Origin of the sequence: Actinoplanes sp. HUAS TT8 (genome assembly GCF_051380535.1) — a bacterium.
GTDB lineage: Bacteria > Actinomycetota > Actinomycetes > Mycobacteriales > Micromonosporaceae > Actinoplanes.
Window position 1 is genome coordinate 8,807,501 of record NZ_CP195646.1, and the last position, 56,479, is coordinate 8,863,979.

Genomic DNA, 56,479 nt, shown 5'->3' on the forward strand with positions numbered 1-56,479 from the left:
GGCGCTGATGGAGCGGAAGCTGGACGAGGCGACCGCCCGGGAACTGATCGCCGATGTGGATCTGCGTCAGGCCGCCGCTCACTCGGAGATCTGAAAACTGGCCCAGGTGTGCTTGGCGTCGGCCGTGAGGTACCAGCCGCTGGCGGTGGCGAACGTGCTGACGAGCAGCAACCCGAGCCCGCCGGCGCCCATCGGCCGGCGGACGAGGCCGAACTGCGGTTCGCCGACCAGATCCTGATCGGACACGTCGACGGTCATCCGGCCCGGTTCGGTGAGCAAGCGCACTATCGCGGGCGGGGTGCCGTGGCGCAGGGCGTTGGTGGCGAGCTCGGTGGCGACGATCGCGATCCGTTCGAAGATCTCGGTGTCCTCGATCTCCGCGCGCAGCCCGGCGCGGAGGACCCGCAGGTCGTGGACGTGATCGAGCGTCCACTGCCGTACCAGCCCCGGGTTCATGGATCCATCTTGCTGGGGTGTCAAGAAACCGCAGTGGGCCGACCGGGCCTCGGGCATCGACGGGCACCACCCCACTCGGCCGAGTGTCACTCATACTTTCGGCTAGTTTTTTGTCAGACAACCGGCTAGGGTCATGGCAACTGAACGGCTAAGCAGGTTCGGGCGGCGGTCGAGGTTTGGACCGTCCCGCCCGTGGGTAGAGACGCCCGACCGACCGGGTCCAGTACTAAGTGGACCGGCTCTCCGGAAAGGTGCCAGGGAGGACCACGCATGACCGTCATGGAGACTTCGACGACCGTTGCCCCGGCGACGGCTAAAAGTGCCGAAAGCCCCGTGGACAGCGCGGCGGAACTGCTGAACGCGATGGCTGCGATGCCTGCCGGGCACCCGTCCCGGGCCGCGCTCCGCGACCAGGCGATCGAGGCCTGGCTGCCGCTCGCCCGTCACCTCGCCAACCGGTACTCCGGCCGTGGCGAGCCGACCGATGACCTGATCCAGACCGCCACCGTCGGCCTGATCAAGGCGGTCGACAAGTTCGACCCCGAGCGCGGCGTCGACTTCGCCGGCTACGCGATCCCGACCATCATCGGCGAGATCAAGCGGCACTTCCGCGACCGCACCTGGTCGGTGCGCGTCCCCCGTCGCCTGCAGGAGCTGCGCCTCGCGATCACCGAGGCGAACAGCACGCTGACCCACAGCCTCGGCCGGTCGCCCACGGTTCCGGACATCGCCACCCACCTCGGCATCTCCGAGGAAGAGGTGCTGGAGGGTCTGGAAGGCGCCCGCGCCTACAACGCGACGTCGCTGTCCACCCCGATCAGTGCCGACGGTTCGACCGAGCTCGGTGACACCCTCGGTGGCGAGGACTACGAGTTCGAGCTGGCCGAGACCCGGGTCGCCCTCGGGCCGGCGCTGGCGACGCTGGACGAGCGGGAGCAGCGGATCCTGACGCTGCGCTTCTACGGCAACCTGACCCAGTCGCAGATCGCCGACCAGATCGGCATCTCCCAGATGCACGTCTCCCGGCTGCTGACCAAGGCGCTGGCCAAGCTGCGCAACCAGCTGGCCGCCGAGACCCTCTGATTTCTGAACTTTCCCGAGGAGGTTCCGGTCCGTGACGGGCCGGGACCTCCTCGTATTCGGCTAAAGGTCGGACCGGGTCCGCCGCACAGGTCCGTGCGACCGTCGTCACCTTCGGCGGCTACCGTGTAGCCGATGCCACCTTCAGCCGAGCTCCCCGGGTTCCTCCACAGCGTCGCCCCGATCCTGGACCGCTGGGGATATCTGGCTCTTGCCGCGGTGATGGTCGTGGAGAGCTTCGGGGTCCCCGCACCCGGGCAGACGATCATGGTGGCCGCATCGATCTACTCCAGCACCGGCCGGATGAACATCTTCGTCGTGGCGATCGTCAGCTTCATCACCGCGGTGGTCGGCGACAACATCGGCTACTGGATCGGCCTGCGAGGCGGCCGCAAGGTCGTGCACCGGTGGGGGAAGTACATCTTCGTCACCCCGGAACGCCTGGAGAAGGCCGAGCAGTTCTTCGCGCGTCGCGGCAACCGGATCATCGTGGTCGCCCGGTTCATCGACGGGCTGCGGCAGCTCAACGGGGTGATTGCCGGCATCACCAAGATGCCGTGGAAGACGTTCACGATCTACAACGCGATCGGGGCGGCCCTCTGGGTCGGCTGGTGGACGACCGTGTCGTACCTGCTCGGCTCCAACCTGGTGACGATCATCGAGCACGCGCATCGGTACAAGTGGCTGGCGATCGGGCTGGTCGTGGTCGCGGTGGCGATCTACGTGACGCTGCACGTGCGGCACATCCGGCGGCGCCGGGCGCGGGCGACGGCCAGCACGCCGGCCGAGGAGAACCCCGCCTGAGCTTGCGGTCCGCTCTTCGGCGCGAGGTTGTCCGGCTTTCCGCTTGCGTACGGCGGGTAAGGCCCGTTTCCTGCCGGTGGGGCGGTCGGCGCGCGCATCGCCGTCGTCTCCGCCTGCGGCACTTCCGGAAACACAGAGATGGTCCCCGCCGCCCACAGCAGGGACCATCTCTGCTTATTTCCCCCGAGTAAAGATCAGGAGCCGCTGCTCGCGGCGGCCGAGGGCTGCGTGTTCGGGGCCTGGCCGCCGGGAGCGCCGTTCTGGCCGGGGGCGCCGTTCATCTGGCCCGGGGCGCCGGCCGGGGTGGAAGCGCTGCTGCTGCCGCCGGAGAGGGCCGCGGTGACGCCGGCTCCGACGCCCGCGCCGGCCAGGGCCGCGGCGATCAGGGCCGCGACCAGGGCCATCTTCGGACTCTTGCGGGCCGGTTTCCCGGGGGTGCCGCCGTCGGAGCCGTTGCCCGGCGGGGTCCACGGCTGCGGTGTGCCCGCCGGGTCGCCGGCCGGTGGAGCCGGGGCGAGGGGAGCCGGTGGGACCGCGGCGGCGGCCCGGGCCTGCGGCGGGGCTTCCGTGGACGGCCAGGCGGCCGGGGCCGGGGCGGCCGGGGCGCGGACGGCCTCGTTCCAGGAGGGTGGGACCGAGTCCGGGATGTTGCTGGTGGTCCATTCGCCGGCGGCGCGGCCGGGGTCGCCGCCCCAGCTGTTGTTCGGGTCGTCGGCTGATGGCCGCCGGTCCCAGGAAGCGTGCGCGCCGCCCGGCTCCACGGGGGAGTCGAGCCAGGCGGCGGGCGCGCCACCTGGCGCACCGGCCGGGGACTGCCATTGCGCGGTCGGAATGTCGTACTCGGCGGCCCGGTGCCCACCGCGCGGGTCGCCGGCGAACGAGCCGCGGGGATCGAACGCGTCTCGCAGGTCGGCCGACCCGGCGCGCGGGGCCGGATAGGCGCCGTAGGAACCGGGGAGGTCGACGACGGCGTCCCGCGGGTCGGTGGCCGAGCCGCGCGGGCGGGTCGCGGGCGGCCAGTCGGCCGGCGGGCCCTGGGTATGCAGCGGGCGGGGCGGGGCGGAGCGGTCGGAGGGGTCGTACGCGGTCATCGTTTGCTCCTCGGTTGGTTGCTTCGCTGCGAAGAGACTGACCACCGCCCCTATGCGCATCCTGTGCGGCCGTTAAGCAGCACTTATCAGATACTTGGCGGATGCGACGTTTCACGTTCGCGGGGCGGACCTGCGTGATCACCGGGGCGGCGGGCGGGATCGGCGCGGCCCTGACGCTCGAACTGGCCAAGCGACGGGCCGCGCTCGTGCTGATCGACCGGGACGGGGACGGGCTGGAACGGGTCGCCGGGACGGCTCGGGAGCTGGGCGGGGCGGACGTCACGACGTACGTCATCGATCTGGCCGATGGAAAGGACCGGAGTGATCTCGCGGCCGAAGTCTCGTCCCGGCTGGGCGGCGCGGATCTTCTGATCAACAACGCGGGCGTGACGCTCTCCGGGACGTTCGAGCAGAACCGGTTGGACGACGTCGACTGGCTGCTGGAGATCAACCTGCACGCGGTGATCCGGATGACCAAGGCGTTCCTGCCGCAGCTGCTGGCCCGGCCCGGCTCGCACGTGGTGAACGTGTCCAGCCTGTTCGGGCTGATCGCCCCGCCCGGTCAGGTGGCCTACGCGACGAGCAAGTACGCGGTGCGCGGGTTCACCGAGGCGCTGCGGCACGAGATCGCGCCGCGCGGGGTCGGGGTGACCGTGGTGCATCCGGGCGGGGTACGCACCGGTATCGCGCTGAACGCCCGGCTCAGCGGCCCCGACCCGGACGGCGCGCAGGCCGCCGAGAACCGGAAGTTCCACGAGACCGCGCTGACGCTGCCGCCCGAGGAGGCGGCCCGGCAGATCCTGGCCGCGGTCCAGTCACGCCGGCCGCGTCTGGTCATCACCAAGGAGGCACGGGCCGCGGACCTGCTGGCCCGGGTCCTACCCGCCGGTTACTGGACGGTCAGCCAGCGGGTCGCTCGCCGATTCCAGTGAGGCGTAGACCGGCTCGCCGGCGGTGATCTGCTCCCGGACCGGCTCCTCGCGCAGGCCCAGCATGGTCAGCCACTCGATCAGCTGGCGGTGCACGGCGTCCGGGCCGTGCAGGTCGCCGGTGACGGTCCAGGCCGCCGGGTGCACGAGCATCGCGTCGGTCTGCCAGCCGCCGAGGCCGCCGTGCGAGCCGACCAACTCCTCGAACGCGGCGACTTCGAGGGTCTCGGTGTCGACGGCGCTGATCACGACGAGGTCGCCGATGTGGGCCGCCTCCTGGTGACGCAGCAGGTCGTCGCGGGCCTCACGCCCGTACGGGAGAAGGGGGTCCTGCCCGGTGACCAGGCCGTCCCGCAACCGGTGGGTGCCACCGGGACCGAAAGCGATCGGTCCTTCCTCGCTGCCGGCCACGACCAGCCCGATGCCGGGATGCGCGGCCAGGCCGGCGATCAGGCGGGGGTACGTCTCCTCGATCTCGTCGCGCAGCACCCGATGCGTGAACCGGGTCAGGTAGACCAGCGACAGGTTCCCGGACGAGAGCACGAGCAGCGGGGCGGCATCCGGCACGGGATCGGGCTCGCGGGCGCTCGGCTCCTCGGCCGGCGCCTCCGGGCTCTCGGCGGCGACCGCGGTGAGCCGCTCGACCACCTCGTCCAGGGTCTCGCCGTAGCGCTGCCGGAACGTGGCGCCCTGGCTCTGCCCGTGGTCGGAGAGCACCACCAGGTGATAGCGCCGGGCCGCCTCGGGTGAGAGGCGTTCGAGCACGCCGAGCATCCGGTCCAGGCTCTCCAGCTGCCGCATCGACTCCGGCCGGGCCGGGCCGGCGTGGTGCGCGACCTCGTCGTAGTCGACCAGGTCGCAGTAGACGACCGGGACTCCGCGGGCCATCTGCTCGGCGATCAGGGAGATGTTCACGTCGCGCAGCAGCATGGCGGCCGGGCGCAGCGCCAGGTACGCCCCCGAGCGGCTGACTCGCGGCTGCACGTTGCGGCGGCGCTGGAGGCGGGCCTCGTGCAGCTCGGTGACGACCTCGGCCGCGCCCAGGACCAGCGCGCGGGTGAAGCCGTAGGGCGAGGCCATGAACGCCGCCCAGCCCCGCGCCGACCGGCCCGGCAGCGCGGCGTGACTGACCGTCAGCAGGTTGGTCACCGCGTCGCCGCCGAACGCGTTGCCGATGCTCACCCCGCCGTCGCGGAGCAGGCCCTGGCCGTCGGTGAGCCGGCGCTCGATCACGGCGGCGTCGCGTGGGCGGTTGGAGACCATCACCTTGCCGGTCTCCTTCTCGAACCAGCGGAACGCCGGGATCTGCCGGGACGCGCCGTGCAGGATCCCGGCCTGCGACGCCGGGGTGGTCGACGGCAGACCGGTGTGCCAGGGCCGCAGGGTGTGGCTGCCGGAGCGCAGCCAGTGCCCGAGGATCGGCAGGTTGCCGGCCCGGATGGCCCAGCGCAGCACCGGCTCGGCGACCCCGTCGAGCTGGATCACGAGCAGGCCGGGGGCGGTGCCGGGGCGCGGGCGGCGCAGGGTGAAGAACGGGCCGCCGGCGCGGCGCGCGGCTCGGCGGCGCACCGCCCGCATCAGCCGTCGGGCCTCCCGGACGAACGTGTCGTCGCTGCCGGCGTCGGCCGCCCAGTCCAGCAGTGCGGCGAAGATCACGGCCAGGATCGCGGCGACGACGAGCGTGGGCAGGCCGCGGATCCGGTTCGCCGGGTCCAGCCGCAGGGCGATGACCATGACCGCGACCTGGGTCATCACGCCGAACAGCATGGCGCCCCAGCCGCCCAGGGCGGTGATCCCGAGCAGGAGCAGCGGGCGCAGCACGGCGCCGGTCAGCGCGACCAGGACCACCAGGTTCAGCGTGTCCACGATGTCGGCGCCGGCCACTCCCGGCATCAGCCACAGTGTCACGGTGACCACCACGAACGTGGTGATCGCGCTGCGGAGCACAGCCTTGGCCCGGCCCAGGACTCGCCGCCAGGCGAAGAGGGCACGCATCTCGGGGCTTAGGGCCACGGCTCGACAATGGCACAGCCGATCGCGCCGGGTGCAGCCGCACTCGAACGGGGGAATAAGGGGCGATCAGCGGTTTTGGCGGCTAGTTTCGTGCCAGTGCGTGTCCGTACGGCGGCTTTCGCCCTGCTCGTCCTGATCTTGTCGGCCTGCCAATCGCCTAGCCCACAGTCCGACCCCGCTCCACCTCCCCCGCACGAGCGGGTGCTGGCCGGATACTTCACCGAGTGGGGGGCCTACGGCCGGGCCTTCCGGGTGAAGAACCTGGCCGCCAGCGGCGCCGCCGGGCGACTCACCCATCTGCTGTACGCGTTCGGCAAGGTCGACGGCGGCCGGTGCGGGGTCGGTGACCCGTGGGCGGCGTACCAGAAGCCGGTGGCCGCGGCCGACAGCATCGACGGCGTCGCCGACACCACGTCCACTCCCCTGCGCGGGAACTTCGGGCAGCTCTGGAAGCTCAAAGGCGCCCACCCCGGGCTGAAGATCCTCTGGTCGTTCGGCGGGTGGACCGGCTCGGCCGGCTTCACCGCGGCCGCCCAGGACCCGGCCGGGTTCGCCAAGTCCTGCCACGACCTGCTCAAGGATCCGCGCTGGGCCGGACTGTTCGACGGCATCGACGTCGACTGGGAGTACCCGAACGCCTGCGGCCGGCAGTGCGACCGCAGCGGGCGGGAGTCGCTGGCCAAGGTGCTCGCCGCGCTGCGGGCCGCGTTCGGCAAGGACGCGCTGGTCACGGCCGCGGTGCCCGGGGACGTGAAGAAGCTCGGAGCGGTCGACCTGTCCGCGGCGGCGGCACAGGTGGACTGGCTCGGGGCGATGACCTACGACTACTTCGGGGCCGGGAACGAGGACGTACGGACCGCGCCGCACTCGCCGCTGACCACGTACCCGGGGATCCCGCGGGCCGGGGCGACCGTGGAGGCGACCGTCACCCAACTGCTGCAACAGGGGGTGCCGGCGTCGAAACTGCTGTTCGGGGTGGGGTTCTACGGGCGCGGCTGGACCGGGGTGCGCAGCGCCACCCCGGGAGCGACCGCGACCGGGCCGGCCCCGGGCACCTACGAGAAGGGGATGGAGGACTACAAGGTCCTCGCCGGGCGGTGCCCGCCGACCGGGACGGTCGGCGGGACGGCGTACGCGCAGTGCGGGGCTCAATGGTGGTCCTATGACACCCCGGACACCATCCGGGGGAAGGTCGCGTACGCGCGGAGCCGGGCGCTGGGCGGTGTCTTCGCGTGGGAGCTGTCCGGGGACACCCCCGACGGCAAGCTGATCACCGCCCTGTCCAGCTGAACGGTCAGCCGCAGAAGCCCGTGCTGGCCGGGATGTTCATGGCGTCGCCGGAGCCGCACTCGACGCCGCTGCCCTCGCCCTTCTTCGACCACTGGCCGGTCTTGACGTCGTACGCGAAGAAGATCTGTCCGTCGCCCTGCTTGTCCGGGCTCGGGGCGGTCATCGCGGTGACGGCCCAGTTGTCCTTGCACTTGACGGTCGACGCGTTGACCTTCCAGCCGGCCGGGTAGTCGGCCAGGCGCTGCAGGGTGGCGGCGGTGACCGGGCAGCCGTCCTTCGCCTTCGCGTGGTCGGTGGCGGCCGGGGTCGTCGCCGCCGGAGTGGTGGTCTTGGTGGTGGCGGCCGAGGTGGCCGGAGTCGCCGCGGTGGTCGTGGCGGTGGTCGCGGCCGGGGCGGCGGCGGGCGTGGTCGTGGTGGCGGCTTCGCCGCAGGCGGCCAGGCCGAACAGGGCGGTAGCGGCGGTGGCGACGACGACGGTGCGAGCGAACATTTCGGAATCCCCCGTGTGGTGTTCGGCGATCAACTGAGGAAGATGTTCGCGGGTTCGAACCGGCCACAGTGCATCGAGGAAGCCCATTGGCAGACTTTGGGGAGTAACCCGTCAGCCGATCCGGATCCAGACGTTGTCGAGGGCGCCGTTGAACTGGTCGTTGTCCAGGTAGGCGCCCTTGCCGCCGATGCTCAGCGGCCGGTTGTTGGCCACCGACAGATCGGCCGGGATCCGGGTCCGTCCGCGCAGCACCCCGTCCACGTAGATCTCGAAGCGCCCGCCCGACCGTTCGCAGCGCACCGCGTGCCACCGGCCGTCGGCCGCGGTGACCGAGCTGCGGACCATCCGGATACCCGGCCGGCGCTCGTCGACGAGCACACAGCTGGGCTCGCCGGCCAGGCCGTCGATCTGCAGTTTGTACTGGCTGCTGGTCTTCGAGTAGCCCTTCTGGACGATGTTCTGCCCCTTGCTGGTCTGCCCGGGATCGAGCAGCACGTCGGCGCCGTACGCGAGATCCCGGGTCCCCGGGTTCAGGTCGGCCGTGCCCGGGCTCTGCAGGGCGACGTGCGGGCAGGCGATCGGCTCGCAGTGGTCCGGGAAGGCGAACGCGGTACCGGTGCCGTGCGGGATCGAGCGGATCCGGCCGCCGTGCCCGGTAATGATCCGCAGGGTGTGCCCGAAGCCGGAGTCGTCCAGCGTGGCGGTCGAGCCGTTGAAGTCGTAGCGGGCGATGACGACCGGGACCGGTTGGGGCAGCACCGAAGGACCTAACCGAAGAAGTTCTGCACCTGGGTGAGGGTCAGGTAGCCCTGCTGCTCCAGCTCGCGGGGCACCGACGTGAGCGCCCGCTCGATCACCGGGACGTCGTCCGGGCTGCTCGGCGGCGGCGCCGGTTCCGGGTCGGGCGGGAGATGCGGCAGCGCCATCGCCTCCCGGATGACCTCGAACATGGTCCGCACCTCGGTCACCGCGCGGCGCATCAGCTCCTGGTCGGAGCAGGTCGGCGGGAGCGCGCAGGTGAAGTTCGCACGCAGCTGGTCTCCGACGTGCCGGATGTCGGCGCTGGGCCGCAGGTGATCCACACCCTCGGTGACGATGCCGAGTTGGCACGTCCGGAATCCGCTCCGGTCCCACCACCGCTGCCAGCGCGGGTCGGCGTCGATGGTGTGTACGGCGTGCTGGAGCGCGATCAGGTAGTGCCGAGGCGCCCGGCCGTCCCGAGTTGCCGTCCCCAGCCGCGGGTGGAGCCAGAACTCGTCCATGTCTCGCATGGTCCCAGGCTTCCCGGGTGCCTCGTGGGAATTCGGGGGTCGCGCGTCGGAGTGGAACTGGGTCACACTCCATCCCGACCTTGCATAAGCAGATGATATAAATTGGCTGTGCGCATCCCGGTCGAGGACGCGGTCATCGCGACCGCTTTCGAACGTCTCTACGCAGGTCTGCGGCGGATCACGCCCCGGGAGGAACTGAGCCTCACGGCCGCCTCCACCCTGGCCCGCCTCGAACGATCGGGACCGCATCGCCTCTGCGAGCTGCACGCCCCCGAAGGGGTGACCCAACCGGCGATGACGCAGCTGGTCACCCGCCTGGAACGGGACGGGCTGGCCACGCGGGGCAGCGACCCGGCCGACGGCCGGGCGGTGGTCGTCGGCATCACCGACGCCGGGCGCGAGGCCGTCGCCCGGCGCCGAGCGGGGCGCGCGGAGGCGCTCTCGGAGGTGCTGCGTCGGTTGCCGGAGGACGACCGGGCGGTGATCACGGCTGCCCTGCCGGCTCTGGAACGGCTGAATGACCTGCTCACGAAGGACTGATCGCATGCTTGCCGTTGACCATCCGCGCTACAAGTGGGTCGCGCTCTCCAACACCACCCTCGGCAACCTCCTGGCGACGATCAACTCGTCGATCGTGCTGATCTCGCTGCCCGCCATCTTCAAGGGCATCAAGATCAACCCGCTGGCCCCGGGCAACGTCAGCTACCTGCTCTGGATGCTGATGGGCTACATGCTGGTCACCGCGGTGCTGGTGGTCACGCTGGGCCGGCTCGGGGACATGTACGGCCGCGTCAAGATCTACAACGCCGGCTTCGCGATCTTCGCGGTCGTCTCGGTCATCCTGTCCGTGGACCCGTTCACCGGCTCCGGCGGCGCGATCTGGCTGATCGGCTGGCGGGTCGCGCAGGCCATCGGCGGCGCCATGCTGATGGCCAACTCGGCCGCGATCATCACCGACGCGTTCCCGCCCAAGCAGCGCGGCATGGCGCTCGGCGTCAACATCGTCTCCGCGCTCGCCGGCTCGTTCATCGGCCTGGTCGCCGGTGGGGTGCTGGCCGAATGGGACTGGCGGTCGGTGTTCTGGGTCAACATCCCGCTCGGGATCGTCGGCGCCATCTGGGCGTACCGGTCGCTGCACGACACCGGCACCCGCCGCCACGCGAAGATCGACTGGTGGGGCAACCTGACGTTCGCGGTCGGGCTCACGGCGGTGCTCGTCGGGATCACGTACGGCATTCAGCCGTACGGCGGTCATACCCAGGGCTGGACCAACCCGTGGGTGCTGAGCGGCCTGATCGGCGGCGCGATCGTGCTGGTGATCTTCGGGATCATCGAGACCCGGGTCGCCGAGCCGATGTTCCCGCTCAAACTGTTCCGCAACGCCGCCTTCACCGGCGGGAACGTGGCGAACCTGCTGGCCAGCGTGGCCCGCGGCGGCCTCCAGTTCATGCTGATCATCTGGCTGCAGGGCATCTGGCTGCCGCTGCACGGCTACGACTACGAGCGCACACCGCTCTGGGCCGGCATCTACCTGGTCCCGCTGACCATCGGCTTCCTGGCCGCCGGGCCGCTCTCCGGCTTCCTGTCCGACCGGTTCGGGGCCCGGCCCTTCGCGGCCGGCGGCCTGCTGGTCATGGCCGTGTCCTTCGCCGGCCTGCTGCTCGTGCCGGGCGACTTCAGCTACCCGATCTTCGCGATCCTGATCTTCATCAACGGCCTCGGCGGCGGCCTGTTCTCCGCACCCAACACGTCACTGCTGATGTCCACCGTCCCGGCCAACATGCGCGGCGCCGCCTCCGGCATGCGGGCCACGTTCATGAACGCCGGCCAGGTGCTCTCCATCGGCGTCTTCTTCTCGCTGATGGTCGCCGGGCTGGCCGACTCGCTGCCGGCCAGCCTCAGCGCCGGCCTGACCGCGCAGGGCGTACCGGCCGACATCGCCGCCAAGGCCGCCGAACTCCCGCCGGTCGGGACACTGTTCGCCGCGTTCCTCGGCTACAACCCGATCCAGGAACTGCTCGGACCGCAGGTGCTCGGCGCCCTGCCCGCCGACAACGCCCGCAATCTGACCGGCCTCGAATTCTTCCCGCGACTGATCGCCGACCCGTTCCACGACGGCCTGATCATCGTCTTCTGGATGGCCATCGCCATGGCCGTCCTCGGCGCCCTGGCCTCGCTGATCCGCGCCAAGCCGGCCCCGTCCGACGACCTCGACCCGACCAGCCCGGCCTCCGCGGTCGACACCTCCGCGGCCGCTACCTCCGGTGCGGAAACCGACGGCGAGCATCTCGTCGCCCGCGAGGCCGAACTGAGCGCCGAACTCGCCGAATCACAGCCCCTGCTCCCCGCGGCCCGCATCCCCGAACCCCTCGACGAACCCGCGACCCGCGACTGAACCCAGCCACCCGACATCGGCGCGCCCCACCCGGGACGCGCCGATTTCCATTCCCAAAACCATTTGCGCGTACGGCCATGGCCCCCGCCCGCCCGTCCGAGTCCGCGACGCCCGCCGCGCCCCCTGTTCCCCTCGCGACGCAAGGCCCAGCTGGCACTCACGGCTGCTTCGCAGCCCCCAACCCAGCCCTCAGCACCAGCTGACCGCTTTCAGCTGGCGCTCACGGCTCCATCGCAAGCTCGCGACAACCCTCAACGCCAGCCGGCGGGTTCCGGCTGGTGCTGGGGGCTGCTTTAGGGCCTCGGGAGAGCCATCAGCGCCAGCTGGGCGGGTGAGGCGCGGCTGGGGGGTGAGTGGGGGCGGGGGTCGCGGAGGGGGCTGGGCGGGCGGGGGCTATGGCCGTACGCGCAAAGGGGTTGATCTTCAGGTGGGGAGGGCGGCCGTGAGCAGGGTCGCGGCCATGGCTCGGGCGGCGTGGGCGGCGGCCGGGCCGGGGTCCTGGCGGGCGCCGACGGTGGCGCCGTCGTAGAGGATGACCAGCTGGGCGGCGAGCGCGACCGGGTCGGCGGCACCGGCCTCGCGGGCCAGGTCGACCAGCGTGGACCGGGTCCAGGCGCGGTTGGCCTCGGACTCCTCGGCGACGACCCCGTTCGGGTCGGATTCGGCGCCGGCGTTGTAGAAGGCGCATCCGCGGAAGCCGGGTTTGGCGGCCGATTCGGCGAGCGAGTCGAAGATGGCGAGCAGGCGGTCACGCGGGTCGGTGTGTTTGTCGATGTGGCGCTGCAGCCGGGCCCGGCGCTCCTGGTGTCGATTCTGCAGATAGGCCCGGACCAGGCCGTCCTTGCTGCCGAAGCAGGAGTAGAGCGAGGCCTTGGCGACGCCGGCCTGCTCGATCACCCGATCGATCCCGATGGTGTGCACGCCTTCGGCGTAGAAGAGCTCGTCGGCCGCGGCCAGGAGACGTTCACGGGCCGACGGGCGGGGTGACGTGACGGACATGCGTTTGACGTTAACAGACAGGTCTGTCTACTGTCAGAGCTGCAACTAGACAGACCTGTCTGTTCGATCACTGGGGGATCCCTCATGACCGTCCTCGCCGAGGCCGTACGGACCACCGCACCGGCCCGCCTGAGCCGGAACGCGGCCTTCACCGCGATCGCCGCCATCCTGGTGACGTTCGCCGCGGCGGCCGCCGTGCCCAGCCCGCTCTACGTCGTCTACCAGCACCTCTGGGGCTTCTCCCCGGCGATGCTGACGGTGGTCTTCGCGGTCTACGTGGTCGCCCTGATCGCCACCCTGCTCACCCTGGGCGCCCTCTCCGACTACGTCGGACGCCGCCCGGTGCTGGCCGGCGCGATCCTGACCGAGGCGGTCGCGCTCACCCTGTTCCTGGCCGCCGGGAACGTGACGGTGCTGCTGATCGCCCGGATCGTGCAGGGCATCGCCACCGGCGCCGCGCTCAGCACGCTGGGTGCCGCCCTGATCGATCTCAACCCGTCGCACGCGCCCGGCCGGGCCGGCTTGATCAGCGGCATCGCCCCGGTGGCCGGGCTCGGGCTCGGCGCGTTCGGCTGCGGCGTGCTCGTCGAGTGGGCGCCGTTCCCGACCCACCTGGTCTACGCGCTGCTGCTGGCCGGCATGGTCGTCGCCGCCCTGGCCGTGGCCTGGATGCCGGAGACCTCGGAGCGCCGCCCGGGCGCCGCCGCCTCGCTGAAGTGGCGGCTCGGCGTGCCCGCCCGGCTGCGCGGCGACCTGTTCGCGCTGATCCCGATCATCGTGGCCAGCTGGGCGCTGGGCGGTCTCTACCTGTCGCTCGGCCCGTCGGTCGCGGCGGCCACCTTCGGCATCACCGATCACCTGATCGGCGGCCTGGTGGTGGCCCTGGTCTGCGGCGCCGGTGCGGTGACCTCGTTCCTGATGCGCAAGGTGGCCACGCCGCGGGTGCTCACCGTGGCCGGGACCGGGCTGCTGGCCGGGGGTGCGCTCGGCGTGACCGGCCTGGTCGTGGAGAGTCTGACGCTGGTCACGGTCGGTTCGATCGTGTCCGGGATCGGCTTCGGGGCGGCGGCGCTGGCCTCGTTCAGCACGCTGGCCCGGATCGCCGAGCCGCACGAGCGGGGTGAGCTGCTGGCGGTGGCGTTGACCATCTCGTACGCGGCCTTCAGCATCCCGGCCGTGATCGCCGGGCAGGTCGCGAACCATCTGGGCCTGCACACGACCGCGCTCGGGTATGCCGCGATCGTCTCCGCCCTGGGCCTGGTGGCCCTGATCGCCCAGCGCACACGCCGTTCGGCCTGATTCCACACCTTTGGTGGCCGCCTCGGCGTGGAGGGGTGGAAAGCGCCCGAGAACCCCTCACTATATGGGGCAAATCGGACACCGAAGGGCGAGGCATGAAACGAATCTGGGCGGCCGCCACCGTGGTCGCGCTCGGTGCGGCCGGCACCGCGATCACCTCAGCGGAGGCCGCTCCGCCGCGCGGCACGCCGAACTACGTGCCGGCGGCGATCGTGTGGAGCCCCTGCACCGACGTCTCCCTGAAGGCACAGGGCGCGGAGTGCGGCAGCGTGACCGTGCCGATGGACTACGCGAACCCGGGCGGGACCAAGATCGAGTTGGCCGTCGCCCGGGTCGCGCACACCGTCCCGGCCGACAAGTATCAGGGCGTCGTGCTGGTCAACCCGGGCGGACCGGGTGGCGCCGGGCGCGGCATGGCGACGCTCGGCGCGAAGGTGCCGAAGGACGCAGGCGACGCGTACGACTGGATCGGGTTCGACCCGCGCGGGGTCGGCGCCAGCAAGCCGAAGCTGAGCTGCGACAGCGACTACACCGGCTACAACCGCCCGGTCTACGTGCCCAGCACGCCGGCCATCGAGAACGCCTGGCACGCCCGGACCAGGCAGTACGCCGCGGACTGCGCCCGGGCCGGTGGCCCGCTGCTCGATCACATGCGCACCGAGGACTCGGTCCGGGACATCGACAGCATCCGCCAGGCGCTGCGCGTCGAGCAGATCAACTTCTACGGCTTCTCGTACGGGACGTACCTGGGCCAGGTCTACGCCACGCAGTTCCCGGAGCGGGTGCGGCGGATGGTCCTGGACGGCAACGTCAACCCGGGCCGGGTCTGGTACCGCTCGAACCTGGACCAGGACATCGCGTTCGACCGCAACATCAAGATCTACTTCGCCTGGATCGCCAAGTACGACAGCGTCTACCACCTGGGCAAGACCGGTCCCGAGGTGGAGAAGCTCTACTACAAGCAGCTCGCCGCGCTGACCGCCAAGCCGGCCGCCGGGGTGATCGGGCCGGCCGAGCTGACCGACGTCTTCCTGCAGCCGGGGTATTACATCTTCGGCTGGGAGAAGGTCGCCCGCGCGTTCTCCAGCTGGGTCACCCGGAAGGACCCGGTCGGGCTCAAGACGCTCTACGACGAGAACAACCCGCAGACCGCCGGTTCGGACAACAACTACGCCGTCTACTTGGCCGTGCAGTGCACCGACGCGCCCTGGCCGCAGAAGTGGTCGACCTGGTCCGAGCAGAACTGGAAGGTCTACCACCAGTCGCCGTTCGAGACGTGGGGCAACGCCTGGTACAACGCGCCCTGCCGGCACTGGCCTGCCGCACCGTCCCGGCCGGTCCGGGTGAACGGGACCAAGGTGCCGCCGATCCTGCTGCTCAGCGAGACGCTGGACGCGGCCACGCCGTACAGCGGAAGCCTTGAGGTTCGTCAGCTCTTCCCGCGTTCGGTGCTCATCGAGGGCGTGAACGGCACCACGCACGCCGGTTCGCTGTTCGGTGACCCGTGCGTCGACGACACGATCGCCGACTACCTGGCCACCGGCGCGCTGCCCCCGCGGGTCGCCGGGATCCACTCGGACAAGCAGTGCCGGCCGCTCGCGCAGCCGGTTCCCGGGCAGCCGGCGCTCAAACGCTCGGCCGACGCGCTCGACCGGCTCCGCCTGCAGCAGTTGATCGGCCGCTGAAGGATTCGGCCCGGTGGTGAAGCTCTCCACCGGGCCTTGGCCCAGGTCGGCTATGCTCGATCACGCGAAGGGGAGTAGCTCCCAATGTCGCGGTCGACATACTGATGGTCCCTGGATCATCCGGCCGGACAGCCTTGATCTGAGGCGAGCGAGACCTTCGACCAGGCTGTTCATTCGTGACGGCCGGGTCGAGGTCGCCCTGCGCCCAAGCCCCGGTCGTCGTCAACCGGGAGATTCTCGTGTCAACATTCCTCGCCGCACTGGGCCTCAGCTTCGCGGTCATCTTCGTGGCCGAGCTCGGCGACAAGTCCCAGCTCATGGCCATGACCTTCGCCACCCGGTTCCGGCTGGTGCCGACGCTGATCGGGATCACCGCCGCCACCGCCCTGGTCCACCTGGTCTCGGTCGGTATCGGGTACGGCCTGGGCGCCGCCATCCCCACCGACTGGATCTCGCTGGTCGCCGGTGTGGCCTTCCTCGCCTTCGGCGCCTGGACGCTGCGCGGCGACAAGCTGACCGACGACGAGAAGAGCAAGGCGGAACGCTCCAGCGGTTCCGCGATCCTGGCCGTCGGCGGCGCGTTCTTCCTGGCCGAGCTGGGTGACAAGACCATGCTGGCGACCATCACCCTGGCCACCCAGCACGGCTGGTTCGCCGTCTGGATCGGCTCCACGGTGGGCATGGTCGCCGCCGACGCACTCGCGATCGTCGTCGGCCGGTTGCTCGGCCGTCACCTTCCCGAGCACATCATCAAGTGGGGCGCGGCCGCGTTGTTCGCTATCTTCGGCATCTGGCTGATCGCCGAGGGCGTGATCGGCCTGTCCTGATCTTTCCGGCTCCTTCAAAGGAGGCGCTGTGCTGCGGTACCGGGCCGAGTTCGACGCCGAGGTCACCTTCACCGACGGGGGTGACCTGAGCGCCCGCCGTTTCCAGGTGGACGTCCCGCACGCCGACGTCACCGAGGCCGAGATCACCGAGAGACTTGTCGACCTGCTCGCGCCGCGTCCGGTCGAGCAGGCGCGCCTGAGCGGTGTCCGGGTCTTCGGCGAGCCCCACATTCCCCTTCAAAGGCCGATTTCGCGTACGAGGTTCGTCGAGCTCAGCCACGTCATCCGGGACGGGCTGATCACCTATCCGGGTCTGCCCGCCCCGCAGTTCGGGCAGCACCTGTCCCGCTCGGAGTCCCGCAGCCGGTACGCGCCCGGCACCGAGTTCGTCATCGACCGGATCACCATGATCGGCAACACCGGGACGTACGTCGACAGCCCGTTCCACCGTTACCCCGACGGCGCCGACCTGGCCGGCCTCCCCCTGGAGCGCCTGGCCGAGGTCCCGGCCGTGGTCGTCCGGGCGATCGGCGGCCCGCGCGGGGTCACGCGAGAAACGCTGGCCGATGTGGACGTGGCCGGCCGCGCGGTGCTGCTGCACACCGGCGGTGACCGGCACTGGGCCACCAAGGACTACGCGGTCGACGCGCCCTACCTGACCCGGGAGGGCGCGCGGGACCTGGTGGACCGGGGCGCGGCCGTGGTCGGCATCGACGCGGTGAACATCGACGACATCGCCGGCCCGGCCCGGGGCGAACGGCCCGCGCACAGCCTGCTGCTGGCCGCCGGCATCCCGATCGTCGAGCACCTGACCAATCTGGCGACGCTGCCCGTGCACGGCGCCCGGTTCACCGCGGTGCCGCCGCGGATCGCCGGGTTCGGTGCGTTCCCGGTCCGCGCCTACGCCACCGTCCCGGCCCGGGAGCCGCACGACCGCGAGCACGGCGCCGGGTGGCAGCCGGGCGGGCACGCGTGAGCCAGTCCATCGCGCTGGCCCGCATCCAGCTGCAACGCGGCGAGGCCGGTGCCGCCGCCGACCTGCTCGGTCCGGTGCTGGCCGCCGAACCGGATCACGTGACCGCGCTCGTCCTGATGACCCACGCGCAGCTGGCGCTGGAGAAGACCGACCTGGCCCACGAGGCCGCCGCGCGGGCCGTGCAGCACGCGCCCGGATCGTCCGAGGCGCTCAACGCGCTCAGCCGGGTGCTGACCGCGCTCGGGCGCCACGACGAGGCGATCGCCATGGCGCAGGCCGCGGTGGCTCGGCAGGCCGACAATCCGTACCGGCACAACCGGCTCGCCTGGGCGCTGCTGGAGCAGGGCCAACGGTCGGTCGAGGCCGAGCACGCGGCCCGGGAGGCGGTCCGGCTCGACCCCGACGAGGCGGACTTCCGGATCACGTACGCCATGGTCATGAAGCAGTTGAATCTGCCCGATCGCGCCCGGCAGGCGTTGCGGGACGCGCTGCAGCTCGACCCGGAGAACGCGATCGCCCGGCACGAGCTGGCCGCGTTCGACGTGGTGCACCGCAACCCGTTCGCGCTGCGACGGCTCGCCCGGGGGGTGACCGGGCTGGTCGCGGCGCTGCGGGCCGACCCCCGGCAGGAGGCCAGCCGGCACCTGCTGGACGCGGCGCTGCGGCAGTTCCTGGTCTACACCGCGATCATCATGGTGGTCTTCGCCTACCTGGGCTGGCGGGTGTCGGACGACTCGGCCACCTGGGCCCGGGCGCTGGCGGCCACGGCCGCGCTCGCCCCGGCCGGGTATGCGGGTTACTTCCTGGCCCGTCTCGATCGGGTGCTGCGGTCGTACCTCCGGGAGGTTTTGAGCCGGCAGCGGGCCGCGAGCATCGCCGCCGCCGTGACCCTCGCCCTGCTGCTGACCGCGACCGTGGCACCGGCCTCCTGGCTGCCCGGGCTGCTCGGGGTGGCGAGCCTGGCCGGGTTCGCGGTGCGGCTGCTGACGTCGGTGGTTCCCCGGGTCTCCTAACAAATCGTCGTCGGGTGACGAAGTTAGCCATGTGAGCCCTGTCCCCTGGCTACCCGGAGCGGCCCGATGACTGACCTGGCACCGACCGCTTTCCCCCCGCCCGCCGTCGCCCCCGCCACGCCCTATCCCGACGTCGCGGAACGCGCCTTCGCCGATCCGACCGACATGGCCGTCGCGCGGGCGGCCGCCCTCTTCGAGAACATGCAGCCGGCCGAGGCCGCCGGCATGCTCGAACCGGCCCTGGCCGGCAACCCGCAGTCGCCGGCCGGCTGGATCCTGATGGCCCGCATCCGGCTCGCGCTCGACCAGGTCGAACCGGCCCTGGCCGCCGCGCACCGGGCGATCGAACTGGCCCCCGAGGACCCGCGGCCGCTGGCCATCGCCAGCCGCGCCCTGACCCTGCAGGGCAAACACGACGAGGCGATGTCGATGGCCTACCGGGCGGTCATCGTGGAACCGAAGAACCCGCTCTGGCACGACCGGGTCGCGTGGGCCCTGCTGGCCGCCGACCGCCAGCTCGCCGACGCCGAACAGGCCGCCCGCACGGCGATCGGCCTGGACCCGAACGAGGCCCACTACTACTTCACGCACGGGGTGGCGCTGGCCGCGCTCGGACACGTGGATCAGGCCCGGCAGGCGCTCACCACCTCGCTGCGGCTGGAACCGAACAACCCGGTCGCGCGGCAACGGCTGGACATCCTGAACGGGGACGCCGTCCCGGTGGTGGAGAAGAAGAAGCGCGGCTGGAAGCTGTTCGGGCGCAAGGGGAACGAGGCTCCGATCCGCCCCGAGGAGCGCACCTGACTCAGGCACTCCCCCGGGCTCGGTGCCGCAGCAACAGCCAGACCAGCCAGCCCGCCCCGATGATGAACCCGAAGCTGATCAGCCGGTAGAGGACCACCGCGGCGACCGCGCTCGCGCTGGTCAGGCCGCCCGCGACCAGACCGAGGACGAGGGCGGCGTCGACCACACCGAGGCCGCCCGGGATGACCGGGACACTCGCGGCGGCCATGCCCGCGCAGTACGCGATGAGCAGGTGCACCGGCGTGATCCGATCCGCGCCCACGGCCACGCAGCACACCCACAGGCAGAGCGCGTCGAAGAGCCAGTTCGCGCAGGCCAGCAACACCGCGACGGCGAAATGCGCCGGGTGTACGCGGATCGCGCGCAACTGCGTGAAGAAGCCGAACAGCCGGTCCGCGCCGTGCTCGGGCGGGCGGCGGCGCACCCGGTTGACCCCGCCGAGCAGCGCTCGCACCGGACGGTCCAGCCACAGCGGGTGCTTGGCCAGCAGACGGACGGCGGCGGTCACCACGACCGCCCCGGCCGCGTATCCGGCCAGCCCCCGCCAACTGCCGGTGTTACGGGCCAGCAGGCCGCCGACCGAGCCGACCAGGATCAGGGCGCCGGTGGAGAGGACGCCGCTCAACGCTATGCACCACGAGGCTTCGGCGGGGGAAACGCCGTACCGTCGCATCTGCCGGAAGTTGAAACTGCTGGAGAAGACCGGCCCGCCCGGCAGGGTCACGCTCAGTGAATGCGCGGCGTAAGCCATCGCGACGTGGCGGCGCACGCTCACCTTCGTGCCGGCGCCGCGCAGCAGCGCCCGTTGCATCCGGGCGTAGGTGCCCATGGACACGATCTCGGCCGCCAGGGCCGCACCCACCCAACCCCAGTGCGGGGCCCGGAGCTCGGCAAACGCCTCCCGCAGGGCCGGCCAGCCGAGGATCAGCTCGGCGCCGAGCACGACCACCATCACAGCGGCCACCAACGGTCCTCGCCGCCACCGTCGGGGCGGGCCGGGCGCCGACGTGGCCGTCGCCCGAGCGCCGGTCGCGGTCATCGCCACCGATCGTGCCACCTGCCAGGACAACTTTCGGCAACTTCCCCGCGCTGGTTTGTGCTGGTGGCAGGCTGTTTCGCATGCCACGACCGCGGATCGTCATCGTCGGTGCCGGCTTCGCGGGGTACACCGCAGCCCGGCGATTGCAGCGGATCGCCCGGGGACGGGCCGAGATCGTGCTGCTCAACCCGACCGACTACTTTCTGTATCTGCCGCTGCTGCCCGAGGTCGCGACCGGCGTCCTGGAACCGCGGCGGATCTCGGTGCCGCTGGCGTTGCCCGGGGTGCGGATGCTGCTCGGGCATGCCGGAGCGTTCGACCTGGACGCCCGTACCGTCGAATGGGCCGACCCGGAGGGCAAGCGCGGCGTCGTCGGATATCACCGGCTGGTGCTCGCCCTGGGCAGCGTGAACAAGCTGCTGCCGGTGCCGGGCGTGACCGAATACGCCCACGGGTTCCGGGGCCTCGCGGAGGCGCTCTACCTGCGCGACCACCTGACTCGGCAGATCGAGCTGGCCGCGCAGTCCGACGATCCGGTGGAACGGCAGGCCCGGTGCACGTTCGTGGTGGCCGGAGCCGGGTACACCGGCACCGAGGTCGCGGCGCAGGGCGCCCTGTTCACGGCGGCCCTCGCCGCGGAAAGGTCACTGTCGCCCCGGTGGCTGATTCTGGACACCGCGGACCGGGTGCTTCCGACACTTGATCCGAGGCTTTCCCGTACGGCCGGAGAGGTGCTGCGGCATCGCGGCGTGCGCGTACTGACCGGAACCGGGGTGTCCGAGGCCGGCCCGAAAGCGGTCCGGCTGACCAACGGGGAGAGCGTGCCCACCCGCACCCTGATCTGGTGCGTCGGGGTGCGGCCGGAACCGTTGGTGGCCGGGCTGGGGCTGGCCACCCGGGACGGCCGGCTGATCGTGGACGAGTTCCTCAACGTGCCCGGCCGGCCCGACGTCTTCGCCTGCGGTGACGCCGCGGCCGTGCCCGACGTGCTGCGCCCGGGGGCACTGACCGGGATGACGGCACAGCACGCGGTACGGCAGGGGCAGCTCGTGGCCGGGAACATCGCGGCGTCGTACGGGCATGGGCGGCGGCGGGCCTACCGGCATCGGGATCTCGGGTTCGTGGTGGATCTCGGCGGGTGGTCGGCGGCGGCCGACCCCCTGGGGATACCGCTGGCCGGAGCGGCAGCGAAAGCGGTGACCAGGGGGTATCACCTGATGTCGATGCCGGGGAACCGGGTTCGGGTGGCCGCCGATTGGGTGCTCGGTGGGGTGCTGGCCCGGCAGCCGGTGCAGCTGGGGCTGGTCCGGGGCAGCGCGGTTCCGCTGGTGGCCGAGGCGCCGGAAGGCTGACCGAAGTTATCCACACTGACGCTCTGTCCACAGGGCCGGATGCGGCCGGCCACCCGAGACGGCAAGGTGCCGGGCATGGACGTCGTCTCAGCTGTTGACCTCCGGGTGAATCCGCTCGGGCCGGTGAGCGCCGGGCACTCGCTGCCGCGGAACCTTCAGGCCGGACGCCTCCTCGTCCGGAGGCTCCGGATCGGGCGACTCCTGGACCGGCGGCGGGATGCTCGGCTTCGGGGTGATCACCAGAGCGGCGCCGGCCAGACCGATCCCCGCATAGCGGACCGGCTGCGTCGAGCGCAGCACCAGCGCATGCCCCAGACCGACAACCAGGCAGGCCCCGAGCGAGCTGACGACCACCACCACCCAGGGCGACCCGCGCGGCACGTCCAGCAGCGCGCCCAGGTTGAGCAAAGCCAGATAGACCAGCACTCCGAGAGACACAGTGGACAGAACGGGTGCGACAAAGCGCACCCAGACGTTCTCCGGCCCCGGCACGCGGTTCAGGTGGAGAACCGCGGCCACGGCGGTGAGCAGCAACAACACCAGGACGGCGAGGCTGCCGCCGACAATCAGCCAGCGGGCGGTCCGGGCCGACGACTCGGCGCCGGCCACGGCCGCGCCGAGCACCGCCGCCCCCGCGATCAAGGATTGGGTCAAGGAGGCGGCGCGCGGCGCGCGAGTCCGGTGCGAAACATTTCCCAGTACGGCGGGAAGAACCCCCTCCCGTCCGAGCGCGAACAGGTAGCGGGCAATCGCGTGATGCACCGCCAAGATCGCCGCCAGCAGGCCGGTGAACAGCATCAACCGGCCGATCGTGACCGCCCACGGAGCAAGCCGGTCGTCGGCCAGGGCGAAAATCAGCTCCGGCCCGCGAGCCGCGGCACGACCGGCCACCACGCGCGGCCCGGCCGCCACGATCAGACTCCACGTGACCCCGGCCAGCACCACCATGAGTAGCAGAACCGCCAGCCGCGCGGCCCGACCGGCGGTGCGCCGCGGATCGTTGGACTCCTCGGCATACGACGCGGTCGTCTCGAAACCGGCAAAAGCCAGCACCGCGACGGCGAGCAACAACCCGAACAGCGGCCGGTCGGCCCCGGACACCTCCGCCGGAAGAAACGTGCCGGTCTCGATCCGCCCGTCCGCCGGCCGCACCACGAACGCCCCGGCCAAACCGGCCAGCACCGCGACCTCGGCCACGGTGAACATGACGATCACCGTGGCGGCGAGCTCGACCCGGAACGTGCCGACCAACGCAACCAGCGCCCAGCAACCGGCGGCGACCGCCCACCACGGGGCCGTCACATCGAACCAGCTGTGCAACAAAGGTGCCGCGGCCTGACCGGCGAGCGCGTACAACCCGAACTGGATGGCGTGATAACCGGCCAGGGCCAGCCAGGCGCCGGCCAGCCCGGCCGGGCGGCCAAGACCCAGGGCGAGCTGCGGATAGGCGGCGCCCGCGCTGGGCCTTCGACGGATCATGGCGGCGTAAGACGTACCGAAAAGGAACAGGACGACGGCGACGGCGACAACCGAGAGGGCCGCCAGCGGCCCGGCATCGGCGGCCAGAACCGGCGGGGTGGCCGTGACCACGGTGGCGATCGGGGCGGCCACGGCCGCGCCGAGGAGGGCGGCCGAGACGGCGCCGAGACGACCGCGGGCGAGACCGGGGGGCTCCGCGGGCGGGGGTTCGTCAGGGGTGGCCACGGACTCTATTCAGGCGCATGGAAGTGGACTTTGACAACCATGCGTGACTGAACAATGACCGCTCGTGACTAGATTGGCACACCCGGATCGACTGATTGATTCAGTCCCGGACCTGGAGCAAGACGGAGGTGGCGGTGGGGAGGGGGAGGGGCCCCACGGGGCCGGTTGCAATTCCTCAACTGAGGTGGGCGGCAGCCGACTGCAACATTGTGCTCGCCACCCAGCAACTGACGGAGTTCCTCGCCGTCGTCGCCGATCGGCCCGATGAGGCTGCCGCGCAGCACGCTGCCGTCGAGTGCGCCGTGCGCGCCCTCGACGCCGACCTAGCGGTGCTGATGGTCGACGGCGGCGTGGTGGCGGCGGTCGGTCTGCCGGTCGAGCGAATCCCGGCCTACGCCCTGACCGAGATCGCCGCCGGTCGTCGTACCACCTTCGAGGCCGACGGCCGCCTCTACGCGGTCACCCTGGCCCACCTCGGCGGTCTCGCGCCGGGCGTGCTGGTCCTCGGCCGCGAGGCGCCGTTCACCGTCGAGGAGGTGTGTCTGCTGCGCGGCATGGCCCGCGTGCTCGAGCTGAGCCTGCAGGCACTGCACCTGATCGAGGTGGAGCGCCGCCAGGCCGCCGAGAACGAGAGCCTGATCAACTCGTTGCAGCGCCGGCAGCGGCTCTTCGACGAGTTGAGCGCGGTGCAGCGGGCGATCGCCCGGCGGGAGCCGTTGCGCCGGATCCTCGACCAGATCACGGCCGGCGCGGCCGAGCTGTTGAGCGTCGAGATGTCCGGGCTGACCGTGCTCGACATCGACGACCCGAGCCGGACCAGCCTGTTCGCCAGCCGCGGGATCACCGAGGAGGGCGTCGAGCGGATGCAGGGGATCCCGGTCGCCGCTCTGGGTGTCGCCGGGCTCGCGATCATGGGCAACGAACTGGTCGCGGTCGACGACTACGCGAACTCGCCGATCGCGGTTCCGGAGATCGTCCGTGCGCAGCTCAAGAGCGTGATGGCGGTTCCGGTGCACGAGGACGACGTGGTGGTCGGCGCGTTGTTCGTCGGTTCCTTCCACGACGTACGGGAATGGGATCGCCCTTCGCAGGAGATCCTGCAGGCCTTCGCGGAGCATGTGAGCCTGGCCATCACCGACGCACGCACGCTGCGCGAGATGAACCACGCGTTCCACGATTCGCTCACCGGTTTGGCGAACCGTTCGCTGTTCACCACCCGGATGGAGAACGCGCTGGCCACTTCCGGTTCGCACGGGGTCGCCGCGCTGCTCGTCGACCTGGACCGGTTCAAGGTGGTGAACGACTCGCTCGGGCACGCGGTCGGTGACCGTCTGCTGTCCGCGGTCGCCGACCGGCTGCGCGAGTGCCTGCGCGGCGGGGACACCGCGGCCCGGCTGGGCGGGGACGAGTTCGCGGTGCTGCTGCCGGATGTCGCCGGGATCGAGCTCGCGGTGCCGGTGGCGCGGCGGATCGTGGCCGCGCTGCGGGAGCCGTTCGAGCTGGACGGGCGGGAGGTCTACGCGAGCTGCAGTGTCGGCGTGGCCTACGCGGAGGCGGGCAGCACCAGCGCGGACGATCTGCTGGTCCGGGCCGACCTGGCCGTGTTCGAGGCGAAGAAGCAGGGCAAGGATCAGCTGGCGGTCTTCGAGCCGGCCATGCGCGCCTCGTTCCAGAAGCACCTGGAGTTGGAGGCCGATCTGCGCCGGGCGGTGCTGCGGCACGAGTTCGAGCTGCGGTTCCAGCCGATCGTGCGGTTGCGCACGCAGGAGATCTCCGGGCTGGAGGCGCTGGTCCGCTGGCAGCATCCGGATCGCGGGATGATCCCGCCGATGGAGTTCATCCCGCTCGCCGAGGAGACCGGGATGATCGTGCCGATCGGCGAGTGGGTGCTGCGGGAGGCGTGCCGTCAGGCGGCTCGGTGGAACTCGCAGCGCGACGGGGACACTCCGCTCACCGTGAGCGTGAACCTGTCCGCGGTCCAGTTGGAGCGGGCCGATCTGCCGCTGCTGGTCTCGTCGGCGCTGGCCGACAGCGGGCTGCCGGCCAAGTGCCTGATCATCGAGCTGACCGAGTCGCTGCTGGTGGATCACCGGCCGGAGACGCTGCGGCGGCTTGAGGCGATCAAGGCGCTCGGGGTGCGGCTGGCGATCGACGACTTCGGGACCGGGTATTCGTCGCTGGCGTACCTGCGGAACTTCCCGGTCGACATCATCAAGATCGACAAGTCGTTCGTCGACGACATCCACGACATGCCGGCCGCGGCGGCGCTGACCCTGGGCATCATCCAGCTCGGCCAGGCGCTGCAGCTCTCCACGATCGCCGAGGGGATCGAGCACGTCGGGCAGCTCAGCGAGCTCGCCGACGGTAACTGCGAGCTGGGCCAGGGCTACTACTTCGCGGAACCCCTGACCACGGAGGCGATGGACGATCTGCTGGCCTCCGGACCGCCGCCCAAGGACGCGGAGCCCGGCCGGTAGGACGGGCGGCGCCGGGACACGTCTTACCGGGCGTCGGCCAGGATGGCGCCCAGGGCGGCCGCGCCGAGCCCGGCCAGCAGACTGACCAGCACGTACGCGAAAGCCTTGGCCCGTTCCCCCCGGCGGGCGAAGGTCAGCGTCTCCCAGGAGAACGTCGAATACGTGGTCAGCGCCCCACAGAACCCGGTGCCGATCAGTGCGGTCAGCTCGGCCGAGAGCCGCATCCCGAGCACCAGCCCGAGCACGAACGAACCGAACAGGTTCACCGCGAGGGTCCCCCACGGAAACCCGGTGCCGTAGCGGGTCTGGACGTAACGGTCGGTGACATAGCGCAGCGGAGCGCCGATCGCCGCGCCGAACGCCACCATGAGCACGATCATCCGCGTGTCTCCCCCGGCGCCGCGGCGGTCGCGTCCTCGGTCGCGGTTCGCGTCTCCCCCACGGAGGCCAGAGCGCTGCCGGCCCAGACCGCGAGCAGCGCGCCGACGATGGTCGCGGCCAGGTAGACGATCGCGATCGTGGGCACCGCGCGCTGCACGTCGACCTCGGCGGTCGAGAACGTCGTATATCCCCCGAGCACGCCCGTCCCCAGGAAGAGCCTGGTCAGGCGATGACCCGGGCGGAACCGGGCGAGCAGCGTGTAGAGCACCCCGATCAGGAAGCACCCGGACACGTTGATCGACCAGGTCGCCCACGGGAACTCGGCCGGCGTGTGCGGCCAGGTCACTCCTATGGCGTAGCGCGTCAGCGCGCCGAGCACCCCGCCGGCCGCGACGACGGCCAGGCCTTGGCGGTCCACGTCGAGATCCATTTCCGGCAACGCTATCGCGCGGGCGGCCGGGGGGACGTGGCGGCGTCCTCCCCGGCCGGTTCCGGGCGCTTGGGACAGATCCACTGATCGCATGAAACGACCTGAAACAGGCGATGTAAATGCCTGTTGACCTGTGCCTCAGCGTTTTCAGAGTCCACTGTAGGCGACGATCTTGCGCGGCGGGAACCTGACCCCCGGCACTCGGCACTTCCCCAATCAGGATCAACCCCCGATTTCCGTACGGCGAAATGGCCGCGGCCCGGGCGCAAAGCGCACCCGGACCGAACGGCGAACCTCGACCACCCGGATTTTCGCGAGGCGCACCCGGACCGAACAGCGGACCTCAGCCGACCGGGGTCAGCGGACGCGGCACCGGCACCGGCTCGACCGCCGGCTCCACGTCGTGGGCGATCTCCGGCAGCCATCCCAGCCAGCGCGGCAGCCACCAGTTCGCCCGGCCCAGCATCGCCATCACGGCCGGGAGCAGGACCGCCCGCACGATCGTGGCGTCCAGCAGCACCGCGGCCGCCAGCCCCACGCCCAGCTGCTTGGTCGAGTTCAGCGGGAGCGTCGCGAAGAGCGAGAACACCGCCACCATGACCACGGCCGCGCTGGTGATCACGCCGGCTGTCCGGCCGACGCCCTCGCGGACCGCGTCCCGGGTGTTCAGTCCCCGGTCGTGGCCCTCGCGGATCCGGCTGAGCACGAAGACGTGGTAGTCCATCGACAGGCCGAACAGGATCACGAAGAGGAACAGGGGCATCCAGTTGGTGATCCCGCCGCTGGAGACGAAGTCCAGCTGCTTCTCGAAGTGCCCGTACTGGAAGACGTAGACCAGCATGCCGTAGGCCGCGGCGACCGACAGCAGGTTGAGCACGACACCGGTGATCGCGACCACGACCGAGCGGAACGAGACCAGCAGGAGCAGGAACGCCAGCCCGAGCACGAACCCGAACACCCAGGGCAGGCTGTTGTCAAGCTGCTTGTTGAAGTCGGCGTTGGACGCGGTGTCGCCGGAGACCAGGGCGGTCGTGCCGGGCAGTGCGCCGAACGTGTCCGGGACGATGCGGCCACGCAGGGTGTCCAGCGCCGCCATGGCCGTACTGTCATCGCTCTTTCCGACCAGGCCGACCGAGACGACCGCGACCGTTCCGGCGGGGTTGATCTCGACGTCGATCGGCTCGACGAGCTGGTCGCTCGCCTTCGCCTCGGTGCGGAACTCGGCGAGCGCCTGCTGGAAGCTCTTGTCCTTGACCGTGTCCCGTTGCACGACGACCCGGGCCGGCGTGGTCTTGCTCGGGAACGCCTCGGAGATCGCCGCGAGCGCCTGCACGATCGGCGCGTCGTGCGGCAGGTCCTCGATGCCCTCGGCCTTGGTCTTCAGGTCCAGCGCCGGGGCGGCCAGTGCACCCAGCGCCGCCACCGCGACCAGCACCGAGATCAGCGGCCGGGCCAGCACGACCTTGAGCAGCCCGTTCCAGAAGCGGCCATCGCTGCGGCGCCGGTAGAGTCCGGGGATCTTGATGGAGTCGACCCGGTCGCCGAGCGCCGAGAGCAGCGCCGGCAGCACGGTCAGCGAACCCAGCACGGCCGTGGTGACCACCAGGATCGTGCCCAGCCCGAAGCTGACGAACGTGGTGTCGTGGGTGAGGAACATGCCGGCCATCGCCACGATCACGGTGAGGCCGGAGACCCAGATCGAGCGGCCCGAGGTCTGCGCGGCGATCATCAGCGCGCGCTCCGGATCGGCGCCGTTGCGGCGCTCGTCGCGCTCCCGGCGGATGTAGAAGAGGCAGTAGTCGACCCCGACCGCAAGCCCGACCAGCAGCATCACGTGCGAGGTGGCGTCGACCGTCGGCGCCAGACGACTGAACGCGGCCATCAGGCCGATCGCCGCGATCACCGCGGTCACGGCCAGGCCGACCGGCAGCAGCGCGGCCACCACCGCGCCGAACGCAACGAGCAGGATGCCGAGCGTGACCGGGATGGAGAGCATCGACAGCCGGGCGAGTCCCTCGTCCAGTTCGTCGCCGATCAGCTTGTCGCCGCTGGCGTCACCGCCCTCGGCGATGAACAGCTCCGGGTACGCGGCCTGCACCTTCGTCACCGCGTCGAGCGCCGGTCCGACCCGGTCCTTCGCGGTCTCCGAGTCACCCTTGATGCTGAAGGTGATCAGCGTCGACTTCTTGTCCGGCGACTGGATCGGCTCCTGCACGTCGGTGACGTCGCTCAGCGCCCCCAGCGCCTTGGTGATCTCGGTGGTGGCGGCGCCCCGCTCGGCGCCGGACCGGTTCTGGATCAGCACCATCTCGCCGGCCGGTTTCGCCGGGAAGCCCGCCCCCTCGACGATCTTCTCGGCCCGGCCGGAATCGCCGTTGCCCTGCTCGGCGTTGGTCGCCGCGAGGCTGCCCAGCATGCCACTGAGGACGGTGGCGGCCACCACGAACCCGATCCATCCCAGGATCGCGAGTGCCCGGTGGCGGGCGCTCCAGATCGCGACCCGAGGCGCGATTCCCTTGACTTTCCCCCTGTGCTCCATGCCTGAGAACGCTATGGATCGCAGAGATCGGATTGAATCAGGCGAGCCCCCGACTCGGGGTGGGGATAACCCTACGTCTGGAGGTAGGCCAGCACCGCCAGGACGCGTCGGTGCTGCTCCTCGTCCTGGTGCAGGTCGAGCTTGGTGAAGATGTTCCGGACGTGCTTCTCGACCGCTCCCTCGGTGACGACCATCTTGCGGGCGACCGCGGTGTTCGACATGCCCTCGGCCATCAGGCCCAGCACCTCGCGCTCGCGCGGGGTCAGGCTGCGCAACGGGTCGTCGCGCCTGCGGCGGACCAGCAGCTGGCCGACCACCTCGGGGTCGAGCACGGTGCCGCCCTCGGCCACCCGGCGCAGGCCGTCCAGGAAGTCGGCGACCAGCGACACCCGGTCCTTGAGCAGATAGCCGACCGCCCCTCGGCGATCGGCCAGCAAATCATCCGCGTACGAGACCTCGACATACTGCGAGAGCACCAGGATCGGTGTGCCGGGCACGCGGCTCCGCGCCTCCACCGCCGCCCGCAGGCCCTCGTCCGTGTGAGACGGCGGCATCCGGACGTCCACGATGGAGACGTCCGGACGATGCTCGACGACGGCCTCGACGAGGGACGGCCCGTCGCCGACGGCCGCCACCACCGTGTGGCCGTTCTCCTCGACGAGCCGGATCAGACCCTCGCGCAACAGCACCGCGTCATCAGCAATAACCACCCGCATGCGGCCACTCTGTCAGAGTGGCAGTGCCGCTGTCAGGCGGGTCCCTTCGCCCTCGGCGCTCTCCACGGCCAGCACCCCGCCGGCCGCCTTGACCCGATCGTCCAGACCGGCCAGGCCGTGGCCCTTGGCCAGGCTCGCACCGCCCACCCCGTCGTCGGCGACGGTCACCAGCAGTCCGGTGGCGATCCGCTGCACGCTGACCTGCACCTCGCTGGCGTGGCTGTGCTTGGCGACGTTGGTCAGGGCCTCGGCGACCACGAAGTACGCCGTCGACTCGACCGACGGGTCCAGCCGTTCGAAGAACGGCGCTTCCAGGTCGACCGGGATGGTGCAGCGGCCGGCCAGCGCGGTCAGCGCCGCCTGCAGGCCACGGTCGACCAGGATCGGCGGGGCGATCCCGCGGGACAGGGCGCGCAGCTCGTCAAGCGTCTCCCGGGTCTGGCTGAGCGCCTCGGCGACGGTGGCCCGGGCGGCGTCCGGATCGGTGGCGAACTGCTGCTCGGCGCGGCCCAGGTCCATGGCGAGCCGGACCAGGCGCTGCTGCGGGCCGTCGTGGATGTCGCGTTCCAGCTTGCGCAGCGCGGTCGCCTCGGCCGAGACGGCGGCCGCCTTCTGACCCAGCGCGGTGTCGCGGGCGGCGTTCGCGTCGGCCACCTGCTGGCGCAGCTCGTCGACGCCGCTGAGCAGGCCCCGGGCGAACTGGGCTTCGAGCAGCGCCGCGCCGCGCACCACCGGGATCAGCGTGATCGCGAAGAACAGGCCCATGAGCAGGTAGAACGTGATCCGTACGGCCGCGGTGTCCTGGAAGCCGAGCAGCTCGGGCAGCTCCTGGTTGTCCGCCGTGTGCGGCAGCGCCCAGTCCCACAGCGCGTAGGTGAGGCCGCTCAGCACCCCGGTCCACCAGGTGAAGACGAAGCAGAACGCGATGGTGCTCGGGATGAAACGGAAGATGCCGTGCACCAGGTCCAACCAGGACTGGCCGTCGGCCAGCGGGCTGAACATCTTGCCGACCCAGCTCTGCGAGCGACTCGTACGGTAACGCGGGTGTGGAATCCGCCGGCGCAGCACCGGGCCGATCCGCAGCCGCTCCAGGTGGGCGAAGCCGCGGGACATGGCGAGCGAGCCGGCCAGCAGCGGCAGGCCGATCCAGATGATCGCGGTGCCGATGCCGGTCGCGAAACCGGCGATGCACAGCGTCAGCGTGACCAGGCCGAACGGGAAGCCGACCAGCACGTACTGGGTGTCGATGCCCAGCTGACGCAGGTAGCGCCGGGCCGGGGCGGGAGTGGCGGCCGGAGCTCCGGCGTACGTGGTTGTCATGTTCTCCACGCTAGGCACCGGAGCCCTCCGTTCCGATCCTGTGAACCGCCCACCCGACAGTAGGGTTAACCCGACTAGTAGGGCTCGGTCACATCGATTACCACCTTGCCGACGGCGTGATTCTCGACCGCCTCGTGCGCTCGCGCCACCCCGTCCAGCGGGAATCGGACGATCGGCAGGCCGTGCTCCTCGCCGACCCGGAAGGCGCCGGAGTTCGCCGCCTCGGCGACGGCGGCCACCGCGTTCTCCTTCTCCTCGGGCGTCGTCGTGTACGTGAGCACGAAGTCCAGGCTGGCGTTCTTCAGCATCGCCTTGAAGCTGGGCACGCTGAACTTGCCGCCCACGTAGATCGCGATGTTGCCGCCCGGGGCGATCACGTCCAGATCGAGTTCCAGGTTGTCGGTGTTGACCTCGACGATCACGTGCGGCCCGGTGTCGCTGACCTCGCGGATCCGGGCGGCCACGTCCTCCTCGCGGTAGTCGATCACCACGTCGGCGCCCGCCGCACTCGCCAGCGCCGCCTTCTCCTTGCTGCTCACGGTCGTCAGCACGGTCGCGCCGGCCCACTTGGCGAGCTGGATCGCGGCGTTACCGACCGCGCCCGCCCCGCCGGCGACCAGCACGGTCCGCCCGTCCAGCGCACCCGGTTCCAGCCGGGCCGGGCCGTCGCTGGCCACGGTCAGGCAGCGGTGCGCGGTCAGCGCCGGGATGCCCAGGGCCGCGCCCACCTCGAACGGGACGTCGTCGTTCATCCGGACGACCTGGCGGCGGGGCAGCACCACATACTCCTGCGCGGTGCCGTCGGCGCGGCCGTAAGCGGCGTCCCACACCCAGACGCGGTCGCCCGGTTCGAGGTCGGAGACGCCCTCGCCGAGCGAGTCGACCACGCCGGCGCCGTCCTGGTTCGGCACCCGCGGCGGGGACACGCCGTCGGGCACGCCCCGGCCGGCCCGCGTGCCGGTGTCGGTCGGGTTCACCGCCGAGAGCACGATCCGGACCCGTACCTCGTCGGCACCGGTCAGCGGCAGCTCTCGTTCGGTGATCTCGAAGACGTCGGAGGCAGGACCGGGCTCGGAGAAGACGGCAGCGCGCATTCCACCACCCTATGCCGCGTCAGAGGTCCCGGCGCATGGCGAGACGAGGCCACTGATCCAGCCCGTGGGCGGCCTCCGCGGCCCGGATCGCGCGCAGTTCGGGCGTGACCTCGTCGTCGGCGAGCCGGCGGAAGCCGAGACGTTCGTAGTAGGGAGCGTTCCACGGGACATCGGCGAAAGTGGTCAGGGTCAGCGCCGGCGATCCCTGCGCCCGGGCCCAGGCCGCGGCCTGCTCAACCAGATCGACGCCGAGCCTTCGGCCGGCATGATTCGGATGTACGGAGACCTGTTCCAGATGCGCGAGGCCATCGGCGCGAGTGACGATCGCGTACGCGATGGGCCGGTCCTGTTCGTCGACGCTCACCCAGGCCCGGTCGTCGGCCAGGTACTCCCGCAGCTCGGCGGCGCTGAACGGATCGTCCCCGGCGACCAGGTCCATGTTCAGTGCGAGGAACATGCGCCCGGCCTCGATCTCGATCCGCTGCATCGCCGGAATGTCCGCTTCCCGTGCTGGTCTGATCATTTGTCCTCTACCCTGATCGACTAGTTTCCACCCGGCAACGGCTCAGTGGTTCTACAGCGGTGCCGAAAAGGAGTAGGCACGTCGCTGCCTGACCTCTGGAGGTCCGCGTGTTCACAGTCTTGATCGCCGACGACGAGGTCGACCACCGAGATCTGCTCGCCATGGCCCTGCGCCGGTTCGGCTATCAGGTCGTCACCGCCAACGACGCCGCCGGCGCCCTCGACCTGCTGGCGCAGGGTGGTGTCGACGCCGCCCTGATCGACATCCGCATGCCCGGCGTCTCCGGCATCGACCTGTGCCGGCGGATCCGCAGCGACCCCGCCCTGGAGTCGCTGCCGATCATGGTGGTGAGCGCGGACGTGCACCGGGACCGGATCACCGCCGCGCTGCACGCCGGGGCCGACGACTACCTGTGCAAGCCGTTCGCCCGGGACGAACTGGTCGCCCGGCTCGGCGATCTGCTGCGCCGGCCGGGCACCGGCACGGTCCGCTCGTCGACCGCCTCCCGCGCCGCCCTGGCCGCGGCCCGGCACGCGGTCCCACCAGCGCCGCACACTCGTTACGAAGAGATCCAGATCCGACACTCGGCATGACACCGGGGTGACACCGGACGCGGCGTAGGGTCGTCGCATGAATCCGGTTCGGCAAGGCGATCAGGTGCGTTACGGCACGACTGCCGGGCGCCTGGTGCTGCTGGCCACGGTGCTCGGCTCCAGTCTGGCGTTCATCGACGCCACGGTGGTCAACCTGGCTCTGCCCGAGCTGGGGCGCAATCTGGGCGCGTCGGCCGCCGGCCTGCAGTGGACGATCAACGGCTACGCGCTCTCGCTCGCCTCGCTGATCCTGGTCGGCGGCTCACTCGGCGACCGCTTCGGCCGCAAGCGGATCTTCATGTTCGGCATCGCCTGGTTCGCGGCGGCGTCGCTGCTCTGCGGCCTCGCGCCGAACATCGAGCTGCTGATCGCCGCCCGGGTGCTGCAGGGCATCGGCGGTGCGCTGCTCACCCCCGGTGCGCTCGCGATCCTGGAGGCGTCGTTCGCCCCGCAGGACCGAGCCCGCGCGATCGGCGCGTGGTCCGGGCTCGGCGGCATCGGTGGCGCACTCGGGCCGTTCCTCGGCGGCTGGCTGCTCGAGATCGGCAGCTGGCGGTTCCTATTCCTGATCAACGTGCCGGTCGCGGCGCTGGTCCTCTGGGTCGCGTCCCGGCACGTGCCGGAGACCAAGGATCCGGGCGCCGCCCGCAGCTTCGACGTCGCCGGGCTGATCACCGGGGCCCTCGGCCTGGGCGGCCTGACCTATGGGTTCACCGCCTGGCCGGCGCACGGCGCGAGTTCCCCGGTCGTGCTGATCCCGCTGGTCATCGGCGTGCTCGGGATGACCGCGTTCGTCATCTCCGAGCGCCGCTCGCCGCACCCGATGGTGCCGCCGGAGATCTTCCGGCACCGTGCGTTCACCGGGGCCAACCTGGTGACGTTCCTGGTCTACGCGGCCAACGGTGGCGTGTTCTTCCTGGTCGTGGTCAACCTGCAGGTCGTCGCCGGCTATCAGGCGCTGGCCGCCGGCCTGGCCATGCTCCCGGTCACGGTGATCATGCTGCTGCTCTCGGCCCGGGGCGGCGCGCTCGGCCAGCGCATCGGCCCGCGCATCCCGATGACCGCCGGCCCCCTGCTCTGCGGCGCCGCCCTGGTCCTGATGTCGATGATCGGCACCAACGCGCCCTACCTCACCCGCGTCCTGCCCGCGGTCATCCTCTTCGGCCTCGGCCTGGCCCTGCTTGTCGCCCCGCTCACCGCCACCGCGCTGGGCGCCCTCGACGACGCCCACGCCGGCATCGCCTCCGGCGTCAACAACGCGGTCGCCCGCGCCGCCGGCCTCCTCTCGGTCGCGGTCCTGCCGCTGGCCGCGGGCCTGGGCTCCGGCTCGCTGACCGACTCCACCCAGCTGCACCCGGTCTACCACCAGGCCATGCTGATCTGCGCCGCCCTCATGGCCGCCGGGGCCGTCACCGCTTTCCTCATCATCCCCAGCCGCCTCCCTCCAAAACCCGCCGAGAAGCGCTCCTTCTGCGACCCCGCTTCGCCGCCGGTCCACCCCCGCCCCCACGCCGAGCCCTAACGCAAAGCGGACCGGCTTCCCCCACCAGAGCCGTCTCGCGCAGCTGAGCGCCCGCCACTAACCCCAAGCCCACGCCTCAGCAGCCGCAGCCCAGCCGCCGCCCAGCCCCAAGCCCTGGCCGCCCACCTCCAGCAGCCGCCCAGCCCAAGCCCTGGCCGCCTAGCTCCAGCCGCCGCCCAGCCTCAAGCCCCAGCCGCCGCAGCCCAGCTCCTGCCGCCGCCCAAGGCCCAAGCCCAGCAGCCGCCCAGGTCCCAAGGCCCACGCCGGCCCGGTCCCCGACGCAACCCAGCCCCAGCTGGCGCTGAGGGTGCCTCCAATCCGCCGAGGCAACCTTGAACACCAGCCGGACCCCGCGAGCTGGCGGTGACGGCTGCCTCCAACCCCCAAAAACAACCCTGAACACCAGCCGGACCCCGCCAGCTGGCGGTGACGGCTGCCTCCAACCCCCAAAAACAACCCTGAACACCAGCCGGACCCCGCCAGCTGGCGGTGACGGCTGCCTCCAACCCCAAAAACAACCCTGAACACCAGCCGAGCCTCGCCAGCTGGCAGTGAGGGCTGCCTCTGGCGCCCAACACCAACCGGGATGAGTGTGGCGGGGTGGGGATTGTCGACCATTTGGAGGTTCGCGCCGGGCCGTCGCTCTGGGAGTGGGCGCTGATCTCCGCGGCGGGGCGGCGGCGATCGGTCAGAAGTGGGCGGTGATCTTTCGGGCGGGGCCGTCGATCGTGATGCGGCCGCCGTAAGGCAGAACATACTGCGGATCCGTATGTCCGAAATCGACACCGAAGACGATCATCGCGGATGGGTTGTACGCGGCGAATGCACGCAGGACCGCATCACGCTGTTCATCGCGGTATTTCTGGCGTTCGGCAGCCGGGCGCGGATTGGTGAACACCGTCGCCTTGGCGGTCGCGACAAGCACCGCCGGGAACTGTCGCAGCAGCCCACGCTCACCGAAGTTGCGGAGCATCCGGAAGACCTCCTCAGCCGGCGGCATCTCTTCCGACGTCTCCAGCAGCAGCACGCACCCGGCGTAGTCCTCGACCGGCCGAATCCAGCGACCGGCGGCCAGGTTCCAGTGCAGGATCTCCAGGTTGCCGCCCCAGGTCGGTGCGGTGACGACCGTTTCCGGCTGGTGCCAGTGGTGGCCGGGGCTCGGGATCGACGGCGCGGACTCGGTCAGCGCCCGCGGCTCGGCCCAGTCGACCTCTTCCTCGCTGAACTCCCCGACCGGCTCGATCGCCAGGTCGCCACCGGAGAAGCCGGATGAGCCGAAGGAGCCAGACAAGCCGGAGGGGCCAGACAAGCCGGAGGAGTCGGAGGAACCTGAGGAGTTGGAGGGGTCGGAGAAGAGAGCGGCCCGCAACGTAGCCAGATGCACCGCCTGAATACCTTCACCACGCGCAAGGTGCATCATCGTCGACCCACCGTGATACCCCGCGAGTCCGTGACTCCAGAGCCAGTTGAGCAGATTGGTGTTGTCGGAGAACCCGAAGTACGGCTTCGGGTCGGCCTGAAACACCGCCGGGTCCAGGTGCGGCAGCAGCGTGATCTGATCGTCACCGCCAATGGTCGCGAAGATCGCCCGGATCGTCGGGTCAGCCCAGGCCGCGGTCAGGTCGGCGGCCCGCTCAACCGGGGTCGCGCCGAGGCGCCGCGTCGTCGGGAATTCGACCGGGGTGAGCCCGAGTTCGTCGCGGATGCGGCGCATGGCCTGCTCGTGCCGTTCCGGGAAGAGCCCGGGGGCGGCGAACGACGGGGACAGCACCGCGACACGATCGCCGGGGCGCAGTTTCGGGGGCATTCGTAGCGACATGCCCCCGATTCTGCTCAGGTCACCGTCGCGCTGCCGAGCAGTTTTCCTTCGGCGTCGTTGATCAGGATCGTCGTCACGTCGGTGGCCGTGAACGAGCTGGAGCCGTCGACCTTCGCGGTGTGCTCGGGTGTCTCACCCCAGACGGCGGCCTGTTCCTGTGTGCCGTCGGCCCGTTTGACGATGCAGAAGAACGGTCCTTTGCCCGCCATGCCGGTCATGTTGAGTGAGACTTGGACGCCCCACGCTTTTTTGATCAGCGTCGCCTGGCCGGCCATCCCGCTGCCGTCGGCGGCCTGGAAGTTCGCGGTTATGTTCTGGACCGCGACCGGCGGTGAGACCGGGGTTCCGCCGCCGGTGTTGACGAGCACGCCGTAGCCGATGGCGCCGGCCGCGATCACCGCCACCGACGCGGCGACCAGCCACCGCGTCCGGCTGACCCGGGTTTCCCGGGTTTTCTCGGCCCGCATCCGGCCGAGCAGGTTTTCGATGTTCTGCGGACTCGGCCGCGCGGTCGGTGCGACCGTCAGCGGCGGTAGATCACCGCCCATGTGCCGGGCGTCCGGCAGGTGTTGCAGCATTTCCGGCACCGGGGCGAGCCGGTCCAGTTCGGCCCGGCATTCGGCGCAGTCGTGCAGGTGCGCGTCGAGTTTGTCGGTGTCGGTCTCGTCCAGGCCACCCAGTAGGTAGCCGCCCAGCAAGCGGTGCAGGCTGTCGTGTTCGTCGAGATCACTCATGCCACACCTCCGCTCCGGAGCATGCCCATCTCCTCGAAGACGGCGCGAAGTGCACGAACCGCGTAGTAGGCGCGCGATTTCACCGTGCCCTCCGGCACCGAGAGCCGGCGTGCCGCGTCGGCCACGCTCTGCCCCTCGTAATACATGGCCTGTATCACCGCCCGGTGTTCGGGGGAGAGCCGTTCCAGCGCTTCCGCGACCAGCCAGCCCTCCACCATTTGATCCACATTGTCCGCCGACGGCACGGAGTTGACCGCGGTCTCGTCGGAGACCAGGCGTGGCCGGCGTTGTTCCGCCCGCCATGCGTTGGTCACCACGTTACGAGCGATGGTGAGCAGGTACGACCGGGTTCGCCCGGGTTCCGGGTCGAGGTGGTCGATGTGCTTCCAGGCTCGTAGCAACGTCTCCTGCACCAGGTCCTCGGCCTTGTGACGATCGGAGACGTATCTCGAGACGAAGTTGATCAGCACTGCGTAGTGCTCCGTGTAGAGCGCGGTCATCAGTTGCTCGTCGGGGCTCACCCGTCGCTTCATCGGCGCCAGCTCCCCTCGGGTTCCGCCCGGCCACCCGGATGTACATCGTGGCACGCGATCCGGTTCAGGGTGGGGACAAGAAACCGGAAAACGTCGATGCCCGGCCCCTTACGAGGGACCGGGCATCCGAAGGTGATCAGTGGATCAAGAACTGGGGGTCGGTGACGGGCTGGCCGTGGCGCAGGCGCCGGGGCCGCCGTACCGGAATGTTCGCAGGCTCAGCGGCGCGACCGTGTAGAGGTCGGTGGTGCTGCGGACCGCAATGTTCGGGTCCGGGCCGTTGAGGTAGGCCACGCTGCCGATCCGGGCCGAGGTCGTGTCGTCCGACGTCTTGCCGTTGCCCATCTCGGTGCACGGGTGGTCGGAGGAGGCGGCCACCTCGCCGAAGACCTGGACCAGGCCGGTCTTGGTGAAGGAGACGTCGCCCCAGAGCTTGGCCGGGAAGTAGCCGACCCACTCGGTGTCGTACGCCACCCACCAGGCGTTGTTGTAGAACTGGATGCCGAACCGCCGCTGCTGGTCGACCGCGAGGGTGTCCCCGGCGATCACGGTCTTGCTGTACTGCACCCAGCCGCAGCCGTTGTAGCAGGACGTCTGCCGATTGACCCAGTGGTAGACGAACAGGTGCGGGTCGTCGTCACCGTTCACGACGCGGTCGACGTTCCACCCGACCTCGACGATCTGGTTGCCGTCGGCCGACTGCACGGCCAGCTCGGCCAGGGTGTGGTAGTCCTTCTTGTCGAGCTTCGGCTTGTTGATCGTCAGGTTGACGTAGGCGCCGTCCGAGACCGCGGCCTGCGCACCGACGTTGTAGAGGAAGCTGACCGTGTCGCCGTCGCTGCTGGCGGTCGGGACCGGCGTGTTCGAGGCCGACGACGACGGCTCCGGCGGGACCACATTGGTCTTCGCGGTCCGCAGGAAGGTCGACTTGTTGCTGCGGCCCTTCGGCGCGAACTCCTCGTCGGGTGCGCCGGTGTCGCCCTCGGCCGGCCCGGCGACGCTGAGCCCGGCGGTCTTGAGGGCCTTGCTCGTCGCGCCGTCCTTGCCGCGTTTGACCCGTTCCGGCCGCGCGCCCCAGGGCAGTTTGGACGGCGGGTTCAGGGCCGGCGGGGCAACGGCCACGCTCGTCGCGGCCGGGGTCGCGGGTGTCGCGCCCGGAATCTGCTCGGCCCCCGCGGTGAGGGTGGAGGCGACTCCGATCGCGCCGATCACCGCGACGGTGAGGCCGGCGGCGAGCAGACCGCGGCGTGACTTCAACACGTGTCCGTCCTCGTAAATCGGGGGGAGCGCACCGACTTCGGCGGCGCGACTCACCATATAGCTTTCTCAATTGCCTAGGGACGTCCTGACCAGGAACTCTGCCGTAACGGCTGAGGCCATCGGCCATTCCGGTGACAGATCGACCACTTTGTTCGACGCAGCGTGTCCAGGCCATTGCGGATAGCAGTATTTCGCACCACGTCAGGAAAGAGGCAAACTCGGTGAAGCCTCTTTCGGGGGACACGCCGGATCCGGGAAACCGCCCCACGCGATCAACTTCTGTGGTAAAACCTATCTTGCCGATAGGTTATATATGCCCTCGCCGAGGAGAACGCATGTCTGCCACCGCCCTCCAACTCGACCACCTCGCCATCGCCCGGCAATTCGCGAATGCGCCGGAGGGGTGGGTGGTTCCGCCCCGGTTCGACCCGGTCGAGCGGTGGTACCACCGGCTGGCGGCCACGGACGATCACGAGGTCTGGCTGCTCACCTGGCTCCCCGGGCAGCAGACCGAGCTGCACGACCACGGCGGTTCGGCCGGCGCGTTCCACATCTTCAGCGGCACGCTCACCGAGGACACCGTCGGCGGCCCGGCCGAGTCGCCGCGCGTCGTCACCCGCGATCTCGGCGAGGGCGCCGGTCGCCGCTTCGGCACCCACCACGTGCACCGCATCGTCAACCGCGGCACCGACCCGGCGATCAGCATCCACGTCTACGGCCCGGCGCTGACGACCATGACCAAGTACCGGCTCGGCCGCGCCGGCCTGGAGATCCTCACCGTCGACAAGGCCGGCAGCCAGTGGTGACCGCGGTCGCTCCGGCCGGTTCGAGGAGCATCGCCGAGATCCTGGACGAGGCCCGCGACCGGCTCGATCGCCTCGGCCCGCTGGAGACCCACGCCGCGATCCGCGCCGGCGCGATCCTGATCGACATCCGCCCGGCCGCCCAGCGCGCCGAGCACGGCGAGATCCCGGGCGCGCTGATCATCGAGCGCAATGTGCTGGAGTGGCGCCTCGACCCGCGCAGCGACGCCCGCCTGCCGTTCGCCGACAGCTACGACCTCGCGGTGATCATCACCTGCCAGGAGGGCTACACCAGCAGCCTGGCCGCGGCCGCGCTGCAGGACCTCGGCCTGCACCGCGCCACCGACCTGGACGGCGGCTTCAAAGCCTGGCGCGAAGCCGGCCTGCCGACAACTTCTTAAAGATCAACTTCAAGATCTTCATTGCCTCGGTCCGCCGTGGTCCAGATCGCCGCTCCCGCGGGGACCCTTCCGACCCTCGCAGGCCGCTGGCGCGGCCAGAACGCGAGGCCCGAAAGGGCGACGTGGTCGGCTGGTCACGGTCAAACCACAAAACCCCGCGGACGGATCATCGGACGACGTAGGCCGCCAGTCCGTTGATCAACAGGTCGAGGCCCCACTCGAAGCGCTCCTGAACCGTCCCCGAAGTCATCGCGTCCGGATGCGCCCGCAGATACGGGAACCGATCCTCCGGCAGCTCCGCGAAGTAGGCCTTCAGCTCGGCCTTGACCTGCGCCTCCATCACGCCTTCAGGCTGCTGATGGTGACGCAGTTGCGCCCGCCAGATCGAGTTCTCGTAGGCGTCCGCCGTGACGTACAGGAAAATCCGCTCGATCGCCCAGGCGCCGTAGTGCGGCGGCAGCCCACCCTTGATCACCAGGGCCAGCATCCACTCCGAGGACCGCAGCGCATTCGGCCCGTTGGGGATCATGGCGAGCGCCACGCGGGACAGGTCGTTGTGCCGCTGCAGAACCTGGTGGGTGTGCAGCATCAGCTGCTTGATCTGCGCCTGCCAGTGCTCCGGATCATGCGGCGGCAGCTCGATCTCGCCGCAGACCCGGTCGAACATCAGCCGCAGCAGTTCGTCCTTGTTGGACACGTGCGCGTAAAGGCTGGACGGCCCGGTGCCGAACTCGGCGGCGACCCGGCGCGTGCTGACCGCGTCGATGCCTTCGGCGTCGCTGATCCGCAGCGCGGCGTCGATGATCTGCTCGCGGTCGAGCGTGACGCGGGACGGCCGCTTGTCGGGAAGCGGACTCCAGGGCGAGGTCTTCATCGCCGTCTAATCTAGTTGACACCGAACAGTGTTCACAACTAGAACAGTGTCCGTGACAACGAACAGTGTTCAAACAGAAGCGCCTTACCGTTATCGGTGGGTGGCGCTCTTCGTGATCCTCGCGGTCGAGGTGATGGACCTGCTCGACTCGCTGGTCACCACGATCGCCGGCCCGGTGATCCGCCAGGAGCTCGGCGGGTCGTACAGCCTGATCCAGTGGCTCGGCGCCGCCTACACGCTGTCGATGGCCATCGGCCTGCTCACCGGTGGCCGGCTGGGTGACATCTACGGCCGTCGGCGGATGTTCCTGATCGGCGCGGCCGGCTTCACCCTCGCGTCGCTGGCTTGCGCGCTCGCCCCGGCGGCGGGCTTCCTGGTCGCCGCCCGGGCGGTGCAGGGCCTGTTCGGCGCGCTGATGCTGCCGCAGGGCCTGGGCATGCTGCGCGAGATGTTCGGCCCGGCCGAGCGGGCCAAGGCGTTCGGCGCGTTCGGCCCGGTGATGGGGCTCTCCTCGGTGGGTGGCCCGATCCTGGCCGGCTGGCTGGTCGACGCCGACTACTTCGGCGCCGGCTGGCGGATGATCTTCTTCATCAATCTGCCGCTGGGCGTCTTCGCGGTGATCGGCGCGCTCCGCTTCCTGCCCGAGTCCCGCCTGGAGCGGGCGCCCCGGCTGGACTGGCTCGGCGTGCTGTTCGCCGCCGGTGGCGCATTCCTGCTGCTCTACCCGCTGGTGCAGGGCCGGGAGCTGGACTGGCCGGTGTGGACGTTCGTCATGCTGGCCCTCGGCGTGGTGGCGTTCGGGCTGTTCGCGGCCTACGAGGCCCGGCGGGACAAGCGCGGCCTCGACCCGCTGGTCACCCCGAGCCTGTTCCGCAAGCGGGCGTTCACCGGTGGCCTGGCCCTGGGCCTGATGTTCTTCGCGTCGCTCATCGGCACCGGTCTGGTCTTCACGTTCTACCTGCAGATCGGGCTCGGGTACACGCCGCTCAAGGCCGGTCTGACCACGCTGCCGCAGGCGCTCGGCATGATCGCCGGTTTCATCGTGGCCGGCGCCGGCCTGGCCGAGAAGCTGGGTCGCAAGCTGCTCCAGATCGGGACGCTGGTGATGATCGTCGGCAGCGTGGCCTTCGCCGTCACCGTGCGTCTGGCCGGGTCCGGCATCACCCCGTGGCATCTGATCCCGGCGTTGCTGCTGCTCGGCATCGGCATGGGCCTGGCCATGGCGCCGTTCTTCGGCATCGTGCTGGCCGGCGTCGACGACGAGGAGAGCGGCTCGGCGTCCGGGGCGATCACCTCGGTGCAGCAGCTGGGCGGGGCGTTCGGCATCGCGGTGCTCGGCACGATCTTCTTCGCGCTGCTGCCCGGGGCGGTCGGCCACCACGTCGACACCTCGGCCGGTCAGCTCCAAGGTCTGCCGCCGGCGGCCGTGGCCGGGCTGCGGGACTGCCTGACCGACCGGGTCGCCGAGGAGAACCCGGACGTCGTGCCGCCGTCCTGCCGGGGCTCCGACCAGCCCACCTCGCCGGAACTCACGGCCTACGTCACCGAGCAGGTCCGGGCCGGGTTCGAGGACACCACGATCCGTACGACCGGGGTGTCGCTCCTGCTCCTGATCTCCGCCTTCGGTCTCACGTTCCTGATGCCCCGCCAGGGCAAGCCGGAGGACGCTCACTTGGGATAGACGACGCCCGACCGCCCGCTGTAAAGGTGGCGGGTGCCGTCGAGGTCGTATCCGGTGTTGGGCGCGTCCAGCCACACGATGTAGGCCGCGCCCGCGGTCAGCCCGGTGATCGTGGTGCTGACCGTGCAGCCCGTCCCGGCCGGGACGTCCTTCCAGGGCGGTTCCGGCTGGGGCCCGCTGACCAGTTTCTGCGGCACGGCGGTGACCCGGTAGTTCGAGTCGTACTGCCGGGGCCACTCGACCTTGAAGCCGCCCGAGATCGGGGTCACCTCGATCGGGATCAGCACCGCCTCGCTCTGCGTGAACAGCTTGGAACAGCTCGGGTCGGGCGACGCCGACAGCGTCGCGTCGCTCATCCCGGGCCGGGTGCCGAACGGCGACGGCGTCGGGCGGGGCACGGCGCTGCCGGAGACGAGCAGCTGCCAGGTGTCGCCCGGGCTGGGGGACGCCACGGTCGCGGTCTGGTCCTTACCGCTGCCGCACCCGGCGGTCACCAGCGCGAGCGCGGCCACGGCGAGCACGGTTCTGAGATGCCGCACACCCTACGATTCGGCCGCTGACCCGGAATGGCTTAGCGGCGGGGTGAACCGCCAGCCGGCCGCGAGCAGCCGGTCGACGGCCCGGATCGCGGTGGTCAGCCGTTCCCGGTAGTTCCCGGTCAGCTCGATCCACGGCACCGCGCGGGCCGCCAGCTCCTCCCGGAACCGCCCGGTCATCCACCGGCGCAGGTGTTCCCCGTCGCGCAGCCCGTCGTCCTCGAACGGCACGCCCGCGTCGTCGGTGAGCAGGTAGAGGTCGGGGTCGCGGATCAGTTCGCGCACCTTGGCCGAGGCGCTGCCCAGGTAGCGCTCCTCCCAGACGGTGGTGGCGAACGCGTCGGTGTCGCCGAACAGCACCGGCGAGCCGGCCCGGGCCAGCGCGTCCTCGGCCGCGGCCTGCTCGACGGCGACGGTCACGAAGTCGTCCCGGTCCCAGGTCACGTCGAAGACGGTCGCCTCCGGGCAGGCCCGGCGCAGCCCGGCGAGCTTGCGTTCGGTGAGTTCCCGGCCGAATTCCGGCGCCCAGCCGGTCGACGACCACACCCCGCCGCGGGTGCGGTAGTGCCGGGCCAGCGCGCGGGCCGTCGTGGTGGTGCCGGTCGATTCGGCCCCGACCACGATCACCCGGCGGGTCAGCCAGGCCCGCGCGCCCGGGCCGAGGTGGGACCAGTGCGCGATCGGGTCGGCCCGGATCGCGGTGCCGGAGATCGGGATCCGCTCACGGCCGGGGTCGACCAGGACCGGTTCGGCCCGGAATCGGCGGGCGAGTTCGGCGCCGTACGCCTCGGAGGAGAACACCGCGTCCACCGGTTCGGGGCCGGCCGCGGCCCGGAAGACGGCCACGTGCAGGTCCCAGACCGCCGGGTCGGTGTAGTCGATCGGGTGATCGTCGTGAACCCCGACGAACCGCACGCGCGGCCCGTGCGCCTCGCGCAGCCACTCCAGCCGCGCTTGGAGGGGGATGCTCTCCCGCGACGACGGCGCGACCACCACGGTCACCCGGTCGCAGGCCCTGGCGGCCGCTTCGATCAGCGCGTGGTGGCCCGCGTGCGGTGGGTAGAACTTGCCGACCACCAGTCCGTGACCGAACGTCACGCGATCACCGCCTTACGCCACGAACGGAGTCCGAGCACGCAGAGAGTGAGGAACGCCACATAGAGGATCGCGGTCAACCAGAGGCCCTTGTAGCCGTAGAGAGGGATGTAGATCACATCGGCGATGATCCACAACCACCAGTTCTCCACCAGTTTGCGCGTCTGACCGTACGTCGCCAGCAGCGACAAAGCGGTCGTCAGCGCATCCGCCAGCGGCACCGTCGACCCGGTCAGCCGGTCCAGGAACAGCCACAGTCCACCGGTCAGCAGCGCCCCGGCCACGGCCTGTCCCAGCCACTCGGCCCGGGTCGTGCGCCGCACCACCAGGTGGGTCCGGTCCGCGCCGCCGTAGAGCCAGGCCCACCAGCCGTAGAACCCCAGGATCACGTAGACGACCTGCAGGCCCATGTCCGCGTAGAGGCCGGCCGTGCCGAAGACCAGCATCAGCAGCAGGACGTTGAGGATGCCCAGGGGCCAGTTGAGGATGTGCTGCCGGACCAGCAGACCGACGTTGAGCAGGCCGGTGACGAAACCGAGCACCTCGGCCCAGGTGGTCGCGACCCCGAAGGCGGTCAGCGCGGTGCCGTTCAACCAATCGATCACGGTCACAGCATCGCTGACCTCGGGGGCGAGGAGAAGGAGCCGCGGCTATTCCGGGAGCAGCCGGTGCCCGGCCATCTCCAGCTCGCCCTCGTGCACGAGCGTGACCGGCGTCTTCAGCCCGGACGTGTCGTCGTGCAGCACGACCGAGGCGCCGTCGATCCGGTACGTCCCGTGCGGTCGCTTGCGCCGGCCGGCGACCTCACCGTCGTACGTCCCATCGGTCTTGATCTGCAGTTTGATCGCGCCGTCGGGGCTGCGCCACGCGCCCACGACCGCCGCCCCGGTGATCACCTCGGGGCGCTTCGGGGCCATGCCGAGCGACATGTCGGAGGTGCGGCCCATGGCGATGGCGAGCATCGCGGCGGCGTCCAGGATCGTGGTGTCGACGTGCGGGGGGCTGGAGTGCATGCCCATTTCGTTCGGCCCGCACGTCGGCCACCGCGAGGAATGTCGTAGTTGCGTCTGAGGAGCGACCTAGGTGGCCGATCCCCCCTTCAGCGAGCCGAGCACGGCCGCCGCCAGCTTCTCCAGGTAGTCGTCGGTGACCGGCTGCCGGGACACCGCGAGACGCCAGTACAGCGGGCCGAGGATCAGGTCCACCGCGACGTCCGGATCGGTGCCTTCGGGCAGCTCACCACGGGTGATCGCCTGGCCGACCAGCTTCTCCCCGACCGACTGCTGGTGGAGCCGGAGCACCCGTTGCAGGGTCTCGGCGATCTGCGGGTTGCGGGCGGCCTCGGCCATCAGGTCGGGGATGATCTGCGACGCGACCCGATGCTGCAGCGCCCGGCTGACGATCATCATCAGCAGGTCGAGGTCGCCGGCGAAACTGCCGGTGTCGGGCACCGGCACCTTCCGCCCGGCGACATCGGTGATGATCTCAAGTACCATCTCCAGCTTGTTGCTCCACCGCCGGTAGATCGCCGTTTTGCCGACTCCGGCACGGCGGGCCACGGCTTCGATGGACAGACGGCCGTAACCGACCTCTGCCAGCTCGCTCATGACCGCGTTACGAATCGCCACGGTGATGTCATTTCGGAGCACCGCCGCTCCGGCCGGTGCGCGCTTCACTGTCGCCACACGGTGACTATAGCGCTACGACGTAACGGTTGCGTCCCGCCGCGACGTCGGATACCGTTCCCTCCGACGTCGATACGAACCCGTTCCATCGGCGTCGGCGGACGCCTGTCATGCTTCTACCTGTGCTTGAAGGCGAATCACCGGAGTCCGCCGCCTCGTACCGGCAGACGAGATCGGAGCACCACCCCATGCCAGAGACAGCGGTTGCCGATACCGCTCCCGCGATTCCGCTCAAGGAACTCGCGCAGCGGCACGGCCTCACCTCTTCCGGACGGCTGGTCGGACCGTTGGAGTACCTCACCCAGTTGTGGGGTTACCGGCACTTCATCACCGCGCACGCCAAGGCCAAGACGGTCTCCGCGCTGGGCACGACGCACCTGGGCACGCTGTGGCAGGTTCTCACCCCGGCCCTGAACGCGTTCGTGTACTACATCATCTTCGGTGTCATCATCGGCACCGGCGCGAACAGCACGAACTTCATCGCGTACCTCTGTATCGGTGTTTTCGTGTTCGGTTTCTCGCAGACCATCGTCGGTCAGGGCGCCAACGCGATCACCGGAAACCTCGGCCTGATCCGGGCGCTGCACTTCCCGCGGGGCAGCCTGCCCCTGTCGACCGCCCTGGTGGAGATCCGCAACTTCGTCACCGCGCTCGGTGTGCTGCTGGTCATCGTGCTCTTCACCGGTGAGCGGCCCGACCTGACGTGGCTGCTGGTCCTCCCGGCGCTGCTGCTGCAGTCGCTGTTCAACGTCGGCCTGGCGCTCTTCTTCGCCCGGCTGGGTTCCAAGATGCGCGACATCAAGCAGCTGATCCCGTTCATCATGCGCTTCTGGATGTACGCGTCGGCCGTGCTCTACCCGGTCACCCGGTTCACCGATCACCTGCACGGATGGAAGCTGCACCTGATCGAGGCGAACCCGATGCTGGTCTTCATCGAGCTCTACCGGCACTCGCTGATGGAGAACGTCAAGCTGGCCGGCAGCCCGCAGCTCCTGTGGACCGAGGCCGCCATCTGGGCCGTGGTCGTGAGCATCGGCGGCTTCCTCTACTTCTGGCGCGGAGAGAAGGGCTACGGCCGTGGCTGACATCGAGAAGGTCCCGACCGTCATCGCGGACAACGCGCACATCGTCTACAAGATCGTCGGAGCGATCGGGGCGAACCAGGTCAGCCCGCTCTCGGCTCTCAAGCGGCTCGTGACCAAGACCAACTCGGCCAACGTGCGCGAGGTGCACGCGGTCAAGGGCGTCAGCTTCGTCGCCTACAAGGGTGAGGCGATCGGCCTGATCGGCAGCAACGGCTCGGGCAAGTCGACCCTGCTGCGCGCGGTCGCCGGTCTGCTGCCGGTGGCCCAGGGCGCGATCTACGCCTCCGGCCAGCCGTCGCTGCTGGGCGTCAACGCCGCCCTGATGAACGACCTGTCCGGCGAGCGCAACGTCGAGCTGGGCTGCCTGGCCATGGGCATGAGCCCGGCCGAGGTCAAGGAGAAGGCGGCCTCGATCATCGAGTTCTCCGGCATCAACGAGCGCGGCGACTTCGCCTCGCTGCCGATGCGGACGTACTCGTCCGGCATGGGGGCCCGGCTGCGCTTCGCGATCGCCGCGGCCAAGAAGCACGACGTGCTGCTGATCGACGAGGCGCTGGCCACCGGTGACGCCAAGTTCCGCCGCCGCAGCGAGGCGCGGGTCCGCGAGCTGCGCAAGGACGCCGGCACGGTGTTCCTGGTCAGCCACAGCGAGCAGTCGATCCGGGACACCTGCGAGCGGGTGATCTGGCTGGAGTCCGGCGAGATCCGCGCCGACGGCGACACCGAGGAAGTGCTCAAGGAGTACGAGACCTACATGAAGAAGTAGGTCCTCACGACGAAGCAAGAAGCCCGGGCCGTCGGCCCGGGCTTCTTGCGTATCAGGTCACTGACAGATGTACGTGATTCGTATGGTCGGTCGACGGCGTCCCGCCCGCACCCGAGTAGGACTTCCAGCCGCTGCTCGGCAGCCAGATCCGTTTGAACCAGATCACGTAGAGCACGCCGAGCGTGTCCGCGTTGTGGATGAAGTAGTTGGCCAGGTTCGTGCCGTACGTCTTGCTGCTGCCGGTCGCCACCCCGCCGAAGCCGCCCTTGTCGGCGGCGAAGTCGCAGGCCCGGCCCTTCGGGTGTTCCCCGCTGTTCTGATGCCGGAAGCAGGCCACGTAGTGGTTGAAGCCGGCCGCCTGGGCCTGCTTCAACGCGAAGTTCAGGCGCGGGGTGATGCAGCCGGTGGTGGTCGGATCATCCACGGTGCAGCCGCCGGAGAGGCTGCCGGAGGGCTTGGACGCGTCCGTGCTGCCGCCGGAGCTGCCCGAGTCGTCACCGGAGTCGCTGCCCTGGTTCGCTTCCTTGAGCGCCTGCTCGGCCTGCGTCTTGCGGGCGGCCATCACGTTCACCTGCCGCTGCTGGTCGACGATGGTCGCGTCGATCGCGGTCTTGGCCTTGACCTGATTGTCCCGGGTGGTCCGCAGGTCGGAGACGGCCTGGTTCTGCCGCTCGGCCACGGTGGTCAGCAGCTGGGCCCGGTCCAGGAAGCCTTCGGTGGTGTCGGCGCTGAGCAGCGCGCTCAGCGGCCCGAGCCGGCCCATCGTGTAGGCCTGCACGGCGTACATGTTCAGGGATTTCTGCTGGGGGCCGATCGCGGCGTCGAGCTCTTTGAGCGTCGCGGCCAGCTTGGTCTGCTGCGTCTTGGACGTCTGCAGTTTGGTCTTGGCCGTGACGTAACCCTTGGAGGCCTCGTCGAGTTTGTCGAGCAGGGACTTGGAACCGCCCTCACCGTCGTCGCCGGACTCCCCGGGGGCGGCGAGGGGCCGGGGTGCCGCGGAGGCCGGCGCGCCGGCGCCGACTATCGCGCATGCGGCGACCAGCAGCGCGAGAACCGCCACCCATCGTCGCCGCGCAGTCACATGCTGCACTGGCTTGTTTCCTTCCGTCGGCCGCCGGCCGGGTTAGCTGACGGGTTCGGGACGAAGGAAATCCCTACCGCTGTCGCGGATTCACCCCGGAGGAAACGTGGATCCCCGGCTCGCTCGTTGTTGCGATTAGGCGGCGGTTCCCTGGATGGGAACCGGGACCGACCATACCCACTCGATCGAGGAATCGACAGTTCTCGTACCCATTGCTACGGCCCGGTCACCACTGGTGACACCATTACGGAAAGTCGTTAACAGGTAACGGTTTTGACGGTTTCTCCGGTCCTGATACCGCGTGATATCTCAGGTAAACTGGCCGCCGGTCCTGCCAGGACGGCACCGCCCCCGAGTTGCCGGCAGGCCGCCGCCCAATCGCCGAAAGGTGAGCCGGGGAACCAGGTAGTTGGGGTGAATCCGCGTAATGCGGTAGGGATAGCTTCCGTCCCGAACCCGTCAGCTAACTCGGTCGGCGGTGACTAGGAAGGATTGTTGATGACCGCACGTCCCCGCCGGTGGCTGATACTTGCCCTGGCGCCGCTTGTGGCCGCCACCGCGATGTTCGTGGCACCGGTCACGCCGGCACAGGCCGCACCCAGCGGCAGCTCGTCGACCCCCGCGGAGGGTGACGACAGCGATGACCTCTCCGCGCAACTCGAGACGACCAACCGCCGGTTCGTCAACGCCAAGGCCGCCTACGCGACCTCGGTGAAGAACCAGGCCGCTCTGAACGTCAAGAAGGCCGCTGCCGAGAAGACGCGGGACGCGCTGATCCCCGAGGTCAACGCGATCGCCCGGCAGCAGTACGAGTTCGGCACGCTGAACAGCCTGAGCTTCCTGCTCCAGGCCAACGACTCGTCCGACTTCATCGCCAAGGCGGTCTCCCTGGAGGAGATCAACAAGCTTCACGACGCGAAGCTGAACGAGCTGAACACGGCGCTGGCGACGATCAACGACAGCAAGGCGAAGATCGACGCCGAGGTCAAGAACCAGAAGACCCAGCTCACGATCCAGCAGAAGCAGCACGACTCGGCCGAGGGCCAGCTCGAACTGCTCGGCGGCGGGACCGGCATCAACAAGACGATCACCAACGGTTTCGTCGACGCGGTCTCCAAGGTCGCGGCGCCGGCACCGCGCAACTCCGAGGGCGGCTTCTCGCCGGAGTCCTGCAACCAGGACGACCCGACGACCGACGGCTGCATCACCAAGCGCACCCTGCACCTCTATCAGGAGGTGAAGAAGGCCGGGTTCAACCGGTTCGTCGGCTGCCATCGCAACGGCGGTCCGTTCGAGCATCCCAAGGGCCGGGCCTGCGACTGGTCCCTGCAGAACAGCGGCTTCTCGGTGGCGCACAACGACGACATGATGCGGTATGGGAACGACCTCACCGCGTTCCTGGTACGCAACGCCGACCGGCTCGGGATCTACTACGTGATCTGGTACAAGCAGATCTGGTTCCCGGCGACCGGCAACTGGCACGCCTACCACGGTCCGAGCGACCACACCGACCACGTGCACGTGTCGCTGCTGTAGCGCTCGACGACAGCACGAGAAAGCCCCCGGTCCGCGTGGACCGGGGGCTTTTTTCACGCCGTACGCGAAGAAATCATGGATGCGGGGTGGCCCGGCGGACCGGAGCGCGGCCCGCGGGCTGCGTCGGCGAGGGACCGACCGGACCGGCCGACGGAATCGGCATGGTCACCGGGCGGACCTGGGTCACTTCGATTTCTTTGCCGTGGTGCAGCAGGGTGAGTCGGGCCGAGCCGCCGCCGTTGCGCAGCGAGTAGGTGACCTCGTCGGCGGTGACGTTGACTCGTAGGCGCAGGCCGTGCCAGAGCAGCGAGAAGTCGAGGTTGTTGATCCGGCTGGGCAGTCGCGGTGCGAACGCGAGTTGTCCGTTGAAGTCGCGCATGCCGCCGAGGCCGGCGACCAGGGCGATCCAGGATCCGGCGAGGGACGCGACGTGGACGCCGTCGCGGGCGTTCTGGTGCAGGTCGTGCAGGTCCATCAGGGCGGCCTCGCCCAGATAGTCGTGGGCCAGTTCGAGGTGCCCGGTCTCGGCTGCCATCACCGCCTGGATACACGCCGACAACGACGAGTCGCGGACGGTGCGGGCGTCGTAGTAGGCGAAGTTGCGGACCTTCTCCTCCGGGGTGAACGCGTCACCCCGGATGTACATGGCCATCACCATGTCGGCCTGCTTGACGACCTGCTTGCGGTACAGGTCGAAGTACGGGTAGTTCAGCAGCAGCGGATACCCCTCCGGCGGGGTGTTCTCGAAGTCCCACTCCTCCAACCGGGTGAAGCCTTCGCACTGCTGATGCACACCCAGTTCCTTGTCGTACGGGATGTGCACCGCCGCCGCCGCATCCCGCCACGACGCGGCTTCCTCGTCGTCCACACCGAAGCGGCGGGCCAGGTCCGGGTGCCGTTTGCAGGCGTCCACGGCGGTCATCAGGTTCTGCTGGGCCATCAGGTTGGTGTAGATGTTGTCGTTCACGATCGCCGTGTACTCGTCCGGGCCGGTCACCCCGTCGATGTGGAACCGGCCGTGCCGATCGTGGTGCCCCAGCGACCGCCACAACCGGGCCGTCTCCACCAACAACTCCAGACCACACTCACGCTCGAAGTCGTAGTCCCCGGTGGCCTGCACATACCGGCGCACCGCATCAGCAATATCCGCGCCGATGTGGAAACCCGCCGTCCCCGCCGGCCAATACCCCGAACACTCCTGACCACGGATCGTGCGCCACGGGAACGCCGCCCCCTGCAACCCCAACGTTTGCGCGCGCTCCCGCGCCAGATCCAGGGTCGAGTGCCGCCACCGCAGCACATCCGCCGCCGCCGACGGCTGCGTATAGGTCAACGCCGGGAGCACGAATGTTTCGGCGTCCCAGAACGTGTGCCCGTCATAACCCGGCCCGGTCAGGCCCTTCGACCCGATCGGGCGTTTCTCGGCCCGCGCCCCGGCCTGCAGCGTGTGGAACAACCCGAACCGGACCGCCTGCTGCACCTCCGGGTCACCCTCGACCCGCACATCAGAGTGATCCCAGAACGCGTCCAGATACTCCCGCTGCTGCTGGACCAAACCCTCCCAGCCGTCCAGACGGGCACTGGCCAGCGCCGCACCCACCTGATCCCGCAGGGCGGGCAGCGATCGGACACTCGACCAGCCATACGCAGCGAGTTTCACCACGCGTAGTTTCTGCCCCGGCTCCAACCGGCACGCCACCGTCGTGCGCAGCCAATCACCGTGGCCCTCGGTGGTGATCGCGTGCCGGCCCGGGGTCTCCACCAGATGCTCGATCGCCGTGGCCATCCGCAGATCACTGGCCTTGGTCCGATGCACCAGCAACCCACCCGAGCGCTGCTCCAACATCTCCTCGGCCACCAACGGCTTCTCCAGCACCGCCGCGACCCGCGGATCCTTACTACTCGGCGGCAACTGCTCGTTGGCCACCAACTCCGACTGCAGAATCAACCGGGCCGCCCCGTCCAAGGGCTCCACCTCGTACAGGAACGCGACGATCGCCCGCTGCGTGAACGACACCAACCGCGTCGTCCGCACCCGGATACCCTGACCCGACGGCGACACCCACTCCACCGTCCGTTCCAGGGTGCCGGCCCGCAGATCCAGACACCGCTCATGCGACCGCAACTCGCCGTAACGCACATCGAACGGCTCGTCATCGACCAACAACCGCATCAACTTCGCGTTGGTCACGTTGACCATCGTCTGGCCGGACTCCGGAAACCCGTACCCACCCTCGGCATGCGGCAACGGCCGCAACTCGTAAAACGAGTTCAGGTACGTACCCGGCAAGCCATGCGGCTCGCCCTCATCCAGATTCCCGCGTATCCCGATGTGCCCGTTCGAGAGCGCGAACACCGACTCTGACTGGGCCAGCAGGTCCAAGTCCAGCCGGGTCTCCCGGATGTGCCAGGGGTCGACGGGGTAGGCCCGTTCACGGATCACGGTCGTGCCTCTTCTTGAAGGTGAATTAGAGAAGTTCGGAAAGATCGGTGACTACGACGTCGGCACCGTTCTCGCGCAGCGCGTCGGCCTGGCCGACCCGGTCCACGCCGATCACGACACCGAAGCCGCCGGCACGGCCGGCCGCCACGCCCGCCTGAGCATCCTCGAAGACGGCGCAGCTCTCCGGCGGGAGGCCGAGCAGCTTCGCCCCGTGCAGGAACGTGTCCGGCTTGGGCTTGCCGGGCAGGCTGAGCTCGCGCGCGACGACGCCGTCCACCCGGGCCTCCAGGAGGTCGGCGATGCCGGCCGCCTCGAGCACGTCCTTGCAGTTGGCGCTGGCCGACACGACCGCACGGCGCAGACCGGCGGCCTTGGCGGCCTTCAGGTACTCCACCGAGCCGGGGTAGACCTGAACGGCGCCTTCTTTGATCTTCTGCAACACGAGGATGTTCTTGCGGTTGCCGACGCCGTTGACGGTGTCCTGGTCGGGATCGTCGTCGGGAGTGCCCTCGGGCAGGGTGATGCCACGAGAGGCGAGGAACGTGCGAACGCCGTCAGCACGCTGCCGGCCGTCGACATATCGGTGATAGTCGACGCCGGAATCGAACGGCACGAACGGTTGATCATGCCGCTCGGACCACGACTTGAGAAACACGTCGAACGTTTGTTTCCACGCGGCACTGTGCACAAGGGCGGTGTCCGTCAGCACCCCGTCAAGATCGAAAAGGCAAGCGGTCACCTGGGAAGGAAGTCCGAGCACGCGCCCAATGTAGTCGCACCCGCCCCAGGACGAGAGGCGAAGGGCTCCTTCACATTTCCTGGGTGTTTCATAAGCGGCTCAAGCTGCTGTTTCAGCTCTCAGCTCAACGAAGCAAGATCCATTCGCAGGCCGATCGACGTACCGATGGGCCCGGTCGCGGTCGTCACCTCGTCGCACAGCTGGTGCGCCAGCCACAGACCACGTCCCCCGATCTCGTCAGTGCCGGGGAGAAGCTCACCGTCCAGACCCCCGTCCGGGATGCCCGGACCGGAGTCGGTGACCACACACCAGACCGAGCCGGACTCCAGCCGCAGCACGATCCGGCCGTGCCCGCCGGCGTGCAGGACCACGTTGGTGATCACCTCGTTGACCGCCAGCACATAGCCCGACAGGCGGTCGCCGGTCACCCCGACGGTCGGCAGCAGACGTGTCACCTCGTGCCGCAGCACGGTGATGTCGCCGTGCCCGAACGGCCGGTCCATCAGCACCGGAGAGGCCGACCGTGAAGGGGCGGCATCCGGCCTCGGCTCCACACCGGGAGCCGAGCGCACGCTCTGGCCGATCCTGTCCTCCACCGTCGTGCAGCCTACGCGCTGTGGCCGCTCGGTGGCAGGAGGCATCCGCGATCCTGCCCGGAAGTGGCCTTCGTTGTTCACCGATCCCACCTCACTCAGCGCCAGCCCACATCGATCCGGTCGCCACGTTCGTCGAAGAAGTGCAACGCGTCCATCTGCACCGACACCGTCAACGGGTGTCCGGGATTGACCGCCGGGTACGGCGCCAGCCGCACCGACAGCTCGGCCGGCTTACGGTGGTGGCGGCCCGGGTCGTTCAGCAGACTGACCGGCGCCCCCTTGGCCTCCGCGGCCGCCGCCGGCGACTTGGTGAACCGCTGCAACGCTCCACCCAGCCGCTTCAGCGCACCCCCGGAGGCGGCCCGCTCGGGAACCGTGCCGCCGACCTCGTCGACCACGATCGCGGTCGCGCCGACGTCCAGGTAGGCCAGCGACTCGTGCCCGTGGTGCTCCAGGTAGCGGATCCGGCCGTGCAGGACCGACCCGGGCGTGTCGGGCGTGACCGGGGTGAGCGCCTCGGCCCGGACGCCGACCACGATCCGGTCGCCGTGATAGCGCGCCACCGCCCGCGACCGCGGGTCCGACCACGGCAGGTAGAGGTTCTGCTCACCGAAGTTCAACGCCACGTACCGGTCCAGGTGCACGTAGACCTGGGCTTCGAGCAGGTTCATCCGCGGCGAGCCGAGGAAGGCGGCGACGTAGAGCGTGGCCGGACGGCGGTAGACCTCGGTCGGCGTACCCAGGTCCTGCAGCACCCCACGCCGCATGATCGCCACCCGATCGGCCATGGTCAGCGCCTCGGCCTGGTCGTGCGTCACGTACATGGTGGTCACGCCCAGCTCGCGGGTCATGCTGGTGATCTCCGCGCGGAGCTCGGCCCGCAGACCGCTGTCCAGGTTGGAGAGCGGCTCGTCCATCAGGAAGATCCCGGGCCGGCGGACCATCGCCCGGCCCATCGCGACCCGCTGGCGCTGCCCACCGGAGAGCTGGCTGGGCCGGCGCCCGAGCACCTCGCCGATGCCGAGCGCACCGGCCACCGTGCCGACCCGGTCCGATCGCGGGCCCGGCTCGATCCCGGAGAGCTTCAGTGGGAAGCCGATGTTGTCGGCGACGGTCATGTGCGGATAGAGCGCAAAATCCTGAAACACCATGGCGATGCTGCGGTCGCGCGGGGGCACGTCGAGCACGGGCTCCCCGTTCAGCAGGATGTCCCCGTCGGTGGGGTCCTCCAGCCCGGCGATCATCCGGAGCACGGTCGACTTGCCGCAGCCCGACGGGCCGAGCAGGACCATGAACTCGCCATCCTGGACATCGAGGGACACGTGATCGACGGCAAGCGTGCCATCTGGCCAAATCTTGGTGACGTCCTTGAGCGCGACGGTGGACACCGTCAACCCCTCCCCGATCGACTGTGATTCCGATCCCACGACGGTCGGCAATCGGGTAATGACTTTGCGAGTGCCTTCGATGCTTTGCCATCGGGCGAACGTGCCATTCGCAGATAGTGATCAATCGATTACGGAGATCGGAACTTGGGGTCTGGTTCTGTGCACGTTCCCAGCACGAAGCGACATTTCGCCCGGCGCTTGTTGACAGCCTGCCAACAGTCCGCGACACACCGCCACCACGCCCCGGAACACCCCGCTCCCGAGAACGCCACAAACCATTACCAACCGGCCCGCACCCCCCGCAGCCAAATC

General features: G+C 70.0%; 54 protein-coding genes and 2 riboswitches (1 of these 56 only partly in view). Of the genes, 23 read left to right on the forward strand and 31 right to left on the reverse strand.

Annotated features, from left to right (window positions below; translation table 11 throughout):
- Positions 1-94, forward strand: partial view of a cation:proton antiporter gene (locus ACSHV8_RS39120; protein ID WP_436524372.1) — the 3' end only. 1,433 nt of this gene lie to the left of the window's left edge; only the last 94 of its 1,527 coding nucleotides appear in the window; its start codon lies beyond the left edge, outside the window; the stop codon is at positions 92-94.
- Here the strand turns inward: ACSHV8_RS39120 and ACSHV8_RS39125 are convergent.
- Positions 79-456, reverse strand: a complete 378-nt coding sequence (locus ACSHV8_RS39125) for an ATP-binding protein (RefSeq protein ID WP_436524374.1) — start codon at positions 454-456, stop codon at positions 79-81. The two genes, ACSHV8_RS39120 and ACSHV8_RS39125, sit on opposite strands and share 16 nt — an antisense overlap.
- A 270-nt stretch (positions 457-726) precedes the next feature.
- Here ACSHV8_RS39125 and ACSHV8_RS39130 point away from each other — a divergent pair, with 270 nt between their 5' ends.
- Both ACSHV8_RS39130 and ACSHV8_RS39135 read left to right on the forward strand, forming a co-directional pair.
- Positions 727-1,539: an RNA polymerase sigma factor SigF gene (locus ACSHV8_RS39130; protein ID WP_436524376.1), complete on the forward strand. Its 813-nt coding sequence runs from the start codon at positions 727-729 to the stop codon at positions 1,537-1,539.
- Positions 1,540-1,671: 132 nt separating this feature from the next.
- Positions 1,672-2,340, forward strand: coding sequence for a DedA family protein (locus tag ACSHV8_RS39135; protein ID WP_436524378.1), 669 nt, complete (start codon positions 1,672-1,674; stop codon positions 2,338-2,340).
- 194 nt (positions 2,341-2,534) lie between these two features.
- On the opposite strand, the gene ACSHV8_RS39140 is transcribed toward ACSHV8_RS39135, so the two are convergent.
- Positions 2,535-3,431, reverse strand: coding sequence for a hypothetical protein (locus ACSHV8_RS39140; RefSeq protein WP_436524380.1), 897 nt, complete (start codon positions 3,429-3,431; stop codon positions 2,535-2,537).
- Positions 3,432-3,532: 101 nt separating this feature from the next.
- Between ACSHV8_RS39140 and ACSHV8_RS39145 the strand changes: the two genes are divergently transcribed.
- Complete coding sequence (locus tag ACSHV8_RS39145; protein WP_436524382.1) at positions 3,533-4,363, forward strand: SDR family NAD(P)-dependent oxidoreductase; 831 nt, start codon at positions 3,533-3,535, stop codon at positions 4,361-4,363.
- Here the strand turns inward: ACSHV8_RS39145 and ACSHV8_RS39150 are convergent.
- Complete coding sequence (locus tag ACSHV8_RS39150) at positions 4,310-6,373, reverse strand: alkaline phosphatase family protein (protein WP_436524383.1); 2,064 nt, start codon at positions 6,371-6,373, stop codon at positions 4,310-4,312. The genes ACSHV8_RS39145 and ACSHV8_RS39150 overlap by 54 nt on opposite strands.
- 96 nt (positions 6,374-6,469) lie before the next feature.
- On the opposite strand from ACSHV8_RS39150, the gene ACSHV8_RS39155 reads away from it, so the two are divergent.
- Positions 6,470-7,663: a glycoside hydrolase family 18 protein gene (locus ACSHV8_RS39155; protein WP_436524385.1), complete on the forward strand. Its 1,194-nt coding sequence runs from the start codon at positions 6,470-6,472 to the stop codon at positions 7,661-7,663.
- A 4-nt stretch (positions 7,664-7,667) separates the two neighbouring features.
- Here ACSHV8_RS39155 and ACSHV8_RS39160 read toward each other — a convergent pair whose 3' ends face one another.
- From ACSHV8_RS39160 to ACSHV8_RS39170, 3 genes are all read right to left on the reverse strand, one after another.
- On the reverse strand, positions 7,668-8,153 hold the full coding sequence (locus ACSHV8_RS39160) for a hypothetical protein (protein ID WP_436524387.1): 486 nt from the start codon (positions 8,151-8,153) through the stop codon (positions 7,668-7,670).
- A gap of 111 nt (positions 8,154-8,264) precedes the next feature.
- Positions 8,265-8,912: a LamG-like jellyroll fold domain-containing protein gene (locus tag ACSHV8_RS39165; RefSeq protein ID WP_436524389.1), complete on the reverse strand. Its 648-nt coding sequence runs from the start codon at positions 8,910-8,912 to the stop codon at positions 8,265-8,267.
- An 8-nt stretch (positions 8,913-8,920) separates the two neighbouring features.
- Entirely contained in the window at positions 8,921-9,415 is a 495-nt protein-coding gene (locus tag ACSHV8_RS39170; protein WP_436524391.1) for a hypothetical protein, read from the reverse strand.
- A gap of 117 nt (positions 9,416-9,532) precedes the next feature.
- Between ACSHV8_RS39170 and ACSHV8_RS39175 the strand changes: the two genes are divergently transcribed.
- Positions 9,533-9,964 carry a MarR family winged helix-turn-helix transcriptional regulator gene (locus tag ACSHV8_RS39175; RefSeq protein ID WP_436524393.1) on the forward strand — a complete coding sequence of 144 codons (432 nt, stop codon included), beginning with the start codon at positions 9,533-9,535 and terminating at the stop codon, positions 9,962-9,964.
- Positions 9,965-9,968: 4 nt separating this feature from the next.
- On the forward strand, positions 9,969-11,819 hold the full coding sequence (locus ACSHV8_RS39180; protein ID WP_436524395.1) for an MFS transporter: 1,851 nt from the start codon (positions 9,969-9,971) through the stop codon (positions 11,817-11,819).
- A gap of 423 nt (positions 11,820-12,242) precedes the next feature.
- Here the strand turns inward: ACSHV8_RS39180 and ACSHV8_RS39185 are convergent, their stop codons facing one another.
- Complete coding sequence (locus ACSHV8_RS39185; protein ID WP_436524397.1) at positions 12,243-12,818, reverse strand: TetR/AcrR family transcriptional regulator; 576 nt, start codon at positions 12,816-12,818, stop codon at positions 12,243-12,245.
- Positions 12,819-12,902: 84 nt separating this feature from the next.
- Between ACSHV8_RS39185 and ACSHV8_RS39190 the strand changes: the two genes are divergently transcribed.
- From ACSHV8_RS39190 to ACSHV8_RS39215, 6 genes are all read left to right on the forward strand, one after another.
- Positions 12,903-14,117 carry an MFS transporter gene (locus tag ACSHV8_RS39190; protein ID WP_436524399.1) on the forward strand — a complete coding sequence of 405 codons (1,215 nt, stop codon included), beginning with the start codon at positions 12,903-12,905 and terminating at the stop codon, positions 14,115-14,117.
- Positions 14,118-14,212: 95 nt separating this feature from the next.
- Positions 14,213-15,802 (forward strand): alpha/beta hydrolase, encoded by a 1,590-nt coding sequence (locus ACSHV8_RS39195; protein ID WP_436524401.1) that lies wholly within the window; start codon positions 14,213-14,215, stop codon positions 15,800-15,802.
- A 239-nt stretch (positions 15,803-16,041) separates the two neighbouring features.
- On the forward strand, positions 16,042-16,629 hold the full coding sequence (locus tag ACSHV8_RS39200; RefSeq protein ID WP_436524403.1) for a TMEM165/GDT1 family protein: 588 nt from the start codon (positions 16,042-16,044) through the stop codon (positions 16,627-16,629).
- A 28-nt stretch (positions 16,630-16,657) separates the two neighbouring features.
- Positions 16,658-17,605, forward strand: a complete 948-nt coding sequence (locus tag ACSHV8_RS39205) for a cyclase family protein (RefSeq protein WP_436524405.1) — start codon at positions 16,658-16,660, stop codon at positions 17,603-17,605.
- Complete coding sequence (locus tag ACSHV8_RS39210) at positions 17,602-18,618, forward strand: tetratricopeptide repeat protein (protein WP_436524407.1); 1,017 nt, start codon at positions 17,602-17,604, stop codon at positions 18,616-18,618. Before ACSHV8_RS39205 ends, ACSHV8_RS39210 begins: the two co-directional genes overlap by 4 nt.
- A gap of 66 nt (positions 18,619-18,684) precedes the next feature.
- A complete protein-coding gene (locus ACSHV8_RS39215; RefSeq protein WP_436524409.1) occupies positions 18,685-19,422 on the forward strand; it encodes a tetratricopeptide repeat protein in 738 nt (245 codons plus the stop codon).
- Between the two features lies 1 nt (position 19,423).
- Here the strand turns inward: ACSHV8_RS39215 and ACSHV8_RS39220 are convergent, their stop codons facing one another.
- Positions 19,424-20,386, reverse strand: coding sequence for a lysylphosphatidylglycerol synthase transmembrane domain-containing protein (locus tag ACSHV8_RS39220; protein WP_436524411.1), 963 nt, complete (start codon positions 20,384-20,386; stop codon positions 19,424-19,426).
- A gap of 155 nt (positions 20,387-20,541) precedes the next feature.
- Between ACSHV8_RS39220 and ACSHV8_RS39225 the strand changes: the two genes are divergently transcribed.
- A complete protein-coding gene (locus ACSHV8_RS39225; protein WP_436524413.1) occupies positions 20,542-21,813 on the forward strand; it encodes an NAD(P)/FAD-dependent oxidoreductase in 1,272 nt (423 codons plus the stop codon).
- An 87-nt stretch (positions 21,814-21,900) separates the two neighbouring features.
- Here the strand turns inward: ACSHV8_RS39225 and ACSHV8_RS39230 are convergent, their stop codons facing one another.
- On the reverse strand, positions 21,901-23,517 hold the full coding sequence (locus tag ACSHV8_RS39230) for an APC family permease (RefSeq protein WP_436524415.1): 1,617 nt from the start codon (positions 23,515-23,517) through the stop codon (positions 21,901-21,903).
- Between the two features lie 209 nt (positions 23,518-23,726).
- Between ACSHV8_RS39230 and ACSHV8_RS39235 the strand changes: the two genes are divergently transcribed.
- On the forward strand, positions 23,727-25,994 hold the full coding sequence (locus ACSHV8_RS39235; RefSeq protein WP_436524417.1) for a putative bifunctional diguanylate cyclase/phosphodiesterase: 2,268 nt from the start codon (positions 23,727-23,729) through the stop codon (positions 25,992-25,994).
- Between the two features lie 23 nt (positions 25,995-26,017).
- Here the strand turns inward: ACSHV8_RS39235 and crcB are convergent, their stop codons facing one another.
- From crcB to ACSHV8_RS39270, 7 genes are all read right to left on the reverse strand, one after another.
- A complete protein-coding gene (gene crcB, locus ACSHV8_RS39240) occupies positions 26,018-26,374 on the reverse strand; it encodes a fluoride efflux transporter CrcB (protein WP_436524419.1) in 357 nt (118 codons plus the stop codon).
- Positions 26,371-26,805 (reverse strand): fluoride efflux transporter FluC, encoded by a 435-nt coding sequence (locus tag ACSHV8_RS39245; RefSeq protein WP_436524421.1) that lies wholly within the window; start codon positions 26,803-26,805, stop codon positions 26,371-26,373. The genes crcB and ACSHV8_RS39245 overlap by 4 nt, the downstream gene beginning before the upstream one ends.
- Before the next feature lie 343 nt (positions 26,806-27,148).
- On the reverse strand, positions 27,149-29,344 hold the full coding sequence (locus ACSHV8_RS39250) for an MMPL family transporter (protein WP_436524423.1): 2,196 nt from the start codon (positions 29,342-29,344) through the stop codon (positions 27,149-27,151).
- Positions 29,345-29,415: 71 nt separating this feature from the next.
- Positions 29,416-30,060: a response regulator gene (locus tag ACSHV8_RS39255; protein ID WP_014687559.1), complete on the reverse strand. Its 645-nt coding sequence runs from the start codon at positions 30,058-30,060 to the stop codon at positions 29,416-29,418.
- Positions 30,061-30,072: 12 nt separating this feature from the next.
- Positions 30,073-31,380 carry a sensor histidine kinase gene (locus tag ACSHV8_RS39260; protein WP_436524425.1) on the reverse strand — a complete coding sequence of 436 codons (1,308 nt, stop codon included), beginning with the start codon at positions 31,378-31,380 and terminating at the stop codon, positions 30,073-30,075.
- 74 nt (positions 31,381-31,454) lie between these two features.
- Positions 31,455-32,474, reverse strand: a complete 1,020-nt coding sequence (locus ACSHV8_RS39265; protein ID WP_436524427.1) for an NADPH:quinone reductase — start codon at positions 32,472-32,474, stop codon at positions 31,455-31,457.
- A gap of 19 nt (positions 32,475-32,493) precedes the next feature.
- Positions 32,494-32,997, reverse strand: coding sequence for a GNAT family N-acetyltransferase (locus ACSHV8_RS39270; protein ID WP_436524429.1), 504 nt, complete (start codon positions 32,995-32,997; stop codon positions 32,494-32,496).
- A gap of 107 nt (positions 32,998-33,104) precedes the next feature.
- Between ACSHV8_RS39270 and ACSHV8_RS39275 the strand changes: the two genes are divergently transcribed.
- Both ACSHV8_RS39275 and ACSHV8_RS39280 read left to right on the forward strand, forming a co-directional pair.
- Positions 33,105-33,590: a response regulator transcription factor gene (locus ACSHV8_RS39275; protein WP_436524431.1), complete on the forward strand. Its 486-nt coding sequence runs from the start codon at positions 33,105-33,107 to the stop codon at positions 33,588-33,590.
- A gap of 37 nt (positions 33,591-33,627) precedes the next feature.
- A complete protein-coding gene (locus ACSHV8_RS39280) occupies positions 33,628-35,112 on the forward strand; it encodes a DHA2 family efflux MFS transporter permease subunit (RefSeq protein ID WP_436524433.1) in 1,485 nt (494 codons plus the stop codon).
- A gap of 688 nt (positions 35,113-35,800) precedes the next feature.
- Here the strand turns inward: ACSHV8_RS39280 and ACSHV8_RS39285 are convergent.
- The 4 genes from ACSHV8_RS39285 to ACSHV8_RS39300 form a co-directional block, all read right to left on the reverse strand.
- A complete protein-coding gene (locus ACSHV8_RS39285) occupies positions 35,801-36,883 on the reverse strand; it encodes a S66 family peptidase (protein WP_436524435.1) in 1,083 nt (360 codons plus the stop codon).
- Positions 36,884-36,945: 62 nt separating this feature from the next.
- Positions 36,946-37,665: a zf-HC2 domain-containing protein gene (locus ACSHV8_RS39290; RefSeq protein WP_436524437.1), complete on the reverse strand. Its 720-nt coding sequence runs from the start codon at positions 37,663-37,665 to the stop codon at positions 36,946-36,948.
- On the reverse strand, positions 37,662-38,198 hold the full coding sequence (locus ACSHV8_RS39295) for a sigma-70 family RNA polymerase sigma factor (protein WP_203680058.1): 537 nt from the start codon (positions 38,196-38,198) through the stop codon (positions 37,662-37,664). Before ACSHV8_RS39295 ends, ACSHV8_RS39290 begins: the two co-directional genes overlap by 4 nt.
- Positions 38,199-38,342: 144 nt before the next feature.
- Entirely contained in the window at positions 38,343-39,458 is a 1,116-nt protein-coding gene (locus ACSHV8_RS39300) for a neprosin family prolyl endopeptidase (RefSeq protein WP_436524440.1), read from the reverse strand.
- Between the two features lie 335 nt (positions 39,459-39,793).
- Between ACSHV8_RS39300 and ACSHV8_RS39305 the strand changes: the two genes are divergently transcribed.
- Together ACSHV8_RS39305 and ACSHV8_RS39310 are read left to right on the forward strand one after the other, a co-directional pair.
- A complete protein-coding gene (locus tag ACSHV8_RS39305) occupies positions 39,794-40,264 on the forward strand; it encodes a cysteine dioxygenase (protein WP_436524442.1) in 471 nt (156 codons plus the stop codon).
- Entirely contained in the window at positions 40,261-40,662 is a 402-nt protein-coding gene (locus ACSHV8_RS39310; protein ID WP_436524444.1) for a rhodanese-like domain-containing protein, read from the forward strand. The genes ACSHV8_RS39305 and ACSHV8_RS39310 overlap by 4 nt, the downstream gene beginning before the upstream one ends.
- A 166-nt stretch (positions 40,663-40,828) precedes the next feature.
- Here ACSHV8_RS39310 and ACSHV8_RS39315 read toward each other — a convergent pair whose 3' ends face one another.
- On the reverse strand, positions 40,829-41,536 hold the full coding sequence (locus ACSHV8_RS39315; protein WP_436524446.1) for a TetR/AcrR family transcriptional regulator: 708 nt from the start codon (positions 41,534-41,536) through the stop codon (positions 40,829-40,831).
- Between the two features lie 100 nt (positions 41,537-41,636).
- Between ACSHV8_RS39315 and ACSHV8_RS39320 the strand changes: the two genes are divergently transcribed.
- Positions 41,637-43,217: a DHA2 family efflux MFS transporter permease subunit gene (locus tag ACSHV8_RS39320; protein WP_436524448.1), complete on the forward strand. Its 1,581-nt coding sequence runs from the start codon at positions 41,637-41,639 to the stop codon at positions 43,215-43,217.
- Here ACSHV8_RS39320 and ACSHV8_RS39325 read toward each other — a convergent pair.
- From ACSHV8_RS39325 to ACSHV8_RS39345, 5 genes are all read right to left on the reverse strand, one after another.
- Complete coding sequence (locus tag ACSHV8_RS39325; protein WP_436524450.1) at positions 43,205-43,756, reverse strand: hypothetical protein; 552 nt, start codon at positions 43,754-43,756, stop codon at positions 43,205-43,207. The genes ACSHV8_RS39320 and ACSHV8_RS39325 overlap by 13 nt on opposite strands.
- A gap of 3 nt (positions 43,757-43,759) precedes the next feature.
- A complete protein-coding gene (locus tag ACSHV8_RS39330; protein ID WP_436524452.1) occupies positions 43,760-44,851 on the reverse strand; it encodes an AAA family ATPase in 1,092 nt (363 codons plus the stop codon).
- Positions 44,848-45,453 carry a nicotinamide riboside transporter PnuC gene (pnuC, locus tag ACSHV8_RS39335; protein ID WP_436524454.1) on the reverse strand — a complete coding sequence of 202 codons (606 nt, stop codon included), beginning with the start codon at positions 45,451-45,453 and terminating at the stop codon, positions 44,848-44,850. Before pnuC ends, ACSHV8_RS39330 begins: the two co-directional genes overlap by 4 nt.
- Before the next feature lie 45 nt (positions 45,454-45,498).
- Positions 45,499-45,861, reverse strand: a complete 363-nt coding sequence (locus ACSHV8_RS39340) for an Atu4866 domain-containing protein (protein WP_436524456.1) — start codon at positions 45,859-45,861, stop codon at positions 45,499-45,501.
- Positions 45,862-45,927: 66 nt separating this feature from the next.
- On the reverse strand, positions 45,928-46,533 hold the full coding sequence (locus ACSHV8_RS39345; protein ID WP_436524458.1) for a TetR/AcrR family transcriptional regulator: 606 nt from the start codon (positions 46,531-46,533) through the stop codon (positions 45,928-45,930).
- 188 nt (positions 46,534-46,721) lie between these two features.
- Between ACSHV8_RS39345 and ACSHV8_RS39350 the strand changes: the two genes are divergently transcribed.
- On the forward strand, positions 46,722-47,618 hold the full coding sequence (locus tag ACSHV8_RS39350; RefSeq protein WP_436524460.1) for an ABC transporter permease: 897 nt from the start codon (positions 46,722-46,724) through the stop codon (positions 47,616-47,618).
- Positions 47,611-48,384: an ABC transporter ATP-binding protein gene (locus ACSHV8_RS39355; protein ID WP_436524462.1), complete on the forward strand. Its 774-nt coding sequence runs from the start codon at positions 47,611-47,613 to the stop codon at positions 48,382-48,384. The genes ACSHV8_RS39350 and ACSHV8_RS39355 overlap by 8 nt, the downstream gene beginning before the upstream one ends.
- Before the next feature lie 52 nt (positions 48,385-48,436).
- Here the strand turns inward: ACSHV8_RS39355 and ACSHV8_RS39360 are convergent, their stop codons facing one another.
- Positions 48,437-49,474 (reverse strand): coiled-coil domain-containing protein, encoded by a 1,038-nt coding sequence (locus tag ACSHV8_RS39360; protein WP_436524464.1) that lies wholly within the window; start codon positions 49,472-49,474, stop codon positions 48,437-48,439.
- A 6-nt stretch (positions 49,475-49,480) separates the two neighbouring features.
- A riboswitch (cyclic di-AMP (ydaO/yuaA leader) is annotated at positions 49,481-49,617 on the reverse strand.
- Between the two features lie 209 nt (positions 49,618-49,826).
- Positions 49,827-49,958, forward strand: a riboswitch (cyclic di-AMP (ydaO/yuaA leader).
- A 5-nt stretch (positions 49,959-49,963) separates the two neighbouring features.
- Between ACSHV8_RS39360 and ACSHV8_RS39365 the strand changes: the two genes are divergently transcribed.
- Positions 49,964-51,001: a coiled-coil domain-containing protein gene (locus tag ACSHV8_RS39365; protein ID WP_436524466.1), complete on the forward strand. Its 1,038-nt coding sequence runs from the start codon at positions 49,964-49,966 to the stop codon at positions 50,999-51,001.
- A gap of 73 nt (positions 51,002-51,074) precedes the next feature.
- On the opposite strand, the gene ACSHV8_RS39370 is transcribed toward ACSHV8_RS39365, so the two are convergent.
- The 4 genes from ACSHV8_RS39370 to ACSHV8_RS39385 all read right to left on the reverse strand — a co-directional run bounded on the left by ACSHV8_RS39370 (position 51,075) and on the right by ACSHV8_RS39385 (position 56,167).
- Positions 51,075-53,444, reverse strand: coding sequence for a glycoside hydrolase family 65 protein (locus ACSHV8_RS39370; RefSeq protein ID WP_436524468.1), 2,370 nt, complete (start codon positions 53,442-53,444; stop codon positions 51,075-51,077).
- Between the two features lie 25 nt (positions 53,445-53,469).
- Entirely contained in the window at positions 53,470-54,204 is a 735-nt protein-coding gene (locus ACSHV8_RS39375) for an HAD family hydrolase (protein WP_436524470.1), read from the reverse strand.
- Positions 54,205-54,302: 98 nt separating this feature from the next.
- Positions 54,303-54,779 (reverse strand): ATP-binding protein, encoded by a 477-nt coding sequence (locus ACSHV8_RS39380; protein ID WP_436524472.1) that lies wholly within the window; start codon positions 54,777-54,779, stop codon positions 54,303-54,305.
- A gap of 95 nt (positions 54,780-54,874) precedes the next feature.
- Positions 54,875-56,167 carry an ABC transporter ATP-binding protein gene (locus tag ACSHV8_RS39385; protein WP_436524474.1) on the reverse strand — a complete coding sequence of 431 codons (1,293 nt, stop codon included), beginning with the start codon at positions 56,165-56,167 and terminating at the stop codon, positions 54,875-54,877.
- Between the last annotated feature and the right edge of the window lie 312 nt (positions 56,168-56,479).

Bases quoted from the DNA above. Each gene is read 5' to 3' on its own strand.
- ACSHV8_RS39125 (WP_436524374.1), bottom strand. From the start codon at position 456: ATGAACCCGGGGCTGGTACGGCAGTGGACGCTCGATCACGTCCACGAC.
- ACSHV8_RS39130 (WP_436524376.1), top strand. From the start codon at position 727: ATGACCGTCATGGAGACTTCGACGACCGTTGCCCCGGCGACGGCTAAA.
- ACSHV8_RS39135 (WP_436524378.1), top strand. From the start codon at position 1,672: ATGCCACCTTCAGCCGAGCTCCCCGGGTTCCTCCACAGCGTCGCCCCG.
- ACSHV8_RS39140 (WP_436524380.1), bottom strand. From the start codon at position 3,431: ATGACCGCGTACGACCCCTCCGACCGCTCCGCCCCGCCCCGCCCGCTG.
- ACSHV8_RS39145 (WP_436524382.1), top strand. From the start codon at position 3,533: ATGCGACGTTTCACGTTCGCGGGGCGGACCTGCGTGATCACCGGGGCG.
- ACSHV8_RS39160 (WP_436524387.1), bottom strand. From the start codon at position 8,153: ATGTTCGCTCGCACCGTCGTCGTCGCCACCGCCGCTACCGCCCTGTTC.
- ACSHV8_RS39170 (WP_436524391.1), bottom strand. From the start codon at position 9,415: ATGGACGAGTTCTGGCTCCACCCGCGGCTGGGGACGGCAACTCGGGAC.
- ACSHV8_RS39180 (WP_436524395.1), top strand. From the start codon at position 9,969: ATGCTTGCCGTTGACCATCCGCGCTACAAGTGGGTCGCGCTCTCCAAC.
- ACSHV8_RS39185 (WP_436524397.1), bottom strand. From the start codon at position 12,818: ATGTCCGTCACGTCACCCCGCCCGTCGGCCCGTGAACGTCTCCTGGCC.
- ACSHV8_RS39190 (WP_436524399.1), top strand. From the start codon at position 12,903: ATGACCGTCCTCGCCGAGGCCGTACGGACCACCGCACCGGCCCGCCTG.
- ACSHV8_RS39195 (WP_436524401.1), top strand. From the start codon at position 14,213: ATGAAACGAATCTGGGCGGCCGCCACCGTGGTCGCGCTCGGTGCGGCC.
- ACSHV8_RS39215 (WP_436524409.1), top strand. From the start codon at position 18,685: ATGACTGACCTGGCACCGACCGCTTTCCCCCCGCCCGCCGTCGCCCCC.
- ACSHV8_RS39225 (WP_436524413.1), top strand. From the start codon at position 20,542: ATGCCACGACCGCGGATCGTCATCGTCGGTGCCGGCTTCGCGGGGTAC.
- crcB (WP_436524419.1), bottom strand. From the start codon at position 26,374: ATGATCGTGCTCATGGTGGCGTTCGGCGCGGCGATCGGCGCTCCGCTG.
- ACSHV8_RS39245 (WP_436524421.1), bottom strand. From the start codon at position 26,805: ATGGATCTCGACGTGGACCGCCAAGGCCTGGCCGTCGTCGCGGCCGGC.
- ACSHV8_RS39250 (WP_436524423.1), bottom strand. From the start codon at position 29,344: ATGGAGCACAGGGGGAAAGTCAAGGGAATCGCGCCTCGGGTCGCGATC.
- ACSHV8_RS39255 (WP_014687559.1), bottom strand. From the start codon at position 30,060: ATGCGGGTGGTTATTGCTGATGACGCGGTGCTGTTGCGCGAGGGTCTG.
- ACSHV8_RS39260 (WP_436524425.1), bottom strand. From the start codon at position 31,380: ATGACAACCACGTACGCCGGAGCTCCGGCCGCCACTCCCGCCCCGGCC.
- ACSHV8_RS39265 (WP_436524427.1), bottom strand. From the start codon at position 32,474: ATGCGCGCTGCCGTCTTCTCCGAGCCCGGTCCTGCCTCCGACGTCTTC.
- ACSHV8_RS39270 (WP_436524429.1), bottom strand. From the start codon at position 32,997: ATGATCAGACCAGCACGGGAAGCGGACATTCCGGCGATGCAGCGGATC.
- ACSHV8_RS39280 (WP_436524433.1), top strand. From the start codon at position 33,628: ATGAATCCGGTTCGGCAAGGCGATCAGGTGCGTTACGGCACGACTGCC.
- ACSHV8_RS39290 (WP_436524437.1), bottom strand. From the start codon at position 37,665: ATGAGTGATCTCGACGAACACGACAGCCTGCACCGCTTGCTGGGCGGC.
- ACSHV8_RS39295 (WP_203680058.1), bottom strand. From the start codon at position 38,198: ATGAAGCGACGGGTGAGCCCCGACGAGCAACTGATGACCGCGCTCTAC.
- ACSHV8_RS39305 (WP_436524442.1), top strand. From the start codon at position 39,794: ATGTCTGCCACCGCCCTCCAACTCGACCACCTCGCCATCGCCCGGCAA.
- ACSHV8_RS39315 (WP_436524446.1), bottom strand. From the start codon at position 41,536: ATGAAGACCTCGCCCTGGAGTCCGCTTCCCGACAAGCGGCCGTCCCGC.
- ACSHV8_RS39340 (WP_436524456.1), bottom strand. From the start codon at position 45,861: ATGCACTCCAGCCCCCCGCACGTCGACACCACGATCCTGGACGCCGCC.
- ACSHV8_RS39350 (WP_436524460.1), top strand. From the start codon at position 46,722: ATGCCAGAGACAGCGGTTGCCGATACCGCTCCCGCGATTCCGCTCAAG.
- ACSHV8_RS39365 (WP_436524466.1), top strand. From the start codon at position 49,964: ATGACCGCACGTCCCCGCCGGTGGCTGATACTTGCCCTGGCGCCGCTT.